Annotated in this window: 53 protein-coding genes and 4 pseudogenes (2 of these 57 only partly in view); 45 read left to right on the top strand and 12 right to left on the bottom strand. The window is 64.0% G+C overall.

The genetic code is table 11. The features are described from left to right. The 6 genes from argS to MB84_RS02070 all read left to right on the top strand — a co-directional run. Window positions 1–53, top strand: partial view of an arginine--tRNA ligase gene (gene argS, locus MB84_RS02095; protein ID WP_046290573.1) — the 3' end only. Its footprint begins 1,711 nt before the window's first position; the window shows 53 of its 1,764 coding nt (coding positions 1,712–1,764); its start codon lies beyond the left edge, outside the window; the stop codon is at window positions 51–53. A 60-nt stretch (window positions 54–113) separates the two neighbouring features. Next, window positions 114–794: an SPOR domain-containing protein gene (locus tag MB84_RS02090; protein WP_046290572.1), complete on the top strand. Its 681-nt coding sequence runs from the start codon at window positions 114–116 to the stop codon at window positions 792–794. Between the two features lie 279 nt (window positions 795–1,073). Further along, a complete protein-coding gene (locus tag MB84_RS02085; RefSeq protein ID WP_046290571.1) occupies window positions 1,074–1,772 on the top strand; it encodes a thiol:disulfide interchange protein DsbA/DsbL in 699 nt (232 codons plus the stop codon). Between the two features lie 55 nt (window positions 1,773–1,827). Beyond that, entirely contained in the window at window positions 1,828–2,649 is an 822-nt protein-coding gene (locus MB84_RS02080; RefSeq protein ID WP_046290570.1) for an SDR family oxidoreductase, read from the top strand. Between the two features lie 90 nt (window positions 2,650–2,739). Continuing rightward, on the top strand, window positions 2,740–3,183 hold the full coding sequence (locus tag MB84_RS02075) for a hypothetical protein (protein ID WP_052652865.1): 444 nt from the start codon (window positions 2,740–2,742) through the stop codon (window positions 3,181–3,183). 298 nt (window positions 3,184–3,481) lie between these two features. Next, window positions 3,482–4,801, top strand: a complete 1,320-nt coding sequence (locus MB84_RS02070; protein WP_046290569.1) for an MFS transporter — start codon at window positions 3,482–3,484, stop codon at window positions 4,799–4,801. Window positions 4,802–4,920: 119 nt separating this feature from the next. Here the strand turns inward: MB84_RS02070 and MB84_RS02065 are convergent, their stop codons facing one another. Then, entirely contained in the window at window positions 4,921–6,003 is a 1,083-nt protein-coding gene (locus MB84_RS02065) for an MBL fold metallo-hydrolase (RefSeq protein ID WP_046290568.1), read from the bottom strand. A 154-nt stretch (window positions 6,004–6,157) separates the two neighbouring features. Between MB84_RS02065 and MB84_RS02060 the strand changes: the two genes are divergently transcribed. The 16 genes and pseudogenes from MB84_RS02060 (at window position 6,158) to MB84_RS01985 (ending at window position 24,135) form a co-directional block, all read left to right on the top strand. After that, on the top strand, window positions 6,158–6,592 hold the full coding sequence (locus MB84_RS02060; RefSeq protein ID WP_046290567.1) for a MerR family transcriptional regulator: 435 nt from the start codon (window positions 6,158–6,160) through the stop codon (window positions 6,590–6,592). Window positions 6,593–6,968: 376 nt separating this feature from the next. Further along, the gene (locus tag MB84_RS02055) at window positions 6,969–7,346 is read left to right on the top strand and encodes a PaaI family thioesterase (RefSeq protein ID WP_245725465.1); all 378 of its coding nucleotides are present in this window, start codon (window positions 6,969–6,971) and stop codon (window positions 7,344–7,346) included. Between the two features lie 138 nt (window positions 7,347–7,484). Beyond that, window positions 7,485–8,666, top strand: a complete 1,182-nt coding sequence (locus tag MB84_RS02050; RefSeq protein WP_046290565.1) for an isovaleryl-CoA dehydrogenase — start codon at window positions 7,485–7,487, stop codon at window positions 8,664–8,666. A 94-nt stretch (window positions 8,667–8,760) separates the two neighbouring features. Continuing rightward, window positions 8,761–10,581: a bifunctional isocitrate dehydrogenase kinase/phosphatase gene (gene aceK, locus MB84_RS02045; protein WP_046290564.1), complete on the top strand. Its 1,821-nt coding sequence runs from the start codon at window positions 8,761–8,763 to the stop codon at window positions 10,579–10,581. A 63-nt stretch (window positions 10,582–10,644) separates the two neighbouring features. Continuing rightward, window positions 10,645–11,325 (top strand): carbonate dehydratase, encoded by a 681-nt coding sequence (gene can, locus MB84_RS02040; RefSeq protein WP_046290563.1) that lies wholly within the window; start codon window positions 10,645–10,647, stop codon window positions 11,323–11,325. A gap of 140 nt (window positions 11,326–11,465) precedes the next feature. Next, window positions 11,466–12,650, top strand: a complete 1,185-nt coding sequence (locus tag MB84_RS02035) for an acetyl-CoA C-acetyltransferase (protein ID WP_245725464.1) — start codon at window positions 11,466–11,468, stop codon at window positions 12,648–12,650. A 72-nt stretch (window positions 12,651–12,722) separates the two neighbouring features. After that, a complete protein-coding gene (locus MB84_RS02030; RefSeq protein WP_046290561.1) occupies window positions 12,723–13,400 on the top strand; it encodes an SDR family oxidoreductase in 678 nt (225 codons plus the stop codon). A 113-nt stretch (window positions 13,401–13,513) separates the two neighbouring features. Beyond that, the gene (locus MB84_RS02025) at window positions 13,514–14,119 is read left to right on the top strand and encodes a 2-hydroxychromene-2-carboxylate isomerase (protein WP_046290560.1); all 606 of its coding nucleotides are present in this window, start codon (window positions 13,514–13,516) and stop codon (window positions 14,117–14,119) included. Between the two features lie 29 nt (window positions 14,120–14,148). Beyond that, a complete protein-coding gene (locus MB84_RS02020) occupies window positions 14,149–14,556 on the top strand; it encodes a YchJ family protein (RefSeq protein WP_046290559.1) in 408 nt (135 codons plus the stop codon). A gap of 86 nt (window positions 14,557–14,642) precedes the next feature. Continuing rightward, on the top strand, window positions 14,643–16,250 hold the full coding sequence (locus tag MB84_RS02015; RefSeq protein WP_046290558.1) for a carboxyl transferase domain-containing protein: 1,608 nt from the start codon (window positions 14,643–14,645) through the stop codon (window positions 16,248–16,250). A gap of 31 nt (window positions 16,251–16,281) precedes the next feature. After that, the gene (locus MB84_RS02010; protein ID WP_046290557.1) at window positions 16,282–17,073 is read left to right on the top strand and encodes an enoyl-CoA hydratase/isomerase family protein; all 792 of its coding nucleotides are present in this window, start codon (window positions 16,282–16,284) and stop codon (window positions 17,071–17,073) included. Window positions 17,074–17,392: 319 nt separating this feature from the next. Continuing rightward, window positions 17,393–18,763 carry an adenosylmethionine--8-amino-7-oxononanoate transaminase gene (gene bioA / locus MB84_RS02005; protein ID WP_046290556.1) on the top strand — a complete coding sequence of 457 codons (1,371 nt, stop codon included), beginning with the start codon at window positions 17,393–17,395 and terminating at the stop codon, window positions 18,761–18,763. Next, on the top strand, window positions 18,760–19,968 hold the full coding sequence (bioF, locus tag MB84_RS02000; protein WP_046290555.1) for an 8-amino-7-oxononanoate synthase: 1,209 nt from the start codon (window positions 18,760–18,762) through the stop codon (window positions 19,966–19,968). Before bioA ends, bioF begins: the two co-directional genes overlap by 4 nt. Next, window positions 19,961–20,782, top strand: a complete 822-nt coding sequence (bioD, locus tag MB84_RS01995) for a dethiobiotin synthase (RefSeq protein ID WP_065225742.1) — start codon at window positions 19,961–19,963, stop codon at window positions 20,780–20,782. Before bioF ends, bioD begins: the two co-directional genes overlap by 8 nt. A gap of 136 nt (window positions 20,783–20,918) precedes the next feature. Continuing rightward, window positions 20,919–21,908 (top strand): annotated as a pseudogene (bioB, locus tag MB84_RS01990) (biotin synthase BioB); the annotation flags it as partial. Between the two features lie 205 nt (window positions 21,909–22,113). After that, entirely contained in the window at window positions 22,114–24,135 is a 2,022-nt protein-coding gene (locus MB84_RS01985; protein ID WP_046290554.1) for an acetyl/propionyl/methylcrotonyl-CoA carboxylase subunit alpha, read from the top strand. 67 nt (window positions 24,136–24,202) lie between these two features. Here MB84_RS01985 and MB84_RS30845 read toward each other — a convergent pair whose 3' ends face one another. Together MB84_RS30845 and MB84_RS30840 are read right to left on the bottom strand one after the other, a co-directional pair. After that, window positions 24,203–24,457 carry a helix-turn-helix domain-containing protein gene (locus MB84_RS30845; protein ID WP_245725463.1) on the bottom strand — a complete coding sequence of 85 codons (255 nt, stop codon included), beginning with the start codon at window positions 24,455–24,457 and terminating at the stop codon, window positions 24,203–24,205. A 45-nt stretch (window positions 24,458–24,502) separates the two neighbouring features. Next, on the bottom strand, window positions 24,503–25,006 hold the full coding sequence (locus MB84_RS30840) for an AraC family ligand binding domain-containing protein (protein ID WP_245725462.1): 504 nt from the start codon (window positions 25,004–25,006) through the stop codon (window positions 24,503–24,505). 44 nt (window positions 25,007–25,050) lie between these two features. Here MB84_RS30840 and MB84_RS01975 point away from each other — a divergent pair, with 44 nt between their 5' ends. The 3 genes from MB84_RS01975 (at window position 25,051) to MB84_RS01965 (ending at window position 28,051) form a co-directional block, all read left to right on the top strand. After that, the gene (locus MB84_RS01975) at window positions 25,051–26,124 is read left to right on the top strand and encodes an NAD(P)-dependent oxidoreductase (protein ID WP_157122613.1); all 1,074 of its coding nucleotides are present in this window, start codon (window positions 25,051–25,053) and stop codon (window positions 26,122–26,124) included. A 220-nt stretch (window positions 26,125–26,344) separates the two neighbouring features. Then, window positions 26,345–27,559 carry a porin gene (locus MB84_RS01970; protein WP_046293311.1) on the top strand — a complete coding sequence of 405 codons (1,215 nt, stop codon included), beginning with the start codon at window positions 26,345–26,347 and terminating at the stop codon, window positions 27,557–27,559. Window positions 27,560–27,757: 198 nt separating this feature from the next. After that, window positions 27,758–28,051 (top strand): hypothetical protein, encoded by a 294-nt coding sequence (locus MB84_RS01965; RefSeq protein ID WP_046290552.1) that lies wholly within the window; start codon window positions 27,758–27,760, stop codon window positions 28,049–28,051. Window position 28,052: 1 nt separating this feature from the next. Here the strand turns inward: MB84_RS01965 and MB84_RS01960 are convergent, their stop codons facing one another. Both MB84_RS01960 and MB84_RS01955 read right to left on the bottom strand, forming a co-directional pair. Next, window positions 28,053–28,286, bottom strand: coding sequence for a hypothetical protein (locus MB84_RS01960; RefSeq protein WP_052652863.1), 234 nt, complete (start codon window positions 28,284–28,286; stop codon window positions 28,053–28,055). 271 nt (window positions 28,287–28,557) lie between these two features. After that, window positions 28,558–28,989: pseudogene (locus tag MB84_RS01955) on the bottom strand (transposase); the annotation flags it as partial. A gap of 56 nt (window positions 28,990–29,045) precedes the next feature. Between MB84_RS01955 and MB84_RS01950 the strand changes: the two are divergent. After that, window positions 29,046–30,296, top strand: coding sequence for an IS256 family transposase (locus MB84_RS01950; protein WP_046290551.1), 1,251 nt, complete (start codon window positions 29,046–29,048; stop codon window positions 30,294–30,296). A 39-nt stretch (window positions 30,297–30,335) separates the two neighbouring features. On the opposite strand, the pseudogene MB84_RS01945 reads toward MB84_RS01950, so the two are convergent. Continuing rightward, window positions 30,336–31,175, bottom strand: a pseudogene (locus tag MB84_RS01945) (IS256 family transposase); the annotation flags it as partial. 383 nt (window positions 31,176–31,558) lie between these two features. Between MB84_RS01945 and MB84_RS01940 the strand changes: the two are divergent. Further along, window positions 31,559–31,804 carry a hypothetical protein gene (locus tag MB84_RS01940; protein WP_046290550.1) on the top strand — a complete coding sequence of 82 codons (246 nt, stop codon included), beginning with the start codon at window positions 31,559–31,561 and terminating at the stop codon, window positions 31,802–31,804. 39 nt (window positions 31,805–31,843) lie between these two features. On the opposite strand, the pseudogene MB84_RS01935 reads toward MB84_RS01940, so the two are convergent. Beyond that, window positions 31,844–32,335: pseudogene (locus tag MB84_RS01935) on the bottom strand (GGDEF domain-containing protein). 218 nt (window positions 32,336–32,553) lie between these two features. Here MB84_RS01935 and MB84_RS01930 point away from each other — a divergent pair. The 3 genes from MB84_RS01930 (at window position 32,554) to MB84_RS01920 (ending at window position 35,340) form a co-directional block, all read left to right on the top strand. Then, window positions 32,554–33,477, top strand: coding sequence for a DMT family transporter (locus tag MB84_RS01930; protein ID WP_046290549.1), 924 nt, complete (start codon window positions 32,554–32,556; stop codon window positions 33,475–33,477). Between the two features lie 128 nt (window positions 33,478–33,605). Further along, window positions 33,606–34,340, top strand: coding sequence for a helix-turn-helix domain-containing protein (locus MB84_RS31565; RefSeq protein ID WP_084009562.1), 735 nt, complete (start codon window positions 33,606–33,608; stop codon window positions 34,338–34,340). A 616-nt stretch (window positions 34,341–34,956) separates the two neighbouring features. Then, entirely contained in the window at window positions 34,957–35,340 is a 384-nt protein-coding gene (locus tag MB84_RS01920) for a helix-turn-helix domain-containing protein (protein ID WP_046290548.1), read from the top strand. Between the two features lie 85 nt (window positions 35,341–35,425). Here the strand turns inward: MB84_RS01920 and MB84_RS01915 are convergent, their stop codons facing one another. Next, a complete protein-coding gene (locus MB84_RS01915; RefSeq protein ID WP_046290547.1) occupies window positions 35,426–36,262 on the bottom strand; it encodes an alpha/beta fold hydrolase in 837 nt (278 codons plus the stop codon). A gap of 236 nt (window positions 36,263–36,498) precedes the next feature. Between MB84_RS01915 and MB84_RS01910 the strand changes: the two genes are divergently transcribed. The 12 genes from MB84_RS01910 (at window position 36,499) to MB84_RS01850 (ending at window position 51,745) form a co-directional block, all read left to right on the top strand. Next, the gene (locus MB84_RS01910) at window positions 36,499–37,050 is read left to right on the top strand and encodes a YaeQ family protein (RefSeq protein WP_046290546.1); all 552 of its coding nucleotides are present in this window, start codon (window positions 36,499–36,501) and stop codon (window positions 37,048–37,050) included. Between the two features lie 127 nt (window positions 37,051–37,177). Beyond that, the gene (locus tag MB84_RS01905) at window positions 37,178–38,122 is read left to right on the top strand and encodes a 2-hydroxyacid dehydrogenase (protein ID WP_046290545.1); all 945 of its coding nucleotides are present in this window, start codon (window positions 37,178–37,180) and stop codon (window positions 38,120–38,122) included. Between the two features lie 85 nt (window positions 38,123–38,207). Further along, window positions 38,208–39,143, top strand: a complete 936-nt coding sequence (locus tag MB84_RS01900) for a hydroxymethylglutaryl-CoA lyase (RefSeq protein WP_046290544.1) — start codon at window positions 38,208–38,210, stop codon at window positions 39,141–39,143. Window positions 39,144–39,168: 25 nt separating this feature from the next. After that, window positions 39,169–39,687 (top strand): YbaK/EbsC family protein, encoded by a 519-nt coding sequence (locus MB84_RS01895; protein ID WP_046290543.1) that lies wholly within the window; start codon window positions 39,169–39,171, stop codon window positions 39,685–39,687. 72 nt (window positions 39,688–39,759) lie between these two features. After that, window positions 39,760–39,951, top strand: coding sequence for a DUF1289 domain-containing protein (locus MB84_RS01890; RefSeq protein ID WP_425415882.1), 192 nt, complete (start codon window positions 39,760–39,762; stop codon window positions 39,949–39,951). Window positions 39,952–40,020: 69 nt separating this feature from the next. Continuing rightward, the gene (locus tag MB84_RS01885; protein WP_046290541.1) at window positions 40,021–40,452 is read left to right on the top strand and encodes a MaoC family dehydratase; all 432 of its coding nucleotides are present in this window, start codon (window positions 40,021–40,023) and stop codon (window positions 40,450–40,452) included. Between the two features lie 85 nt (window positions 40,453–40,537). Next, entirely contained in the window at window positions 40,538–41,461 is a 924-nt protein-coding gene (locus MB84_RS01880; RefSeq protein ID WP_046290540.1) for an MBL fold metallo-hydrolase, read from the top strand. 405 nt (window positions 41,462–41,866) lie between these two features. Further along, window positions 41,867–42,814 carry an NAD(P)H-dependent flavin oxidoreductase gene (locus MB84_RS01875; RefSeq protein ID WP_046290539.1) on the top strand — a complete coding sequence of 316 codons (948 nt, stop codon included), beginning with the start codon at window positions 41,867–41,869 and terminating at the stop codon, window positions 42,812–42,814. Window positions 42,815–43,214: 400 nt separating this feature from the next. Continuing rightward, entirely contained in the window at window positions 43,215–45,209 is a 1,995-nt protein-coding gene (locus MB84_RS01870) for a hypothetical protein (protein WP_046290538.1), read from the top strand. A 594-nt stretch (window positions 45,210–45,803) separates the two neighbouring features. Further along, window positions 45,804–47,576: a hypothetical protein gene (locus MB84_RS01860; RefSeq protein WP_046290536.1), complete on the top strand. Its 1,773-nt coding sequence runs from the start codon at window positions 45,804–45,806 to the stop codon at window positions 47,574–47,576. Window positions 47,577–47,844: 268 nt separating this feature from the next. Then, the gene (locus MB84_RS01855; protein ID WP_157122612.1) at window positions 47,845–49,686 is read left to right on the top strand and encodes a hypothetical protein; all 1,842 of its coding nucleotides are present in this window, start codon (window positions 47,845–47,847) and stop codon (window positions 49,684–49,686) included. Between the two features lie 40 nt (window positions 49,687–49,726). Then, window positions 49,727–51,745 carry a hypothetical protein gene (locus MB84_RS01850; protein WP_046290534.1) on the top strand — a complete coding sequence of 673 codons (2,019 nt, stop codon included), beginning with the start codon at window positions 49,727–49,729 and terminating at the stop codon, window positions 51,743–51,745. Between the two features lie 64 nt (window positions 51,746–51,809). Here the strand turns inward: MB84_RS01850 and MB84_RS01845 are convergent, their stop codons facing one another. From MB84_RS01845 to MB84_RS01830, 4 genes are all read right to left on the bottom strand, one after another. After that, a complete protein-coding gene (locus tag MB84_RS01845) occupies window positions 51,810–52,667 on the bottom strand; it encodes a 3-hydroxybutyryl-CoA dehydrogenase (protein WP_046290533.1) in 858 nt (285 codons plus the stop codon). A 238-nt stretch (window positions 52,668–52,905) separates the two neighbouring features. Then, window positions 52,906–53,955, bottom strand: coding sequence for a porin (locus tag MB84_RS01840; RefSeq protein WP_046290532.1), 1,050 nt, complete (start codon window positions 53,953–53,955; stop codon window positions 52,906–52,908). 501 nt (window positions 53,956–54,456) lie between these two features. Continuing rightward, entirely contained in the window at window positions 54,457–54,732 is a 276-nt protein-coding gene (locus MB84_RS01835; protein WP_046290531.1) for a hypothetical protein, read from the bottom strand. Between the two features lie 372 nt (window positions 54,733–55,104). Then, on the bottom strand, window positions 55,105–55,593 hold the full coding sequence (locus MB84_RS01830; protein WP_211279335.1) for a hypothetical protein: 489 nt from the start codon (window positions 55,591–55,593) through the stop codon (window positions 55,105–55,107). Window positions 55,594–56,263: 670 nt separating this feature from the next. Here MB84_RS01830 and MB84_RS01825 point away from each other — a divergent pair. The 3 genes from MB84_RS01825 to MB84_RS01810 form a co-directional block, all read left to right on the top strand. Next, window positions 56,264–56,665, top strand: a complete 402-nt coding sequence (locus MB84_RS01825) for a hypothetical protein (RefSeq protein ID WP_046290529.1) — start codon at window positions 56,264–56,266, stop codon at window positions 56,663–56,665. Window positions 56,666–56,873: 208 nt separating this feature from the next. Next, complete coding sequence (locus MB84_RS01820) at window positions 56,874–57,278, top strand: hypothetical protein (protein ID WP_046290528.1); 405 nt, start codon at window positions 56,874–56,876, stop codon at window positions 57,276–57,278. A 200-nt stretch (window positions 57,279–57,478) separates the two neighbouring features. Beyond that, window positions 57,479–57,543, top strand: the start of a protein-coding gene (locus MB84_RS01810; RefSeq protein ID WP_211279334.1) for a hypothetical protein. 466 nt of this gene lie beyond the right edge of the window; the window shows 65 of its 531 coding nt (coding positions 1–65); it begins with the start codon at window positions 57,479–57,481; its stop codon lies off the right edge, out of view.

Here is a 57,543-nt window from a genome sequence, read left to right as displayed (position 1 = left end):
TGCTGCGCAACGGGCTTGCCGTGCTGGGCGTGTCGGCCCCGGCCAAGATGTAAGTTATCCAACCACTCCGAACGGCAAACGCATCGGAACTCTGTAAGGACGGAATCGACTCGATGGCAAACACACGTCGACCACCCCGCCAGCGGGGCGGTACTTTTCTGGGCATCGTGCTCGGCCTGATCGTTGGGCTGGCCGTTGCCGTCGTCGTCGCGCTCTACATTACGAAGACGCCAACCCCGTTCGTCGAAAAGACGCCGCCGCGTCCGGCCGACAACTCGCCGGCCGCGCAGGCGCCGGATCCGAACAAGTCGCTCCAGCCGCGCACGCCGCTGCCGGGTGCCACGTCGGGTTCCACCGCGCCGGAAGCGCCCTCGGCAGCCGAAACGTCGCCGCTCGTGCCGGGCAACCCGGTCACGCCGCCGACCGCCTCCGCACCGACGGCCCCGACCGCGCCCGCGCCGACGAAGCCCTCACCGGCCGACATTCTCAACGGCAAGTCGACGGTGCCGGTCGCGCCCCCGACCACGCCGCCCGCGAGCGCCACGGATAACGCCAGCACGGGTTACTACCTGCAAGTCGGCGCGTTCAAGTCGCAGACGGACGCCGAACAACTGCGCGCCAAGCTGGCGCTCTCGGGTTTCGAGGCGAAGGTCACGCAGCGCGACGCCAACGGTCTCACGCTCTACCGCGTGCGCCTCGGCCCGTACGGCAAGCTCGACGAAATGAATCACGTGCGTCAACGCCTGCAGGATGGCGGGTACGACACGGCCGTGATCCGCTTCACGAAGCAATGAACGCGAAAGGCGTTGCCCGACAAAGGCAACGCCTTTGTTTCTGCCGCATCGCACGGGCGCTGCCTGAGCGCCCGTTCAGCGCCGCCCGGCAAGGATTCGCAAAAGCCCGCATCATTGGGGGCCCGGCGGCATCCACGCTGACGAGACGTTGAACCCGGCGAGACATCGCCGGTCATACGCACTAGCTAATTTGGCTGAATCCGGGATATGGTTTTGCTGGCGCGCTGCTCACCGACGATGGACAAACCGGCGTGTTGGACTCACTCCTATACAAAGATCATGAAAAAACTTCTTGGTGCCGTTCTGATTTCTTTCGGTTTCCTCTCGGGTGTCGCTTCGGCGTCGCCTGAAGCACCGGTCGCGGGGACCGACTACCTGACGATTCCGCAGCAACCGCTGACAGCGGGACCGGGCAAGATCGAAGTGACTGAATTCTTCTGGTATGGCTGCCCGCATTGCAGTGCGCTGGAGCCGACGCTGGAGAAGTGGGTCAAGGCGCAGGGCAAGGACGTCGTGTTCAAGCGCGTGCCGGTCGCCTTCCGGAGCACCTTCGAGCCGCATACGCGCATGTTCATCGCGCTCACGACGCTGGGCAAGGAAGCCGAACTCACGCCGAAGGTTTTCAACGAAATTCACGTCAAGCACAACTATCTGCTGACGAGGGATTCGCAGGCCGACTTCCTTGCAACGCTCGGCGTCGACAAGGCGGCTTACAGCAAGGCGTATGATGCAGCAGGCGCGCCGGCGATGGCACGCAAGGAATCGCCGGTCGATTTGGCCAACAAGGCGTGGAAGGACTACAAGATCGACGGCGTGCCGACGATCGCGATCCAGGGCAAGTACCTTGTCTCCCCGGCGACCTCGGGCGATGCGCTGCAAAAGCAGGGCAAGCCTGCGACGACCGAACAGCAGACGTTCGACGCGGCGCTCAAGACGGCCGACTCGATCATCAATCAGATCCGCGCGAAGAAGATGTAAGCTTCGCGGCTCATAAAGCCCGGCCCCGGCCGGGCTTTTGCGTTCTATGGCGACAATGGCAGCACATACGACATCACCGAAGGTTTTCATCACCGGCGCGTCCAGCGGGCTGGGACAGGCGCTCGCGCGTCACTACGCGGCGCAGGGCGCGATTCTCGGGCTCGTCGGACGCCGTGGCGACAAGCTGACCGATCTCGCCGCCACGTTGCCGCATCCGCACGCCGTGCACTGCTACGCGCTCGACGTGCGCGACGCGCTTGCGCTACGCGCGGCGGCCGGTGATTTCATGGCGCGTCACGGCGTGCCGGACATCGTGATCGCCAACGCGGGCATCAGCCACGGCGTGAATACGGAAGACCCCGCGGATCTGCCGCACTTCGCGTCCGTCATGGACACCAATTGGACGGCGATGGTCGCGACGTTCAGCCCCTTCGTGGGTCCGATGCGTCAGCGCAAGCGCGGCACGCTCGTGGGCATCGGCAGCGTGGCCGGTGTGCGCGGTCTGCCGGGGCACGGTGCATACAGCGCCTCCAAGGCGGCGGCGATGACGTATCTCGAAAGCCTGCGCGTCGAGCTGCGCGCCGACAAGGTGGCGGTCGTGACGATTGCGCCGGGCTACATCCGCACGCCGATGACCGACGGCAATCCGTTCCCGATGCCTTTCCTGATGGATTCGGACAAGTTCGCGCGCAAGGCGGCAGCGGCCATTGCACGGCGCAAGCGCTTCGCCGTGCTGCCGTGGCAAATGGGCGTTGTGGCCTGCGCGATGCGATGCCTGCCGCGCTGGCTGTACGACATGCTGTTCGCCCGCGCCCCGCGCAAGCCGACGATGGCGCAACGACAGGCACGCGAGGCGGCTAAAGACCGGGAAAGCTGACTCGGACATCCCCCAAAATGCAGGACGAAGCGGGGCAATGCACGACCTCGCGCGTTAGAGTGCCCCGCATTCTCAACGCGCGGTGTCCCAATGAATGTCGTCCTCTCTCGCGTCACATTGCATCTCGCCGGACTCACGGCCGCAGCGATCCTGACGGGCTGCACTGCGATGGATCCGGGCAACTGGCAGGTCTTCGGACCGCCATCCTCATACGTCCGGCCTGCCCCCGTCATCGTCGGCCCGGCACCGGCCATCGTTCAACCTGCGCCTGTCATCGTGACGCCTGCCCCGGCCATCGTTCGACCCGCGCCCGTCATCGTGCAGCCCGCGCCGGTCGTCGTCGTTCCGGCGCAACCCCGTTCGTCGCGCGACGCTGCGCACTTCCTGCGCGAGCGCTGCTATCTCGAGAAGGGCGGGTGCTATACGAGCGAGTATCGGGAAGGCTACGAATTCGATCCGTCCACCGGTACTTGGGGCTGGGTCGGTCAGCGAGACTATCGCTGGAGGGGCGACCACGGCAATCGCACACGTTGACTGACAGGTCGCGAGACCTCCGGCGATACGGCCCTATCGCGCTATCGCGCCGCTGATCTCTCGCTCCCCCGTTATCGCATTCCATGCGTGAACCATGCCGCCTCACGCAAGATTCGGTCGTAATTTTGACCCGTTGTGGTGCATTCCAAACCTGCGTTAGAGTGCTCGTGTAACTTGAATAGAGGTATACACGACGTTAAACCGGATTCGCCGCCATAGAGCGGACGCGTGTGAGAACGGCGATACGCCGGTCCATACCGATCCGCCTGCGGCACTCCCAACCAAGCAGGAGAGGCACATGCAGACAACCCCCGCCGGCACGCCGGTCATCGATCCGGCGCTGCGACGCAAAGCGGTGATCGGTTCTACCCTGGGTAACGCGTTCGAGTGGTTCGACTTCACGGTTTACGGTCTCTTCGCGGTCGTCATCGCGAAACTCTTCTTCCCGGCGGATAACGATACGACGTCGCTGCTCGCGAGCGTGGCGTCGCTTGGCGTGGCGTTCTTCTTCCGTCCCATCGGCGGGCTGGCCTTCGGTCTGTACGCCGACCGTGCGGGCCGCAAGTCGGCGCTGTCGGTCATGGTGTTGCTCATGGCGCTCGGTACGGGTCTGATCGGCATTGCGCCGACCTACGCGACCATTGGCTTCGCGGCTCCGTTGCTGATCTTGCTGGCCCGCGTGATTCAGGGCTTCTCGGCAGGCGGCGAATTCGGCGGCTCGACGGCCATGCTCATCGAGTTCTCGCCGCCGAATCTGCGCGGCTTCTACGGCAGTTTTCAGATGTGCTCGCAGGCGCTGGCCGTCGCGCTGGCGGGTCTGTGCGCTTACCTGCTCACGACGGGACTGTCGAAAGAAGCGCTCGAATCGTGGGGCTGGCGTCTGCCGTTCCTGTTCGGGATTCTGATCGGGCCGGTGGGCTTCTACATTCGACGCCGCATGACGGAGTCGCCGGAGTTTCTGGCCTACGCCGCGACACGCGAACCGACGCGTCGCACGCCGCTCGCCGACGTCTTCTCGAAGCACTATCGCTCGCTGATCGCCGGTTTCGGCCTGACGGTGGCGGCCACGACGTCGTTCTACGTCACGCTGATCTACACGCCGATTTACGCCGTCAAGCAACTCGGCCTGACACAAGGGGCCGCGAGCCTGTCGACGTTCGTCGCCGCAATGCTGATCGCTGCACTCTGCCCGCTCACGGGATGGATTTCGGATCGTGTCGGCCGCAAACCGCTGATTCTGTTGTTCGTGCTGCTCTACGGTCTGACGTCGTTCTGGATGTTTACGCGTTTGCACGGCTCGCCGTCGATGGGCAATCTGCTACTCGCGCAGATTCTGCCTGCGGTGTGCATGGGCTTCGTGTGGGGTGCGTTCCCGACGGCCGTCACGGAAGTGTTCCCGGTCGGCGTACGCTCGACGGGCGTCTCGATTCTGTACAACATTTCGGTGATGCTCTTCGGCGGCCTCGCGCCGTTCTGGATCACGTACCTCATCAAGGTGACGCAGAATCCGCTCGCCCCGGCGTACTACATTCTGATGACCGTCGCGATCAGTCTCGTGACGTACGGTCTGCTCGGTCGCGAACGGCGCAATATGCAAGCCTCGACGCAGCACGCCTGAGAGGTTTGGCGACACGCTCGCCTTACGCGAAACGCCAAACGCCCCGGAGGCTGCTCTCTCCGGGGCGTTTTATCTTCTTGGCGACGTGCTTAAGTCATCCACTTACGACAACGAGACCCTCACACAGGCGAGAAACGCCAGACCCCCTGTGCATCGCGCTCACGCTTGAGTTCGCCCGAACGCCACAGCATATGCAAATGCGCCAGTGCTTCGCCCATGGCGAAGGTCGTCTGGTGCGCATCGAGCTTGCGATGGAACATGATGGGCACGATATCGCCCGCGCTCTGCGGCGACTTCGCACACGCATCGCGCACTTCCTGCAAGCGCGCCGCATGGTGGTCGCGAAGCTGACGAATGCGCGTGTGCAGGCCCGTAAACGGACGGCCATGCGACGGCAGCACGAGGCAGTCGGCCGGGAGGTCCAGATAGACGCCCAGCGAGTCGAGGAACAATTGCAGCGAGTTGGCTTCCGGCTCGATATCGAAGACGCTGACGTTGGTGGAAATACGCGGCAGCACCATGTCGCCGGAGATGAGCACGTTGTGCTGCTCGGAGTACAGCGCCATATGTTCGGGCGAGTGTCCGTAGCCTGCGATCGGACGCCAGTCGCTGCCACCGATGCGCAGCGTGTCGCCATCCTTGAGACGGAAGTAGCGCGACGGCACTTCGGGCACGAGGTCGCTGAAGTACGACTTGCGATTGCGAATCTGGTCGATCATGCCTTCGTCGGCAAGACCATGGGCGATGAAGTGCGCGACGGCGAACTCACCGCCAGCGTTAGCGGCGTTGTTGTTGTCGCCCTCGGACATGAGACGTCCCCACGCATAGTCGCCGAGCGACATGGCGAGCCGCGCTTGCCAGCGCTGTTTATCGCCACCTTTGCAGATCCAATGCGCGAGGCCGAGGTGGTCCGGGTGGCAGTGCGTGACGACAACTCGCAGCACCGGCTCGCCGCCGAGCGCGCTGTCGAACACCTGTTCCCAGTACGCCTTGATCTGCGGATGCGTGATCCCGCAATCGACGACCGTCCAGCCCTTCACCCCGTCGACTTCATCGCGCAGCAGCCACAAGTTGATGTGATCGAGCACGAACGGCAGCGGCATGCGCACCCAGAAGACGCCCGGTACGACTTCGTGCACGGTGCCGCCGTCGGGCAGAAAATCGCCAAGGGGATAGTTCAGTTGCTGTTCAAGGGCATTCACGGGGGCCACGCTCCAGATGGGCTTGTTCTCTTGTTGTCAGGTTGACGCCATCACCGATTGCATACGATGCAAGTTGACGCTAACGTAAACGGCAATTCTATCTGCAATGGTAAGCACCCGCTTAAACTTGCTAATCCGATCCCCCGCCGATCCGATGCTCACATACACGATCACCGACCTCGCCCGCGAGTTCGACATCACGCCCCGCGCGATCCGCTTTTATGAGGATCAGGGTCTGCTCACGCCCGCCCGTGAAGGCCCCGGCGGACGTCATCGCGTCTACACCGGACAGGACCGCACGCGCCTGAAGCTCACCCTGCGCGGCAAACGTCTCGGGCTCACGCTCTCCGAGATCAAGACGATTCTCGATCTCTACGAGTCGCCCAAGGACACCGTGCCACAGCTCAAGGTGTTTCTCGACACGCTCGCCCAGCATCGTCAGGTGCTGGAGCAACAACTCGAAGACCTCCACGCTACGCTCGACGAAGTCTCCCAGCACGAAGCGCAATGCCTCGCTCTGCTCGAGGCGGCTGGCGAAGCTGCGCCGCCCTCCACTCGCCAGGTCAAGGCGGCGGCTGCGTCGCATTGATCCGCATCTTCTTTTTTTAAACCACACCCCGCTCCATCCGCCCCCAGCCCTGTCTCACCCCCAGGGCCGCGGGCATCGGCACTACCCTGACTCCGTTCCACCTGAAAGTCACTGCGTCAGGGCAGCACCGATACCCGCCCATCTATTTCCCCAACACCCACCGGTTGTCCTCGCTCACGGTCCTTCTTATCGATTCAGGAAAGCCCTTACTTTACGTTTACGTAAACGTTAAGTAGTATCTCCGCATCTGGCTTTTCAGCCGCTTGCGCCCCTGCCGATCATGCACAACGTCCCCTCGTCTCATGCTGTTCATGCCGCGCCCGTCGATCCCGCCGTCGACGCGAAAATCCGCGCCAGCTTCGACAAACAAGGCGTCATGACCCACTGGGGCGCACAACTCACGCATATCGCCGACGGATTTTGCGAGATTTCGCTGCCGTTCTCGGACAAAGTGAATCAGCAGCTCGGCTATTTCCACGGCGGCGTCATCGGCGCCATCGCCGATTCGGCTGGCGGTTACGCAGGCTACACACGCATCTCGCCCGATCAGGAACTGGTCACCGCCGAATACAAACTGAACATTCTCGCGCCCGGCAAGGGCGATACACTGGTCGGACGCGGTCAGGTCGTCAAATCCGGACGCACACTCATCGTCGCCACCGCCGAACTGTTCGCCATCGATAACGGGAAATGGACGCTCTGCGCCCTCATGCAACAAACGCTCTTCGTGCTGGCCGCGAGTCCGTCTCGCTGACGTCCACCCGACGAACGACAGCCACAGCACCACTGCACTACCGCTTACCAAGCACCTTCAAGCACCTTCAAGCACCTTCAAGCACCATCGAACATACGCGCGGGCCAACCGCCACGCGCCACCTCTGGAGACTGTGTCATGACGACGTTGCCCGGCCTCAATTTCATGCTCGGCGAAGACCTGGACATGCTGCGCGAATCGGTCGCGAACTTCGCCTCGAAGGAAATCGCCCCGCGCGCCGCCGAAGTGGATCGCACCGACCAGTTCCCGATGGACCTCTGGCGCAAGATGGGCGACCTCGGCGTGCTCGGCATGACGGTCTCCGAAGAGTACGGCGGCGCGAACATGGGCTATCTCGCCCACATGATCGCGATGGAAGAAATCTCGCGCGCCTCCGCCTCGATCGGTCTGTCGTACGGCGCACACTCGAATCTGTGCGTGAACCAGATTCACCGCAACGGCACGGCCGCGCAAAAGACGAAGTACCTGCCGAAGCTGGTGTCGGGCGAACACGTGGGCGCCCTCGCGATGAGCGAGCCGAACGCTGGCTCGGACGTCGTGAGCATGAAGCTGCGCGCCGAGAAGCGCGGCGACCGCTACGTGCTCAACGGCACGAAGATGTGGATCACGAACGGCCCGGACTGCGACACGTTGGTGGTCTACGGCAAGACGGACATCGAAGCCGGTGCTCGTGGCATGACGGCGTTTATCGTCGAGAAAGGCATGAAAGGCTTCTCGGTCGCACAAAAGCTCGACAAGCTCGGCATGCGCGGCTCGCACACGGGCGAACTGGTGTTCGAGAACGTGGAAGTGCCGGAAGAAAACGTGCTGGGTCAGGTCGGCGGCGGCGTGAAGGTGCTGATGAGCGGTCTGGACTATGAGCGGGCCGTGCTCGCAGGCGGACCCATCGGCATCATGCAGGCCGCCATGGACGTGGTCGTGCCGTACATCCACGACCGCAAGCAGTTCGGTCAGTCCATCGGCGAATTCCAACTGATTCAGGGCAAGGTCGCCGATATGTACACGATCCTTCAGGCAAGCCGCGCGTATCTGTACGCCGTGGGCCGTCAGTTGGAATCGCTGGGCAGCGATCACGTGCGTCAGGTGCGCAAGGATTGCGCCGGGGTGATTCTCTACACGGCCGAAAAGGCGACGTGGATGGCCGGTGAAGCGATCCAGATTCTCGGCGGCAACGGCTATATCAACGAGTATCCGGTCGGCCGTCTGTGGCGCGACGCCAAGCTGTACGAGATCGGCGCAGGCACGTCGGAGATCCGCCGCATGCTGATCGGCCGCGAACTGTTCTCCGAGACGATGTAACCCCAAGGAAAGCCCACGAAACTGACGGACATTCAGACGCAGGCAGCGGCGCTACAATCCTCACACGCACCGCCCTGCGCCTGTCCCGACCGGTATGAATCACTTCCCGAAACTCCTGTCGTCGCAGTTTGCTTTCGACGTCGCCCGCACGATGCTGGACGGCTTCGACAAGCATTACCGCATCTTCCGCGAGGTGTGTGTCGCGGCGCAGGCATGTTTCGAAGCCGGTGATTTCATGGGCATCCAGAAGCTCCAGCGCGACCGCATCGCCTATTACGACGAACGCGTGCGCGAGTGCATCGTCACGCTGGCAGACGAGTTCGACGCACAGTCGCTCGACGACGATGTCTGGCAGCAAGTGAAGCTGCATTACATCGGCTTGCTCACGGAGCATCGTCAGCCGGAACTGGCCGAGACGTTTTTCAACTCCGTGTGCTGCAAGATCCTGCACCGCTCGTACTTCAATAACCGCTTCATCTTCGTGCGCCCCGCCGTAGCGACGGAGTACATCGAGAACGATGCGCCCGCCGCGAAGCCGACGTACCGCGTCTACTATCCCGCGCAGGACGGCATGGCCGCCACGCTCGCGCGCATCGTCACGAATTTCCAGCTTAAACGCCCGTTCGCCGATCTGTCGCGCGACGTGGGCTATGTGATGCGCGCGATCGAAGAGGCGTTCGGCGCATTCGACGCTGCGCCGAATTTCCAGATTCACGTGCTGGCGTCGCTGTTCTTTCGCAACAAAGCGGCCTACATCGTGGGACGCATCGTGAATGGCGACACCACGACGCCGTTCGCCGTCCCGATCATGCACGACGGCCACGGCAAACTGACGCTCGACGCCGCCCTGCTGCGCGGCGAGCAACTGCGCGTGATGTTCAGCTTCTCCCACGCGTATTTCATGGTCGACATGGAGGTGCCGTCGGCCTACGTGCAGTTTTTGCGCACGATCATGCCGGGCAAGCCGAAGGCCGAGATCTATACGTCGGTCGGCTTGCAGAAGCACGGCAAGAATCTGTTCTATCGCGATTTTCTGCATCACCTGAAGCATTCGAGCGACAAGTTCGTGAGCGCACCGGGCATTCCCGGACTGGTGATGCTGGTGTTTACGCTGCCCTCGTATCCGTACGTTTTCAAGCTGATTCGCGAGCGCTTCGCGCCGCCCAAGGAGACGACGCGCGAGCAGGTAAAAGCGAAGTATCTGATGGTCAAGCAGCACGATCGCGTGGGCCGGATGGCCGACACGCTGGAATTCTCCAGCGTCGCCTTCCCGCTCTCGCGCTTCGACGACGCCCTGCTCGCCCAGCTCCGCGCCGAAGTGCCCTCGCTGCTCGAATTCGACGGCGACGCGCTGGTGATCCGCCACTGCTACATCGAGCGCCGCATGACGCCGCTCAATCTGTGGCTGCAATCCGCTTCTGACGCGCAGGTGGACCACGCCATGCGCGAATACGGCAATGCGATCAAGGAGCTCATGGCGGCGAACGTGTTTCCGGGCGACATGCTGTACAAGAATTTCGGTGTGACGCGTCACGGCCGGGTGGTCTTCTACGATTACGACGAACTGGAATATCTGACGGATTGCCACATCCGTCGAGTGCCGGAACCGCGTAACGAAGAAGAGGCGATGTCGGGGGAAGTCTGGTACCGTGTAGGCCCGCACGACGTGTTTCCGCAGACGTTCGAGACGTTTCTGACGGGAGATCCACGCGTGCGACGCTATCTGAGCCAGCATCATCCGGATTTCTTCGACCCCGACCTGTGGCAAGGCTTTCAGGATCGAGTGCGAGCCGGACAGATGCACGACTTCTATCCGTACGATGTCTCGCTGCGTTTCGTCAATCGCTACGGTGCCGCGCGCGGCACCACGGATTCGAGTGCTTCGGACGCTCCGCCTCGCGCGGCAGCCGCCTGAGCGCCGGACTTCCTGGCCATCGACGCTCCCCAGCTCACGACATGCCCGCCGGATGACACGATCATGACCGAAGACAAAGACCAACCTCTCATCCATCTGCTCGATAACAACCGCGCCTGGGTCGCCAGCGTGAACGCGGAAGATCCCGCGTTTTTCGAGCGGCTGTCCAAGATACAGAACCCGGAATACCTCTGGATCGGATGCTCGGATTCGCGCGTGCCCGCGAACCAGATCACCGGACTGGCGCCGGGCGAAGTGTTCGTCCACCGCAATATTGCGAACGTGGTGGTGCACAGCGACCTGAACTGCCTGTCGGTTTTGCAGTTCGCCGTCGAAGTGCTGAAAGTGCGTCACATCATGGTCGTCGGCCACTACGGCTGCGGCGGTGTGGGCGCAGCGCTCGACGGCGCGAAGATGGGCCTCGTCGATAACTGGCTGCGCCACGTGCGCGACGTCTACGAGCGCCACGTCGACCAGATCGACGCGCTGCCCTCGCGCGACGCCCGCCACGATCGCCTGTGCGAGTTGAACGCCATCGAACAGGTCGTGAATATTTGTCACACCACCGTCCTGCGCGACGCCTGGGCCCGCAACCAGCCGGTCACGGTGCACGGCTGGGTGTACGGCCTGCGCGACGGTCTGGTGCGCGACCTGCGCATGTCGGTGAATAGCCTCGAATCCCTGCCGCGTATCTATGATCGCTGCGTGGAAGCGATGGCCGAATTACGTCATCCACGCGCCTGATCGCTCAGGCCACTCAGGCGACTCTGGCGCGCAAGCGGGCGCGTGGACGACGGAAGATTGAAGCATTGGATATTCGGGGCTGACGCACCGGTCCGCAAGGACGCAGCGTCAGCCGCGCAACCCCTTTTATGGAGATTGCCATGCAACAAGACCCGATCGTCATCGTTTCCGCTGCCCGCACGCCGATGGGCGGCCTGCAAGGGGTATTCGGCGATGTCGCCGCGCCCCAACTCGGTGCCGCCGCCATTCGTGCGGCCGTCGAACGCGCTGGCCTGAAGCCGGAGCAGGTCGACGAAGTCGTCATGGGCTGCGTGCTGCCCGCCGGTCAAGGGCAAGCGCCTGCGCGTCAGGCCTCGCTCGGCGCCGGACTGCCGCTCGCGGCTGGGGCTACCACCGTCAACAAGATGTGCGGCTCCGGCATGCGTGCCGCGATGTTCGCCCACGACATGCTCACCGCCGGGAGTGCCGACGTCATCGTCGCCGGGGGCATGGAAAGCATGAGCAACGCCCCTTACCTCCTGCCCAAGGCGCGCGCCGGCATGCGCATGGGCCACGGTCAGGTCATCGACCACATGTTCTTCGACGGTCTGGAAGACGCTTACGACAAAGGTCGCCTGATGGGCACCTTCGCCGAAGAATGCGCCGACCGTTACGCCTTCACCCGCGAGGCGCAGGACGCCTTTGCTATCGCCTCCCTCGAACGCGCGCAGAACGCCACGAAAGACGGCTCTTTCGCGTGGGAAATCACCGCCGTGACGGTGCCCGGGCGCAAGGGCGACACCGTCGTCGAGCAGGACGAGCAGCCGTTCAAGGCCAATCCCGAAAAGATTCCGACGCTCAAGGCTGCCTTCCGCAAGGACGGCACGGTCACGGCCGCCAACTCGTCGTCGATCTCCGACGGCGCTGCCGCGCTCGTGCTCATGCGCGAATCGACGGCCAAACGCCTCGGCCTCACACCGCTCGCCCGCATCGCCGGTCACAGCACCTTCGCGCAACAACCGGGCCTGTTCACGACCGCCCCGGTCGGCGCGATGCGCAAGCTGTTCGAGAAGACCGGGTGGTCGACGGCCGACGTCGATCTGTTCGAGATCAACGAAGCGTTCGCCGTCGTCGCGATGGCCGCGATGCACGAATTCGATCTGCCGCACGACAAGGTCAACATTCACGGCGGCGCATGTGCGCTCGGCCACCCGATCGGCGCGTCCGGCGCACGCATTCTCGTCACGCTGATCGGCGCACTGCGCAAGACCGGCGGCAAGCGCGGCGTAGCGAGCCTGTGTATCGGCGGCGGCGAAGCGACGGCCATGGCCATCGAACTCATCTGATCAACGTACGCGTCTGAAATCGCACCGGCGTCCAGCGCCGGTTTACCGCTTCTACGGGGACACATCGACGTCATGAAAACAGCGCTCATCATCGGTGCCTCGCGCGGCATCGGCATGGAATTCGTACGGCAGTATCGCGAAGACGGCTGGCGCGTGTTCGCCACCGCATGCAATGAAGACGGTCTGGCCGCCCTGCGCGCACTGGACGCCGAAGCCCTGAAGCTCGACGTCACGCGCGTGGAGTCGCTGTCCGGCCTGTCGTGGCAACTCGACGGCGTGGAACTCGACGTGGCGGTCTACAACGCCGGCGTGAACTCCGAACGCACGACCGGTCTCGCGCCGATCACGAAGGACGAGTTCGATCGCGTGTTCCACACCAACGTACTCGGGGCGATGCAGGTCGCGCCGCTCGTGCTGCCTTTCGTGGAAGCGGCGGGCGGCAGCTTCGGTTTCCTGTCGAGCCGCATGGGCAGCGTCGAATTGATGGAGTCGAACGGCAGTTGGTTGTATCGCGCGAGTAAAGCCGCCGTGAATTCGGTCGTCAAGGCGGTGTCGCTCGAAGCGCAGCGCGCCACATGCGTCGCGATGCACCCGGGCTGGGTGCGCACCGACATGGGCGGAGAGAACGCCGACATCGACGTAGAGACGAGCGTGTCCGGCATGCGTGGCGTGCTGGGCCGCGCCCCGGGCGAGCGCGCCACGCACAACGGCGGCTTTTACAACTACGACGGCACGCCGTTCCCCTGGTAAATCACGCAGTACCGTAGCACCTGCCATACCGGTAGCACCCATAAGACGCTGTTGCCACACCGCCGTATCTTTTGATTCGCGGGCCAGAAACGTCACTCGGAAACGGAGCCAACATGACGTCCGCCATCGACTTTTATTTCGACTTCGCATCCCCGTATGGGTATTTTGCGAGCACCTGCATCGACGACATCGCTTCGCGTAATGGGCGTGGCGTCGCGTGGCATCCGATCCTGCTCGACATCGTCTACAAGGTGAACGGCACGGGCGCACCGGTGCAGCATCCGATCAAGACGGAGTATCTGAAGAACGACGTAGCGCGTACCGCGCGCTTTCACGGCATCGACTACAGGCGGCCGACGCATTTCCCGATCCCCACGCAAGCTGCCGAGCGCGCCGTGTTGTGGGTGCAGGACCATCGCGGCGGCGACTTGTCGGCAGAGTTCGCGAAGTCGATCTTCCGTGCGCTCTACGTCGACGATGTGAACATCGGCGACCCGGCGGAACTGGTGCGGCTCGGCGAAGCCCTCGGCATCGACGGCGCCGCCCTCGACGTCGGCATGCACTCGCCCGCCGCCAAGGACCATCTCAAAGCCGAGATCGATCTGGCGATGGCGCGCGGCGTGTTCGGCTCGCCGTTCGTGATCGTGGACGGCGAACCGTTCTGGGGCTTCGACCGCTTCGCGCAGGTCGAAGGCTACCTGAAGCACGGCAAGATCTGACACTGAACGACCCAAGGGCAAGACACACGATGGCACGACCCCAATCGCCGCAAGACAAGGACCGTGAAGGCTGCCCGTGCGGCGGCCTCGCGTTCGAGGATTGCTGCGCGCGTTACCTCGAACGCGGCGAAATTCCGCCCACGGCGGAAGCGCTGATGCGCTCGCGCTACACGGCGTTCGTGCGCCAGAACGCGCCGTATCTGCTCGACACGTGGGCGGCACGCACGCGTCCCGCGACACTCGATTTCGGCGACGCTCCGCAGTGGCTGGGCCTTCAGGTCAAAGCGCATCTGCAACGTGACGAGCGCCACGCCGAAGTCGAATTCGTCGCCCGTTACAAGGTCGGCGGACGCGCCCACCGGCTGCACGAACGCAGTCGCTTCGAGCGCACCGACGACGGCCGCTGGCGCTACATCGACGGCGACCTGTTCGACTGATCTCGAGACGACGTTCATCACATCGCTCGGCACGTCGCTCAGCAAAAGCACTCAACCAAAACTCACACTCCACCGGATTTCGTCACATGCCGATTCTCGAAAGCAAACTCAATCCCCGCGGCGAAGACTTTGCACGCAACGCGTCCGCCATGCAGACCGTGGTCGACGAACTGCGCGCCCGTATCGCGCAACTGGCCGGTGGCGGCGGTGAGGCGGCACGCAAGAAGCACACCGGTCGTGGCAAGCTGCTGCCGCGCGATCGCGTGCAGCAACTGCTCGATCCGGGTTCGCCGTTTCTCGAACTCTCGCAACTCGCCGCAACCGGCATGTATCACGACGACGCACCGGGCGCGGGCATCATCACGGGCATCGGCCGCGTGTCGGGTCAGGAATGCGTGATCGTCTGTAACGACGCGACAGTCAAGGGCGGCACGTACTACCCGATGACGGTCAAGAAGCACCTGCGCGCGCAGGAGATCGCAGAGCAGAACCATCTGCCGTGTATCTATCTGGTCGACTCGGGCGGCGCGAACCTGCCGAATCAGGACGACGTCTTCCCCGATCGCGACCACTTCGGCCGCATCTTCTACAACCAGGCGCAGATGTCGGCGCAGGGCATTCCGCAGATCGCCGTGGTGATGGGCTCGTGCACCGCCGGCGGCGCGTATGTCCCCGCCATGAGCGACGAATCGATCATCGTCAAGGAACAGGGCACGATTTTCCTCGGTGGCCCGCCGCTGGTGAAGGCCGCCACGGGCGAAGAAGTGAGCGCCGAAGATCTCGGCGGTGCGGATGTCCACACGCGCCTGTCGGGTGTGGCCGACCACTTCGCGCAGAACGACGCGCACGCGTTGTCCATCGCGCGCAGCATCGCCGCGAACCTCAATCGTCGCAAGCCGGTGACCGTCGCCACGAAGACCCCGGTCGAACCGAAGTACGACGCGCGCGAACTGTACGGCGTGATCCCCGCCGACACGAAGAAGCCGTTCGACGTGCGCGAAGTGATCGCGCGTCTGGTCGACGGCTCCGAGTTCGACGAATTCAAGGCGCGCTATGGCACCACGCTGGTGTGCGGCTTCGCGCATCTGTGGGGCTACCCGGTCGGCATCGTGGCGAACAACGGCATCCTGTTCTCGGAGTCCGCGCAAAAGGGCGCGCACTTCATCGAGTTGTGCTGCCAGCGCAAAATCCCGCTGATCTTCTTGCAGAACATCACGGGCTTCATGGTCGGGCGCAAGTACGAGAACGAAGGCATCGCCAAGCACGGCGCGAAGATGGTGACGGCCGTCGCCACCGCGAACGTGCCGAAGTTCACCGTCATCATCGGCGGCTCGTTCGGCGCGGGTAACTATGGCATGTGCGGTCGCGCCTACTCGCCGCGTTTCCTGTGGATGTGGCCGAACGCGCGCATCTCCGTGATGGGCGGCGAGCAGGCCGCGTCGGTGCTGGCCACGGTCAAGCGCGATGGCATCGAAGGCAAGGGTGGCCAGTGGAGCGCGGAGGAAGAAGACGCCTTCAAGCAGCCGATCCGCGAACAGTACGAACGTCAGGGACATCCGTTCTACGCGAGCGCACGCCTGTGGGACGACGGCGTGATCGACCCGGCCGACACGCGCACCGTACTCGGTCTCGGTCTGTCGGCCGCGCTCAATGCGCCGATTCCGGAAACACGCTTCGGCCTTTTCCGCATGTAATCGCCACATCGGCCCACCGAGGAATTCCGTCATGCAACTCGCTACGCTCAAGCTCAGTGTCGACGCCCACGTCGCCACCGTCACGCTCAACCGTCCGGACGTGCGCAACGCGTTCAACGAAACCGTCATCGAAGAACTGACCGGCACGTTTCGCGCGCTGGCGACGAACGACGACGTGCGCGCCATCGTGCTCGCCGCCGAAGGCGTCGCGTTCTGCGCAGGCGCCGATCTGAACTGGATGAAGAAGATGGCCGGTTACTCGGACACCGAGAACCGCGCCGACGCCATGACGCTCGCCGTCATGCTCAACACGATCTACCGCTGCCCGAAGCCGGTGATCGCGCGCGTGCAGGGCGACACGTACGCCGGCGGCGTCGGCCTCGCCGCCGTGGCGGACATCGTGGTTGCCGTCGACACGGCGCACTTCTGCCTGTCCGAAGCGAAGCTCGGTCTCATTCCCGCCACCATCGGCCCGTATGTGATGCGCGCGCTGGGCGAGCAGGCGTCGCGTCGCTACTTCGTGACGGCGGAACGCTTCACAGCCACCACGGCGCAGCGTCTCGGACTGGTGCATGAACTCGTGAGCGCCGATGCGCTCGACAGCACCGTCGGCGCGCTGGCGAAGGCGCTCGTCGACAACAGCCCGAACGCGGTGAAGGAGTGCAAGCGCCTTGTGCAGGACTTCGCCGGGCGCGCCATCGACGAGGCGGCCATCGCCGACACGGCCGAGCGCATCGCGAAGATCCGGGCCTGCGACGAAGGTCGCGAAGGCGTGCGTTCGTTCCTGGAGAAGCGTTCGCCGTCGTGGCGCGACGCGTCCTGAGCGAACGCGCGAAATTCGTCCATGTCGACGGTTACAAAATTTTTTTGGGAGGGGTGACGGCGGAGATGCCGGAGCGTTATCGGCGGGTTTTACGATATTGTCGATAACGTCTCTTTACGGCTCACAAAACAGCGATTTTTCGCACCAAATCCGCCTATTGCCCTGCCAAATCGCTTTGCCTACCATGCGCCCATCCCCCACCTCCGGCCACGTGCAGCAGCGCAGCGCGCCATGCCCCGCACCGGCCAGCCAGACGGACGACGAGCGTCGGGCATCTCGCCCGGCTTATCGCCCGTCACGGCCCTCCAAGGAGTCAAAGATGGACGCCTCTGCGCGCCCCCCCAACGGTCCCGGCGATCTCGCCGCGCGCAGTCTGCGACAGGTCTGGCACCCCTGCACGCAGATGAAGCAACAGGCAAAGCTGCCCCTCGTCGCGCTGTCTCACGGCGAAGGGCCCTGGCTCGTCGACACTGGCGGCGAACGCTACCTCGATGCGATCAGTTCGTGGTGGGTCAATCTGTTCGGCCACGCGAACCCGCGCATCAACGCGGCGCTGATCGATCAGTTGGGCCGCCTCGAACACGCGATGCTCGCCGGTTTCACGCATGAGCCCGTCGTGTCCTTGTCCGAGCGTTTGTCGGCATTGACCGGCGGCGTACTCGGTCATGCGTTCTTCGCGTCCGACGGTGCGTCGGCCGTCGAGATCGCCCTGAAGATGAGCTTTCACGCGTGGCGCAATCGGGGCCACAGCGACAAGCGCGAATTCGTCTGCGTGCGCAACGGCTATCACGGCGAAACGCTCGGTGCGCTGGCCGTCACCGACGTCGCCCTGTTCCGTGACGCCTACGATCCGCTGCTGCGGCACGCGCACGTCGTAGCGTCGCCGGATGCGCGTCAGGCGCGCGATGGCGAGACGGGCGTGGATGTCGCCCGCCGCGCCGCCGACGAACTCGACACGCTGCTCACCGAGCGCGAAGGACGCATCGCCGCCGTCATCGTCGAGCCGCTGGTGCAGTGCGCGGCAGGCATGGCGATGCACGATCCCGAATACCTGCGCCTCGTGCGTGCGCTGTGCGACAAGCACGGCGCACACATGATTGCAGACGAAATCGCCGTCGGGTGCGGCCGCACCGGCACGTTCTTCGCGAGCGAGCAGGCCGGTATCTGGCCCGATCTGCTGACGCTCTCCAAGGGCATCAGCGGTGGCTATCTGCCACTCTCGCTCGTGCTCTCGCGCGACGCGATCTACGACGCTTTCTACGACGACGACACCGCGCGCGGCTTCCTGCACTCGCACTCGTACACCGGCAATCCGCTGGCGTGTCGTGCTGCGCTGGCCGCGCTCGACATCTTTGCGGACGACGACGTCCTTGCCGGAAATGCCGTGTGCGCAGCGCGTCTCACGCAAGCCCTCGCGCCGCTGGCCGACGATCCGCGTGCGGAGCATTTTCGTCATCGCGGCATGATCTGGGCCTTCGATGCCGTGTTGCCGGACGCCCCCGGCGCGGCGCGTGCCTTCGCGAAGCGCTTCTACACCGAAGCCCGCACGCGTGGCGTGCTGCTGCGTCCGATCGGCTCGACGGTGTACCTGATGCCGCCTTACGTACTCGACGACGGCACCCTCGACTGGATGGCCACGCAAACGCTCGCCGCCTTCGATGCATCGATGCAACGGGAGGTGACGGCATGACGACCCATCCCCTGCTCGAGCGCCTCGACGCCGGGCTCGCCGAGATCGACCGTCAGCATCTGCGTCGCCGTCATCGCGTGGTGAGCACCCCGTGCCAGCCACATCTGAGCGCCGACGGCCGCGACGTCCTCGCCTTCGCGAGCAACGACTATCTCGGGCTGGCCGCACACCCGAAGGTCGTCGAAGCGCTCATCGAAGGCGCGCAACGTTACGGCGCGGGCAGTGGCGCCTCGCACCTCATCAGCGGCCATTCGCAGGCACACGCGGAACTCGAAGACGCGCTCGCCGCGTTCATGTCGCCGCATCTGGTCGATGGTCGCGCGCTGTATTTCTGCACCGGCTACATGGCCAACCTGGCGACGATCTCCACGCTCGCCAACAAAGACTCGGAGATCTTCTCCGAAGCGCTCAATCACGCTTCGCTGATCGACGGCGCGCGGCTCTCGCGTGCGAAGACCCACGTCTACCCGCACGGCGACGTCGACGCCCTCGCCGCTCTGCTCCACGCCAGCACCGCCCAGACTAAGCTGATCGTCACCGACGGCGTCTTCTCGATGGACGGCGATATCGCGCCGCTGCCGCAGTTGCTCGCCCTCGCCGAGCGTCATAACGCGTGGCTCATCGTGGACGATGCGCACGGCTTCGGTGTGGTCGGCGAGAACGGACGCGGCGTGTTCGAACACTTCGACATGCGCTCGCCGAACCTCGTGATCATCGGCACGCTGGGCAAGGCGGCCGGTGTCGGTGGCGCGTTCGTCGCGGCTCATCGAAGCGTGATCGAGTGGCTGATCAATCGCGCCCGTCCGTACATCTTCACGACGGCCGCTGCGCCCTCGCAGGCGCATGCATTGCTCGCGAGTCTCGCGATTATCGCGGGCGACGAGGGCCGCGAGCGTCGCGCGACGTTGCAGGCGCGCATTGCGCAACTGCGCGATTCGCTCACGTTGAAGCACTGGCATCACATGGTCTCGCCGACGGGCGTGCAGCCGATCATCCTCGGCGAGAACGCGGCCGCGCTGCATGCGCAAGCCGGGCTGGCCGAGGCCGGATTATGGGTGCCCGCGATTCGTCCGCCGACGGTCGCACCGGGCACGTCGCGCCTGCGCCTCACACTCAGCGCCGCGCATACCGCCGAGGACGTCGCACGCCTGACCCGCGCCATCAATCAACTCGATAACGACTGGACGGAGCACGCGCATGGCTGAACGCAACCTCATCACCGCCGCCAATGCGCCGACCGAGCGTGCGACGACCGCGCGTCACGCGTTCTTCGTCACGGGCACCGATACCGAGATCGGCAAGACGCTCGTCTCGTCGGCGTTGCTGCATGCCGCAGCGCGTCGCGGGCTGGTGTGCGCCGGGCTGAAGTCGGTGGCCGCTGGCGCGTCGGAACACAACGGGCGCTTCGTCAATGAAGACGTGGAGCAATTGCACGACGCGAGCAATCTCAAGCTGCCCGACGACTGGTACTGCCCGTACGTGCTCAAGGACGCGACGGCGCCGCACATCGCCGCCGCTGCCGAGGGCATCGACCTCGATTGCAGCGTGATCCGGGCAGGCTATGCGCGAGTCGCCGCGCGCGCGGACCTCGTGATCGTGGAAGGCATCGGCGGCTTTCGCGTGCCGCTCGGTCCCGACGCCAGCGCGCCCGACACCGCCGATCTGGCGCGTCAGCTCGGCCTGCCGGTGATCCTCGTCGTGGGGCTGCGTCTGGGCTGCATCAGCCATGCGCTGCTGACGGCCGAGGCGATCGCGGCGCGCGGTCTCACGATTGCCGGATGGGTCGCCAATCACATCGATCCGGACATGCGTCACGTGGAGGCGAACATCGACGCGATTGCCGCGCGACTGGGCGCACCGTTACTGGGGCGCGTGCCGCATCTGGCGCACCCCGACGCGGCGACCGCGTCCGGCTACCTCGACATCGCGCCACTGGTCGACACCGCACTCCATCGCACTGCACGCACTGCACGCACTGCGCAGGCGCCGTCCGGCCCGCGTCAGCATACCGCCGCCTGAGCGCGATCCATGCACCGACATCGCGCCAACACCGAATCTACCGAATCCAAGGAATCTCACTATGCAAGTTCACGCCCACACCGCCGCACACGGCCACGACGAAGCCCTGCGCCGTAACGACACGCCCTGGACCGTTGCCGACATCGAAGCGCTGTTCGCCCTGCCGTTCAACGACCTGATCTTTCGCGCGCAGCAAGTGCATCGCGAGCATTTCGACGCCAACGCCGTCCAGCTCTCGACGCTGCTCTCGATCAAGACCGGCGGCTGCCCGGAAGACTGCTCGTACTGCCCGCAGTCGGCCCGCTACGACACCGGCGTGGAAGCCGAGAAGCTGATGCCCGTCGAGGAAGTCGTCGCCGCGGCGCAACGCGCCAAGGAAGCCGGTGCCACGCGCTTCTGTATGGGTGCCGCATGGCGCAGCCCGAAGCCGCATCAGGTCGACGCCGTGGGCGAGATGGTGCGCAGTGTGAAGGCGCTGGGTCTGGAGACGTGCGTGACGCTCGGTATGCTGCGCGACGGTCAGGCACAGCAACTGCGCGACGCCGGTCTCGACTACTACAACCACAACCTCGATACGTCGCCGGAGTTCTACGGTCAGATCATCACGACGCGCACGTATCAGGACCGTCTCGACACGCTCGCCCGTGTGCGCGACGCCGGTCTCAAGGTGTGCTGCGGCGGCATCGTCGGTCTGGGCGAGACGCGCCGTGAGCGCGCCGGTCTGATCGCGCAGCTCGCGAACATGTCGCCGTATCCGGAGTCGGTGCCCATCAACAACCTGATGAAGGTCGAGGGCACGCCGCTGGGAAACAACGAGAGTGTGGATCCGTTCGACTTCGTGCGCATGATCGCCGTGGCGCGCATCACGATGCCGCGCGCGATGGTGCGTCTGTCGGCCGGTCGCGAAATGATGGACGACGCGCTGCAATCGCTGTGTTTCCTCGCCGGGGCCAACTCGATGTTCTACGGCGAGAAGCTGCTCGTCACGCAGAACCCGCAGGCCGAAGCCGACCGCGCGCTGCTCGCACGCCTGGGCATGCGCACGTCGACCGAAGAGAAGCTCGGCGCGCAAAACGCTGGCGACGCGCTCGAGTGCGACGCATCGAAGCCCTGCGCGGCCCACTAAGCGAAGCCACGCGGTCGCCGCGCAGGCGAGGATGATGTTTAAGGATGAATGCGGCCACACGATCAGATCGCACGAGACGATCCGGTGTGGCCGCAGAGCGCAATAGTAAAGAGAATGGCGTCAGTGCGCCGACGCTCCGTCACAAGCGGGGATGTCAGGGCCTAACCATCGACGCCGCCCAAATCGATCATTTTCCGGAGGCAACATGTTCGACAAAATCCTCATCGCCAACCGCGGCGAAATCGCCTGCCGAGTGGCGGCCACGGCCGCACGGCTGGGCATCCGCACGGTCGCCGTCTACTCCGACGCCGATGCACAGGCCAAGCATGTGGCCGTGTGCGACGAAGCGGTACACGTCGGCGGTGCGGCCGCTCGCGAGAGCTACCTGCGCATCGACGCCATCATCGCCGCCGCCAAGGCCACGGGCGCGCAGGCGATCCATCCGGGCTACGGCTTCCTGTCCGAGAACGAAGCGTTCGCCGCCGCTTGCCATGAGGCCGGGATCGTCTTCATCGGCCCGCCGGTCGGCGCCATCCACGCGATGGGCAGCAAGAGCGCCGCCAAGACCCTGATGGAAGGCGCCGCCGTGCCGCTCGTGCCGGGCTATCACGGCGACAATCAGGACGCCGCCTTCCTCCACGCGCGCGCCGACGAGATCGGCTATCCGGTGCTGCTCAAGGCCAGCGCCGGTGGTGGCGGTAAAGGCATGCGCGTGGTCGAGCGCAGCGAAGACTTCCGCGCCGCGCTCGCCTCGTGCCAGCGCGAAGCCGCAAGCAGCTTCGGCGACGAACGCGTGCTCGTAGAGAAGTATCTGACGCGTCCGCGTCACATCGAAATCCAGGTGTTTGCCGACACGCACGGCAACTGCGTCTATCTGTTCGAGCGCGACTGCTCGGTGCAGCGTCGCCACCAGAAGGTGCTGGAAGAAGCGCCCGCGCCGGGCATGACCGAAGCGCGTCGCCGTGCGATGGGCGAAGCGGCGTGCAATGCCGCGCGCGCCGTAGGTTACGTCGGGGCGGGCACCGTCGAGTTCATCGCCAATCAGGACGGCTCGTTCTACTTCATGGAGATGAATACGCGTCTTCAGGTGGAGCACCCCGTCACCGAAATGATCACCGGCCTCGACCTGGTCGAATGGCAACTGCGCGTGGCCGCTGGCGAAGTATTGCCGCGCAAGCAGGACGAACTGCACATTCACGGACATGCGCTCGAAGCACGCATCTACGCCGAGAATCCGGACAACAACTTTCTGCCGTCGACGGGCACGCTCTCGACGCTGCGTCCGCCCGCAGCGGTGCAGTTCGAGATCGGCGGCACGACGTCACCGGCGGGCGTGCGGATCGACTCGGGCGTGCGCGAGGGCGACACCATCTCCCCGTTCTACGACCCGATGATCGCCAAGCTGATCGTGTGGGGGCAGGACCGCGACGAGGCGCTCGCGCGCATGCGTCGTGCGCTGGGCCAGTACCGTGTGGTCGGCGTGCAGACGAACATCGCGTTCCTCGGACGCCTCGTGGCGAGCGAACCGTTCGCCGGGGCCGATCTCGATACGGGTCTCATCGAACGCCACCGCGACACGCTGTTCCCGGCCGCAGCGCCGGTGCCTGCCACCACGCTCGCACTGGCCGTCGCCGCACAACTCGCGCGCGAGACGGTCGTCGGCTTGCGTAAGTATCAGGACAGCATCGACCGCCATTCGCCGTGGCAACTGGCCACGGGCTGGCGGCTGAACGGCGACTATCAGCGCACGCTCTCGTTCGATCATGGCGAGACGCGACTTGACGTCGTACTGACGAGCGGCGCGCAGGCCAGCACGCTGAGCATCGACGGACAAACGTTCCCGTACCGCTATGCCCACGACGCGGGCGTGTACCGCGTGACGCTCGGCGAGCGCCGCGTGCAGGGCCACGTCGACTTCGAGCACGAGACGGCTCACGTCTTCGCCGACGGTCAGTCGTGGACGCTGCGCTGGCACGATCCGCTCGCACAGGCAGGCGCGCAGGAAGGCGGCGAAGGCCGTCTGACCGCACCGATGCCGGGCAAGGTCATCGCGGTACTCGCGGTGCCTGGCACGAAGGTCGAGAAAGGCGCGCCGCTGCTCGTGATGGAAGCGATGAAGATGGAACACACCATCAGCGCACCGGCCGACGGCGAGATCGAAGAAGTGCTGTACGCCGTGGGCGATCAGGTGCCGGAAGGCGCGCAGTTGCTGGCGTTCAAGCGGTGAATCTTGTTGCGACGTAAGTCCTGTGTCGCGCACGAAGGCCCGGCCTGATGCCCACGTCATGCCAACATCATGCCGAATCGTGCGCGCACGCGCTGAGGATCGTCTGACGCCGGAACTGCTCCGGCGTCAGTCCCGACTGGCGCGTGAACATCTCGATAAACGCCGACGGTGTGGCGTAGCCCAGATCGAACGCGATCGACTTCACCGTCCGCCCCGCCTCCAACGCCTCGATGGCCCGCAGAAAGCGCATGCGCTGCCGCCATTGCCCCAGCGTCATCCCCAACTCCGTCAGACAGTGACGCGCCAACGTGCGCTCCGTCATCGACATCGTTTTCGCCCATGCAGCGAGTGTGCGATTGTCGGCAGGCTAGCTCTGTAGCGCATCCAGCACACGCACCAGCGACGGCGATCTCGCCTGCGGCAAGAAGCGAGGCTCTGCCGGGGCCAGCGCGATCTGATCGATGAGCACCTGCGCAAGCCGTCGGTCGGCGTCGGTTTGCGGGCATGCGACGCCACGTTCCGCGAAGTCCAGCAGGATCGCGCGTAGCAAGCCGCTGATGCGCAACGTCGCCGCCTTCGCCGGGAGGGCGCTGGCGAGCGATGCGTCGATGTACACGGATCGGTAGATCACGGCGTGTGCGTTGAAGCTCGCGTGCGTCGCCTTCGGCGGCACCCACACGGCGTATTGCGGCGGCGAGAGAAAGCGCGTGCCGTCGATCTCGATCTGCATGACGCCGTTCGCCACGTAACTGAATGTGCCCCAGTCGTGACGATGCGGCACCCAGGCGGTCTGCGCGTCGAACTCGTCGTAGCGGAAGTAGACCGGATACGGCAGCGTCTTGAAGGTCGGCCAGTTGTAGCGAACGGTCATGGTAAGGGCACAAACGTAGAGGGGCAGCCTGCCGGTGCGGGTCGATGGCGTTCATCTTACCGTTAGCCGGTCTCCTCTGCGAAAACTCGCTTCCGGTGTCATGCTGCTGGCTGACGCGCGTCTCACCGGCGGGTGCCCGATGGACTCGACCGACCCGGTGGCCGTTGGCACCCCGCGCTGCAACGCATTCCTTTGCATCAGGAGAACATATGAATATCGGATTTCTCGGACTCGGCACGATGGGCGCCCCGATGGCGCGCAATCTGCTCAAGGCAGGCTATTCGCTGCGCGTGTGGAACCGTTCGCGCGGCCCCGTGGACGCCCTCGCGGCCGAGGGTGCCGCGCCGACGGCAAGCCCCGCGCAGGCTGCACTGGGTGTCGACGTGCTGATCGCCATGCTGGCCGACGACGACACCTCGCGCACGGTGCTGTGCGACGGCGGCGCGCTTCACGCCCTCACGCGCGGCGCCATCGTGGTGAACATGGCCACCGTCTCGCTCGACTTTGCCCGCGAGATGCAGGCACAGTGCGAGACGCTGGGCCTGCGCTATGTGGCTGCACCGGTGTTGGGACGCGTGAACGTGGCCGAAGCCGGAAAACTCAACGTGCTGGTGGCGGGCGAGGCGTCCGTCATCGATACGGTCCAGCCGCTGTTCGACGTGCTCGGCCAGCGCACGTGGCGGTTCGGCGACACGCCCGAACAGGCGAACGTCGTGAAGCTCGCGTCGAACTTCATGATCGCCAGCGCCATCGAGTCGATGAGCGAGGCGGCCGCGCTCGCACAAGGCCACGGGGTTGCAGGCAGCGACTTCCTCGAGATGGTCACGTCGACGATTTTCAACACCCCCGCCTATACCGGATACGGCGGGGCGATTTCGAAGCAAGTGTTCGAACCGGCGGGCTTCAAGCTCGCGCTCGGCGCGAAGGACGTGCGCCTGGCGTTGCTCGCCGGTGAAGCAGCGAACGTTCCCATGCCGTTCGCGAGCGTGCTGCGCGACAGCCACCTCGACAGCCTCGCTCACGATGAGGGACAACTCGACTGGGCCGCGCTGTCGCGTGTCGCCTTGCGCCGCGCGGGCTTGCCACGGGGTCAGGGCGAGGGCAACGACGAATCCTGACGCTAGCTACGCTTCCAGCGGGGAGCTTCGCCAGCACGCTTATCGCGGTGTTTGCACAAGGTTCCTAAGGAGGGTTCCTAGAAATTCTGGCAGCGGCCTCGGACGGCGGTCGCTGCCATGCGGATCTCCGGGTTTCGGAATTTTCATAAGGATTCCGAATAGGTGTTCGCCAATATTCTCGATGTCGATTTCAACCATGCGCGCCAACGCGCTCGACATCATGAACCAACGTCCACACCTGAACACCGGCCTGCGCACCCTCGCGCTCGCCGCGACGCTCGCGTTGCTCGCACTGCCGTCCGGCGTCAGCGCACAAAGCAACGTCACGCTCTACGGCACGATCGACTCCGGTATCGTGCACGCCAATCACACCGCAGTCGCCAGCGGCCCCGAGTCGTTTACCGGCATCACGAGCAACATCATCGGTGGCAGCCGCTGGGGCCTGCGTGGCACGGAACCGCTGGGGAACGGCCTCTCGGCGCTGTTCCAGATCGAAAGCGGTTTCAATGCCGTCAACGGATCGATGGGCAACGGCGGTCTCGCGTTCGGGCGCAAGGCCATCGTCGGTCTGCGCAGCAGCGAATGGGGCGAAGTGACGATCGGCCGTCAATACGATCCGGTCGTCAATCTCGTGCAGGGTCTGACGGCAGACGGCTACTTCGGCGGCTTCTTCGCCACGCCGGGAGACGTCGACAACTACGACAACGGCGCACGCATCAACAACTCGATCCGTTACGCCACGCCGAATTTCGGCGGTCTGCAATTCGAAGGGATGTATGCGACCGGCAACGTCGCAGGGAAGACAGGCGCGGGCCGCTCATACGGCCTCGCGGGGGCCTACAGCAATGGTCCGGTGGCCTTCGCGGCCGGTTACTTCTTTGCGGATGGCGGCAGCAATCGCGGGAACCCGCTCGCCAACGGTGACTGGCCATATCGCGAATGGACGAGCAGCGCGGGTTCGCTGTTCAATTCGCCGATCAATGCCGGTTTCCGCACGGCAAGCAAGGTGAGCATTGCACGGGTGGGCGGTAAGTACGCGATCGGTCCGGCGATTCTCGGCGTGACGTTCTCGAACGCGCAGTATGCGAGCGACGCCATGTCGCTGTTCACCGGCACGGCGAAGTTCGACAGCGTGAATGCTTTCGCCACCTATGCGCTTACGCCAGCCATCAACACCGGTATCGGCTACAGCTACACGCGCATGCGCGCCGACGGCAGTCTCGGGGCGCATTACAACCAGTTCAATGCGGGCGTCACCTATGCATTGTCCAAGCGCACGTCGACTTATGTGATTGGCGGCTATCAGCAAGCGGTCGGCAAGACGCTGAGTCAGGGACAGGACGTGGAAGCGACGGCCTCGGTCGGCTCCTATGGCATCGACGCCGGTGCTCGCACCCAGTTGCTGCTGGGTATGGGACTGAAGCACAGCTTCTGATCGTCCGGCTAAAGCCCATCGGCCCAAACCCTTGAAGGCATGCGGGTTTGGGCCAATTTCCCTCTGAATTCGATGGCTCTCACATTCAAACGATCGTTTGGAATTTCGAATAAATGCGTCTAAAAAAATACATTATTTGCGATTTTAAGGGTTTACCCTATTCGGGAATCTATTTAGAATTCACTCCATTGAAGTCACATGCAGTTGCGACCGGCGCTCACCACGCTTTTTGATTTCCGTTCGAATTCGATGCGTACCGGTTCATCCCGGATCGTCTCGGCGCTGCACTCAACGGGGAGAAGTGTTGTGGTTTTCGTCAGTTGGTTGGTTGTCGCAGCATTGGCCATTTCGGTGTCGGCCGCGCGAGTGAAGCAGTTGCACCGCCGTGCCATGCGCAATGCCTCGGCAGCGTACATGGACCGCGTGTTGCGCTATCGCCGTAGCCACCGCGTCACGCCGTGCCCTCGCATTCAGTTTAAGGACGCCGCGTAATTCAGCGTCGTCTTGTAGCAAGCAGTAGCAGTAGCAGTAGCAGTAGCAGTAGCAGTAGCAGTAGCAGTAGCAGTAGCAGTAGCAGTAGCAGTAGCAGTAGCAGTAGCAGTAGCAGTAGCAGTAGCAGTAGCAGTAGCAGTTCGGAAGTCTTGTAGTTCTCGTAGTTCCGCTTTATCCGCAGTAGCAGTTCAGCAAGTCGCAGTATCGGTAGTTTGACGTCTGCATCGCTGTACACGCATCAACCGCAGTCCTGTAGTTCAGAAGGTCTCGCATCACCGCAGTACCCTGCAGTATCCAAGCAATACCCGCAGTTGCAATTCGTAGTCCCGCAGTACTCATGCTGTATTCCGGCGCTTGTGCAATGGCCGGATGGAGAGTCATCCCTCCCTGTAGTAACGAGGCATCGCTCTCACGCGTTAGTGCCGTACCGCCGCCGCGCAACACTCAGGCGGCGGATTACGCGCCCAGAGTTAAAGTCAAATCTGGTGTACGGGGCGTGAGCAAGATTAGGCGGCCAGGGGCTGCTGAGCCGGTGTGCTGTCGGTCACCGGCTCTCCATCCTTGAACGTCATCCCGTCAAGCATCGTCGCGATCTTTTCGGGGGCGCGGATGCGCCGCCACGAGTCTTCGGCCGACTCGATCAGCTTGAATGCCAGGCCGAGGAACGTCGCGCGCGAGACGCAGTTACGCGTGCGCTTGGTGCGGTGACGCACCGTCGCGAAGGTCGATTCAATCGGATTCGTCGTGCGCAGATGCTGCCAGTGTTCGGCCGGGAAATCGTAAAATGCCAGCAGCTCGTCGCGATCTTGCGTCAGCTTTTCGACCACCTTCGGATACTTTGCCGAGTGGGTATCAACGAAGTGATTGAAGGCAACCAGCGCTTCGGCACGCGTGGCGGCCATCCAAATGTCCTGCATCGCCTTTTTGGCGCGGGCCTGCTGGGGCCTGTCATTAATTTCGTGTTTGAGGCATAACATGTCGCCAAGGAGTGACTATGCCTCGCAAACCGAAGACCCCGCCGGTAGAGCTACCGGCAATTCCCGCTGAATTGCTTGAACAATTCGGTAACGGCCCGATGACGGCCGAAGCCATCCACGCCGCGACGCTTGCGCTCAAGAAGGCGCTCATAGAACGCGCGCTGGGGGGCGAGCTCAATCACCATCTCGGCTACGCGCCTGGCGCGGCCAAACCGGCCAGCGTGACCAATCAGCGCAATGGCAAAGGCGCCAAGACGGTTCTGACTGAAGGCGGCCCGATTCGCATCGGGGTGCCCCGCGACCGTGATGGCAGCTTCGAACCACTGTTGATCCCCAAACACGAACGACGCTTTACAGGCTTCGACGACAAGATAGTCGCCATGTACGCCCGGGGTATGACCGTGCGCGAGATTCAGGGCTTTGTTCTGGAGCAGTACGGCACCGAGGTCTCGCCCGAGTTCATCAGCTCAGTCACTGACGAAGTGATGGCTGAAGTCACGGCGTGGCAGGCTCGGCCACTTGAGCCGATGTATCCGGTCGTGTTCTTCGACGCGCTGCGCGTGAAGATCCGCGAGGATGCCGTCGTGCGTAACAAGGCCATTTATCTCGCGCTGGGCATTCTGCCCGACGGCACGCGCGACATCCTGGGCCTGTGGATCGAGAACACCGAGGGGGCCAAGTTCTGGATGAAAGTGTTCAACGATCTGAAAACGCGCGGCGTGGGCGACATCCTGATTGCTGTGACTGACGGCCTCAAAGGCATGCCCGAGGCGTTAGCCGCGGTGTTTCCAGCGACGACGTTGCAAACGTGCATCGTCCACCTGATCCGCAACAGTTTGGATTACGCGAGCTGGAAGGATCGTAAGGGGCTGGCCGCCGCAATCAAGCCGATCTATACGGCACCAAGCGCCGAGGCGGCTCTGGCCGAATTGGACGCATTTTCCCAAGGGCCGTGGGGCCAGAAATTCCCGCCGGTCAGTGCCGCGTGGCGCAATGCCTGGGATCGTGTCATTCCGTTCTTCGCGTTCCCGCCCGCTGTGCGCCGGGTGATCTACACAACGAACGCTATTGAGAACATCAACTCGCAGCTTCGCAAGATCATCAAGACCCGAGGCCATTTCCCAACCGATGATGCGGCAACAAAGCTGATCTGGCTGGCGCTGCGTAACATCACCGCAGATTGGGGCCGCGCCGCTCAAGATTGGAAGACAGCTATGAACCAATTCGCTATCCTTTACGAGGATCGTTTCGTCCGGCCATCCGTGTAAACCTCAACCCCGCCTTGAACACGGAATTTCTGACACCCCCGCCTGCTGCGATTTCGGCAGCGCGTTGAGCACGTTGCCCATCTTGTGGAACCAGCAGCGCTGATGCTTGGTCTGCGGGAACACTTCTTCCATCGCTGCCCAGAATCCCATCGCACCATCTCCGCAAGCCAGCAGCGGCCCTGACTGCAGACCGCGCTTTTTCAGATCGAGCAGCAGTTCGGCCCACGACGCCTTCGATTCCCGATACCCGTCACTGATCGCCACACGCTCTTTCGTTCCGTCCGGTTTGACACCAATGATCACCAACAGGCACTGGCCGTCGGAATCGTCGCTGCGCACGCCGGTGTGAATGCCGTCAGCCCACCAGTACACCCAGCGCGCCAACGACAACTCACGCTGATTCCACTGAGCATGCTCATCGGCCCATTGCGCCTTCAGACGACTCACCACATTTGGCGACAGGCCGCTGACCTGGCCGCCCAGCATGATGCCCATGGCTTCGCTCATGTCGCCCGTCGAGATGCCTCGCAGGTACAGCCACGGTAGTGCGGCCGACACGCGTGCGGATTTGCGAACGTACGGCGGCACGACCGCCGAATTGAAGCGGATGCCCGAACCCGAGCGATCACGCACCTTCGGTACCCGAACCGGCACCGGACCGATGGCCGTGACGACTTCGCGCTCTGGTAGGTAGCCGTTGCGCACCACGGCACGCCGACCGTCGATCGACCTCACGTTGCTGTACTGTTCAAGCATGCTCGCCAGTTCCGCTTCGACTGCCTGCTCGATGATCTGCCGCGCGCCTTGCTGGATCAGTTCATCGAGCGCGCTCTTCGTTTGTGCTTTTCTGCCGTTCGTTTCTTTCATAATCTTCTTCATGGTGGTCGGGGCCGGCTCGCGCCGGCTTTGCTCGGTGTGCCTTCGACAAGCAACATTCTCAGCTAAACCGCCACCGCCTTCTCATATTTCCCAAAGCACCCCGTACACCAGATTCGACAATAGCTCCACGCGCCCACAGCCTCGTATTGCCCACGCGTTACCTAGCACAATCCGACGCCACGATCAGACATCGCGTGCATCGGCGGACCGAAATCGTCTTTTCCCTGACGCCGTTTCGTTCGCTCGACGTGTCCGCCATGTGCCCCTTACAGGCCCGATCCCACGCAGTCGGATCCGGCTCGCCCGCGTTATCGCGCAGGCGTTTGGCATGCGCCTTCCCGCGCGTCATGCCCGATGCATTGAAAAAGAGAACATTGAAAGTCATGAACACCGACCCAGAGCGCATCACCGTCACCATCAGCCTGCATCCGAGTGACCTTAAGCAACTCGACCACGCTTGCCAGCGTGTGGGCATGCGCCGTGAAGATTTCTGCGTACTAGCCACGCATCTGGAAGGCGCGCGCGTGCTCAATGGCGAGGGTCTGGCCGCACTGGCCCGTCCGTTCAATTTCGCCGCAGGCCTGCCCGCCGCGTTGCGCGGCGCTTTCGCGCGCCTGCGCACGCGCTGAGTTACTGAGTCCGGGTCACCGAGTCTGAGCGGCTGAAGGTCAGGCGCCTATGGCGCTTGTTGCACCTGTAGCGCCGGTCGCCGTTTCGCGATCTGCTGCCGTCCCTGCCCCGGACACGCCTGCTTCAAGCACCACCATGCCGTCGCGCCCCTGACGTTTAGCCCGATACACCGCATGATCGGCTTGCTGAAGCCACGCCTGCGGCGTATCGAAAGCGCTCGAAGACGGCACCAGTCCGATGCTCACCGCGCACTCCGTGAACGACACGCGAAGCGCTTCCTCTTGCTGCATTTGCGCTTCTGCCTGCGCTACGCGGGCGCGCAAATCGGCAAGCAACCGATGCATCACATCGCGTCCAGCGACTTCGCCGGTGTTGACCAGCAAGGCACCAAACGCTTCCCCGCCCTATCGCCCCACCGCATCGATCTCTCGCAGACGCCGACGCAGTAATCCGGCAAAGCGTCGTAGCGCCGAGTCGCCTGCTGCGTGGCCGAGCGTGTCGTCGATGCGCTTGAAGTGATCCAGATCCATCAGTACCAGACACTCGAGAACGACGGACTGCGAAATGCACGCACGAGACCTGGGCGTATGGCGGTGATCAGGCGGCGACGATGCGTCGGACACCGCGTCCGAAATCCCTTATCGTTTGTCTGAAATTCGCTATGCGACGGGTACCGTTAGGGCGGACAATTTGCCTCAGTTCGCAAGTCACCCGCCGGTCGCTTTCCGACCGGCACATCGCATACATCATGGCTAATTTCATTCTTCCGCTGACCGCAGTGCTTATCTGGTCGGCCAACGTGATCGTCAACAAGCTCGCCGTCGGTCACATCTTCCCTGCGGAAATCGCCTTCCTTCGCTGGTTCGCCGCCGCGTTGCTGCTCACGCCGTTCGCGTTGCCCGCGTTGTGGCGCGCGCGCAGTCAATTTGTGCCGCATATGACGCAGTACGCCACCCTCGGCGTGCTGGGCATGGCGATCTATCAGGGCCTCGCCTATTCGGCAGCGCATTACACGAGTGCCACCAATATGGGGATCATTCTGGCGCTGCTGCCCCTCACGACGCTCGCGCTCGCGGTCATGCTGCTGGGCGACGCCCTCACGGCCGGCGCGCTGGCCGGTGGCTTGCTGTCGATCGGTGGCGTGCTGCTGGTCGTCGGACACGGCTCGCTGCTGCATCTCGCCGATCAGGGCATCGGTGTGGGCGACGCCATGATGGTCGCTGCCATGCTCGCCTACGCCGTCTACTGCGTGCTGCTGCGCAAATGGCATCTGCCGCTCGCCCCACTGCCGTCGCTGTACGCGCAGATCGTGTTCGCCGTCGTCGCGCTACTGCCGTTCTACCTCATCTCGGAGAAGGCTGGCGTTTCGATGGACAACCTGCCGGAGCTGGCCTTCGCGACGATCCCGGTGTCCATTGCCGCCCCGTTCATCTGGATGATCGGCGTTGCGCGCATCGGCCCGCGTCGAGCGACCGTCGTCATCAATCTGGTACCGATCTTCACGGCGCTGATCGCAGCCTTCGGTCTCGGGGAGCATCTCGCCGGTTATCACCTGCTGGGCGGCGCGTTGATTCTCGCGGGGGTGGCCCTCGGGGAGAACTGGCATCTGCCGATTCGCAAAGCGCGTGAACCGATGCCCGTTGTGGCGGATGAATTGGGAAGCGTCCGATAAATTTTGCGCTATTAGCGTTACCGACTCTTTATAGAGGCCCGCCCGTCACGCATGGGGAGGAGAGCGATATAACGTCGCAGGGCGCGGGGGGATTGATTACGCTGTGTGACTCGTCAACGGAGTTCGCCATGCAAACCAATCCACTCGCCCTGTTCGGAGACCATCTGGCCCGCTTGCGTAAGGCGCGCGGCTGGTCGCAGGAGAAGCTTGCCCTCGAGAGCGGTCTGGCACGCTCGTATGTCAGCGGTATCGAACGGGGCAGACGCAATGTCGCCCTCGTCAACATTTGTGTGTTGGCAGACACGCTGGGCGTGCCGACGTCCGAAATGCTGCGTTTCGCTCCGGCCGCAGGCAGTGCGGAAGACACGGCGCTGGCCTCCGAACGCACCCCCCTGCCGCAGATCAGCCGGTCGCTGTGCAAGCTGGAGAACCGCGATCAGGTCTGGCTTGCGGAGATCATCCGCAGTCTCAGTTCGCGCCTGAGTCATGCGGCGCCGCCAGCCACCACGAGCGCTTATGCGTCATCGTCCCACGGCACAGCGTCCGTCGGCGCGCACTCGGATGCATTCGATGATGACACGCGCGACGACAGTGGGGACCTGGACGCCGAATTTCCCGTCCGTCATCAGCCCTCCTCCGCCTCGCCCACTCGCTACCCGGCACTCTCGGAAGCGTCTTCGGAAGCCAACATGACGCGTGCCGACGCGCAGACGAGCGAGGTCCCTCACCGCATCGACGATCCGGACCGTCGGCAAGACGACGAAATGAACCGATCACCCCGCGCGGCCGCAGCGCCGGGCTCGAATGCCGTGGCGCAAGAGGACCCACTGCGCTGGCCTGCCCGCAGGGAAGAACGCGGGTAATGCGCAAACGAAGGCGCAAACGAGGGATGGTCGAAAGCGTGCGCCATCGTCACGCCATTCGCGCTTAGGACATCGCGCAAAGTCCCCCGCCTACACGGGGGGCGTTGCGCGATGATTCGTCTCGTAAAAGTGACTGGTTAACCTATTAAAAATAGCCGCTCTCGCGCGGACTGCGTCGTCACCGAACCCAGAGAAGGTGGCGACGTGCGCGTCAACGACGACAGGAGCGACAGCGCGTCGACGCCTACCGCAATTCCACGGGGCTGGACACCATATCCGGCTCGGCTCGTCATCATCGAGTGACATCCCAACGCGGAACCTTTCAGAATCCCCGCTCTACTTCTACCGGTCAGACCAGTGTCACACTGCGCGGCGCTGGTTGACGGGAGGGCGGCAACGCGTTTCCCAGCGCGTCGGTGCGGTACGGAGGTACGCGAAATAGCGCCACCGTCACCGTCGGAACGACTGCACTCGTTGTGCCTTCTCCGAAAGTCCGCAAAAAATCTGCGCGTCGCTCCCGGTAGTTCGTGCCTCACAAACGAGGGACACCCGAGGCCCCGTCCCCGATGCCGGATTTTTGTTCCAATCTTCTCGTCCCGAACAAGGAAACTTTTTTATGGACACCAATTTATTTCGATTCGGCAGACATCTCGCCGGTTTGCGCAAGAAGTACAACTGGGCGCAGGACAAGCTTGCGCTGGAGAGCGGTCTCGCACGTTCCTATCTGAGTGGTGTCGAGCGCGGCAAACGCAATATCTCGCTGCGCAACATCTGCATTCTTGCCGACACCCTGGGGCTGCCCCCGCATGAGTTGCTGGCGTTCGACTCGTCGAACGGCATGGCAGCAGACATCGGCGCGGGCGTGTCGGTGCCCTGCGATCCGTATCCGTCGCTCAATCGTGCCATGCAGAAGTTGTCCGATCGCGATCAGGCATGGATGGCCGACCTGGTCCGCACCCTGAGCCTACGGCTGGGCCACGGTTTGTTGCGTGACGAATGAGCGGAAAAGACGCGCCCGGCAGCGAGCGCACATGACAGGCGAGGCACGGGCGGCAGCGCCGGGGTTCGACGCTGCGCTCGCCGGATCAGTCGGTGCCGAGGAAGGCGTCGACCGCGCGATGAAAGGCGATCGGATTGGCGAGGTTCATACCGTGCGATGCGTCCTGAATCACCATGCGACGGGCTTCGGGCATCGCGTACGCCAGCGCGTTGAGCACGTCCGGATACGGCGCGGGACTTTCGGCACCCCCCATTAGCAGCACCGGCGCGTGGAGCGCGCCGAGGGCGTCGATCGGCAGCGGCGTGCGCGGCTCGGCGACCTGCCCGATCAGGGTGCGCGCATTGTCGCGCACCATCTGTTTGAACCACGGCACCATGCGACGCCACGTGTCCGGACCGCTTACCGTGTCGATAAAGAGTGCGAGACCGCCGTCGATATCACCCGCTTCGATGGCTTTCAAGGCCGCTTCACGGAAATTGCCGCGCTCGCTGTCGAGCGGAATCTGCACCGGCCCGCCGCTGATCTCTACACCCGGGTCGGCGAGAATCAGCGAGCGGACGGTGTCGGGCGCGAGCAACGCGGTGCGCAACGCGACATAGCCGCCGCGCGAATGGCCAAGCACATGCACGGGGCCGACACCGAGCGCCTTGATGAAGGCGGCGAGATCCTCGGCGTGTTGCTCACCGGAGAACTCACCGTCGTGGCCATTCCAGGCTTCGGGAAAATAGTGACGCAGGCTGACCGAGATGACGCGCCGACGCTGCCCCAGCGGGGCCATATTGGGCTTGAAGTATCGATAGTCGCAGAGCGATCCGTGAACCAGCACTAGCGGCGCGCCGACAGCGTCGGCAGGGGCGGGGGTTTCGACGTAGGCCATCGGATAGCCGTTGACGTCGATCGTTTGCGGTGCAGGAACCGGCATGGGGATACATCAGGTAAGACGAAGGCGCCAGTATACCGAGCTTGCGGACCCTTTGCTGCGGCGCGCCACGGGCGTGGCGGGCTGCTCCGGGCGGGCCGCCGGGCCGGGAATGCCACGTGCGCGCACGCGTCCCGGCTACGTTCGATGGTCCTGCGTCGGCCCCGGCGCGCTTGGCACAGGACACCGCACCGCCTGGTGTATGCTTGCGACTTTCTTCAATCCTGCGGTTTCCCGGCATGGCGCTCAAAGCCACTATCTATAAGGCCGAGGTACAAATCACCGACCTCGACCGCCACTACTACGCATCCCACAATCTCACGATTGCCCGTCACCCGTCGGAAACCGACGAGCGCATGATGGTGCGCGTGCTCGCGTTCATGTTGTATGCGGGCGAGCGTCTCTCGTTCGGCAAGGGCATTTCGACGGCCGACGAGCCGGACCTGTGGGAGCACGATTTCGGCGGCGATATCGTGCGCTGGATCGATGTCGGCCAGCCGGACGCCCGGCGGCTGGTCAAAGCGGCCGGCCGTGCCGAGCATGTCGACGTGATCGCCTATGGCGGCAAGCCCGCCGCCGTGTGGTGGCAGGCGACCGAGAAGGAAGTGAACCGTCTTTCGAACCTCACCGTACGGATGCTCGACGACGAATCCGCCGAAGCCCTGACGGCGCTGGCCTCGCGCACGATGCGCCTGCAATGCACGATTCAGGATGGCGAAGTCTGGGTCGCAGACGACAATCACAATTTCGCGGTCAAGCTGGAAACCCTGCGCGCGACCGCCCGCGACTGATCCCTTGGCTCAGGCCTCGCCCCAATACATGGGCGAGCCGAAGCTGCGTTACACTTGACGTTAACGTAAATCGAGTGAACGCAGCTGTTGCGACGGCACGCGTCCACCCACGCCTGCCGCGCACCTCATGGACATCCTGATCTTCTCTCCGGACGGCAAAACTGCCGCCTATGAAACCGGCCTCGCCGAGCATCTGCCGCAGGCCAATATCCGTGGCTGGCAGCCGGGCGACACCGCCCCCGCCGACTACATCGTGCTGTGGAAGCCAAACGCCGAAGTCCTGCAACCCCGCGAGCGTCTGAAGGCGATCTTCAACATGGGCGCGGGCGTCGACGGCGTGCTCGGCGCGCACGGCGAGGGCGCTCACCGCTTGCCGCCGGGCGTTCCGCTTGTGCGCCTCGAAGATGCGGGCATGGCCGACCAGATGGCGCAATACGTCAGCGCCGCCGCACTGCGCTACTTCCGCCGCCTCGACGACTTCCAGACTCAGCAAACCGAAGGCCAGTGGAAATTCCAGAAGCCGAACCGGCTCGCCGACTTCCCCGTCGCGGTACTCGGATACGGCTCGCTCGGCGCGCACGTCGCCAAAGCGCTGAAGACGTTCGGGTTTCCGGTGCGCGCCTGGAGCCGCAGCGAGCGTCACGACGACACGGGCATCACCCTCTATCACGGCGAGGCAGGCTTCGACGCCTGCGTGTCGGGCGCACGCATTCTCGTCAACCTGCTGCCGCTCACGCCGCAAACGGTGGATGTGCTGAACGCCGACCTGTTCGCGAAACTCGCGCAGGGCGCGTACCTGATCAACGTGGCACGCGGCGCGCATCTGGTCGACGACGACCTGCTGGCCGCCCTCGACAGCGGCCACATCGCCGGTGCCACGCTCGACGTATTCCGCACCGAACCGTTGCCGGCCGAGCATCCGTTCTGGCGCGCGCCCAAGGTCACCGTCACGCCGCACATCTCGGCGCTGACGCTGCGTGACGAGACCGTCGCGCAGATCGCAGGAAAGATTGCCGCGATGTCACGCGGCGAAGCCATTACCGGCATCGTCGACCTGACGCGCGGCTACTGAGCGAACGAGCGAACAAACCACCGAGCCGCCGCCGGAGCGCGTCGCGGCCGATCCCCACCAGACGAATTAGAGGAGACCGATCCCCATGTCCGCATCTCATCTGCCGCAACGTGTGAAAGTGGTCGAAGTCGGCCCGCGCGACGGCCTGCAAAACGAAAAGCAGCCCGTCGCCACGGACATCAAGATCGCGCTGGTCGACCGTCTCTCGGCTGCGGGCTTCGCCAACATCGAAGCGACGTCGTTCGTCTCGCCGAAGTGGGTGCCGCAGATGGCCGACGGGGCCGAAGTCATGGCTGGCGTCACGCGTCGTCCGGGCACGATCTATTCGGTGCTCACCCCGAACATGCGAGGCTTCGAGGGCGCTGTCGCCGCGAAGGCAGACGAAGTGGTGATCTTCGCCGCCGCGAGCGAAGCCTTCTCGCAACGCAACATCAACTGCTCCATCGAAGAGAGCATTACGCGATTCGAGCCTGTCGCCCGCGCGGCCAAAGACGCCGGTCTGCGTCTGCGCGGCAGCATCTCGTGCGCACTCGGCTGCCCATATCAGGGTGAAGTGCCGGTCGCGAGCGTGGTCGACGTCGTCAAGCGACTCGCGGCGCTCGGTTGCGACGAGATCGACATTGCCGACACCATTGGCGTTGGCACGCCCACGCGCACGCGCGAAGTCATGGACGCCTGTGCGAAGGTGTTCCCCATCGAGCGTCTGTCGGGGCACTTCCACGACACCTACGGTCAGGCGACGGCCAACATCTACGCCGCGTTGCTCTCGGGCATCTCGATCTTCCATTCGTCCGTCGCCGGTCTCGGCGGCTGTCCGTACGCCAAGGGCGCGACCGGCAACGTGGCGACGGAAGACGTGCTGTATCTGCTGCAAGGGTTGGGCATCGAGACGGGCATCGATCTCGAAGCGGTCGTGCACACGGGCGACTTCATTTCGCAAGCCATCGGCCGCCCGAACGCCTCGCGCGTGGGTCGCGCCATGCTCGCGAAGCTGAAAGACGCCGCTGCCTCGACCCATTGACGCCTGACGCCCCCCGGACCCGACCATGAACGACACGCCACAGATCCCCGAATCCGCCGACGAACATCAACTGCCGGAAGGGGCGCGCCACGTCGCGCGGCTGCTCGCTGGCATGGGCCACGACCAGCCGATCGTGCTGCTACCCGCCACCGGCAAGACCTCGGCAGAAGCGGCCGCAGGCCTGGGCTGCGAAGTCGCGCAGATCGCCAAGTCGATCATCTTCCGTCGCGCGGCCGACGACACGCCGGTGCTCGTCATCGCCAGCGGCATCAACCGCGTGGATGAGAAGAAGGTCGCCGCGCAGGTGGGCGAACTCGCCCGCGCCGACGCCCGCTTCGTCAAGGAAAAGACCGGTTATTCGATTGGCGGCGTGAGTCCGATCGGGCATGTCGTCTCGCCCGTCACGCTGATCGATGAAGACCTGCTGAAGCTCGCGAGCCTGTGGGCCGCCGCCGGGCACCCGCACGCCGTGTTCAACCTCACGCCGCAGCAGTTGGTAGCGATGACGGGCGCGCCGGTCGTGGACATCGCGCTGCGAAACTGACGTCGCACTCGCCCCACGCTCATGACCTCGTTCGACACTCCTGTCCCGTCGCCCTGCACCAACATCTGCCGCATGAATCCTGCGACGGGCTGGTGCTCGGGCTGCTGGCGCACCCTCGACGAGATCGCCGCATGGTCGACGATGGCGGACGACGCCAAACGCCTCGTCTGGTCGCTGCTGCCCACGCGCCGTGCGGAGCATGAAGCGCCGCCCGAGGTGCATCGTCGCGTGGTCGCAATCAAACCGAGCGACAGCGACGCGTAGCCCTATTCGCGATGCGCGCCGCCACTCACGCCACTCACGCAATTTCTGCCCAACTATCGTCATTTACTCATGGGAAAAATCGTTGCCGTCGGCGAGACGTTCTCCGCCAGCCATCACTTCTCGCCGGATTCGATCCGCGAATTCTCGACGCTCGCGCACGACTTCAATCCGCTGCATCTGGACGCCGAGTACGCTGCTGCCGATCCGCGTTTCGGGGGGCTGATCTCGTCGGGCACGCAGCAGATGTCTTATCTCGCCGCGCTGCTGGCCACGCACTACTCGAAGACAGCGCAACCGCTCGGCCTGGAGTTCGACATGAAGCTGCGCCGCGCCGTGCATGCGGGCGACGACATCACCGTGCGCTGGACGGTCACCGACAGTTTGTGGAAAGAGAAGCTGGCAGGCGACATCGTGTCGCTCGACGGGGAGGCCGTAAATCAGCACGGCGAGACGGTGATCGCGGCGACAGCCAAGATTCTCGTGTGCGCCAGGCCCGCCTGAGCGCCGTCGCATCCCTCGCAACCGTCACGCACGATCCGCTCACGCAAGACCGACATCGTCCCCGTCGCCTAACGAGATACGCTCAATGACCTCGCTTGCCCTGCCCGCCGGGTTGCGCGTGTTCGAGCGCGGCTGGCTCTCATCGAACAATGTGCTGTTCCTCGGCCATGAGCCCGCGCTCGTCGATAGCGGCTACGTCAGCCATTCGGAACAAACGCTGGCGCTCGTGGCGCACGCGCTGCCCGACGGCCAGCCGCTCGCCCGCCTCATCAACACGCACCTGCATTCCGACCACTGCGGCGGCAACGCGGCCTTGCAGGCCCGCTACGGCTGCCGCACGTGGGTGCCCGCCGCCGAGGCCGACCCGGTGCGTCATTGGGACGAGCGCCGCCTGTCGTTCGACGCGACCGGCCAGCAATGCGCTCGCTTTACGTTCGACGACACGCTCTCGCCCGGCGACACCATCCCGCTCGGCGAGCACGAATGGCTAGTGCTCGGCGCGCCGGGCCACGATCCACACGCGCTGATGCTCTACAACGCCGCCGACGGCATTCTCATCTCCGGCGACGCACTCTGGGAACGGGGCTTCGGCGTGATCTTCCCGGAACTCGACGGCGAGCCGGGGTTCACAGAGCAGGCCGCCGTACTCGACCTCATCGAGCAGTTCGATGTCTCGCTGGTGATTCCCGGACACGGCAAGCCGTTCGACGATATCGACGGTGCGCTGGCCGCCGCGCGCGGACGACTCGACTATCTGCAAAGCGATCCCGCCCGCAACGCGCGCAACGCGCTGAAGGTGCTCATCGTGTTCAAGCTGATGGCGCAAGGACAGATGACGGGCGCAACGCTCAAGGCGACGCTCGACACGGCGCGCGCCTGGCGCAACGCGGCGGCGATGCTCGCGCCGCCTTCCGGGTGGCCCGCGTTGCTCGACACGCTCGTCGCGGAACTGGCCAAGGCCGGTGCGCTGCGCCACGACGCCGAGACGGACACGTTGCACGCGGCGTGAGCCGACGCGAGTCTGCGCGTCATGGCGTCGTACGTCTCGTTCCTACGGCAAAAAAATAACGCCGCTCGCCAGTGACGGCAAGCGGCGTTTGAGGACGTGACGTGCCGGACGAACGCTGCGGTCGCTAACGCGGCGCTCGTCCTGCGACACCGGCTACCGGTGTCCCCTGGCACGCGTCTTTATCGTAGTCAGCACAGGGCGTCGACCCAAGAGGACTTTCCCTGATACGGCGTCGATGCGCGTATCGGAACCGAAGCTTTCTTCGAGTGGCCGCTCACCGGGCGACGTCCGAACCCCCTATAATCGAACGATCGTTCGCGAAATTGCCGTGACGGCATTTCCACATCCCGACTGACTATTACGTCCCGGCGCGCGCGCACCGAACGTCCTGCCTCAGGAGACTTCATGGCCCTTCCCAAGATTCTGCAAAACCTGGCGTTGCCTGTCGTGGCGTCGCCGATGTTCATCGTGAGCTACCCGGAACTGGTGCTCGCACAATGCAAGGCCGGTATCGTCGGCTCGTTCCCGGCGCTCAACGCGCGCGAGCCGCAGATTCTCGAAGACTGGTTGTCGCGCATTACCGAAGAGCTGGCGTCGTACAAGGCCGCGAACCCGGATGCCGTCGTCGGCCCGCTCGCGGTCAACCAGATCGTGCATCAGTCGAATCAACGGCTTGAGCACGACGTGCGGGTGTGCGTCGAGCATCGTGTGCCGATCTTCATCACGAGCCTGCGTGCGCCGCCCAGGGAAGTGCTCGACGCCGTTCACAGCTACGGCGGCATCGTGCTGCACGACGTCATCAACCTGCGTCACGCCAACAAGGCGCTCGAAGCTGGTGTTGACGGCCTGATTCTCGTGGCCGCCGGTGCAGGCGGTCATGCGGGCATGCTCTCGCCGTTCGCACTTGTGGGTGAAGTGCGCAAAATCTTCGACGGCCCCATCGTGCTCTCCGGCTCGATTGCCAACGGCGGTTCGATTCTCGCCGCACAGGCGATGGGCGCTGATCTCGCCTACATCGGCACGCGCTTCATCGCGTCCACCGAGGCGAACGCGAGCGACACCTACAAGCAGGCCATCGTCGACGCCAGCGCCAACGACATCGTCTACACGAACCTCTTCACGGGCGTATCGGGCAACTACATCCGCCAGAGCATTCTGAATGCGGGTCTCGATCCCGAGAACCTGCCCACCGCCGACAAGACCGCGATGAACTTCTCCAAGGCGAAAGCGTGGAAGGACATCTGGGGCGCCGGTCAGGGCGTGGGGTTGATGGACGACGTGCGTCCGGCGGCGGAGATCATTGCGCGTCTGAAGCAGGAGTACGACGACGCGCGCAAGCGTCTGGCGGGTTGAAGTGTTACGGCGCGAGGACGCTTCCGTCTCGCGCCGGATGACAACATCGGCATCCCCTCGCAAATTCGCAGAACCGACAACGCGACCCAACGAAACGCAAGCATCCGCGCGCCTGCCAGTGGCAATCTCCTCCACCCGGGCTGGCGCATGAGACTGTCGTCTTCGACACATGCACGGCCCGCCTTATCTGGTTTACGGAGGCCTTCCCATGCCGCATGTGCCACACCATCGCGCGATCGGTTCCGCGCCCTGCTACAGACTCGCCCCTACCGCAAACCGTCGCCAGAGCAGCCGCTTCGGCGCACATGAGTTTCCGCGTCACTTTCGCGGGACGCGCGCTTCGCCGCGCGCTCACGCCACCCCTGCGAAGGGTCCATGCCGAAACGCGCCGGGCAGCGCATTGCCGCCTGCCCACTGGCAGACGGTGCTCGCGCTGACAGTCGTCGCCAATCTCGTGCCGCACGCACTCGCCGGACCGAGGCTTCCCCTTTCCAAAGACAAGCATCGCCCAGTCGACGCCCGCACCCGGGACACCGAACGCCACGCCGCCGGCACGTTGGACGACGTGCAACGCTTTCCCGCACCACACGCCGCCATCAGGTCCGACTACTCATTGCCCCAGGTGATGCGCGCCTTCGGCGCTTCGAGCGCGCCGTTCCAGAATCTTGGACGGGTGATCAACGAGATGCACCTCCTCGTCGCGGGTGAAGAACTCGACCGGCAAACGCTGGAAACCGTGAAGGACGTCGGCAGCTTCATCGACATGGTGACGGCGTTGATTCCATCGGTACAAAGCGCGCGTCTCGGCGGTCATGTGGCGGAGGTTGCCGCCGATGCGTCGCAGGGCAAGCCGACAAATGCCGAGCGAATCGGCTCATTGATCCGGATGGGCGATCCACGCACACTGAGCGCGCCATTGCCGGTGCGCCCGGATGAGCCGTCGGCGGATCTCGTGGCTTCGGAGGTGTTGGCCGCTAAGCAAACGGCGTCGGTGCACGAGGTCCGCGAAGTCGATCACGACAACGACAACGGCAACAACGACAGTGACGTCGAAGCCAAGCCCGAAGGTGACGTCATTGCGCAGGCACCCCCTGACGCAAGCGCCACGGCGGTCATCGACGATCGGGACGGGAAGTCGATGCCCGTCGTGGATGCAGATGCCACTCACGCAGGCGACGCGGCTGAGATCGCGCGAGACGACCACCCGGCGCGCCCCACCGAACAGCGCATCGACGGCGAGCAAGCGCATCTGCGGGGTTACGCACAAGCGCTCCCGCCCGAGGCACGCCCCGATGCGTCACATCCACAAATGTTCGTCGTCGACGCTCGCCGCTATCTCGGCGGAGAGGCCGGGTTCTATCGCCTGAGCGCGTCATCGCAAGCCAATCACTGGTTGATCGATGCCCCGCGCGGCGCCCGCGCTCAGGTGCCTGTGACGTACGACCCGCAGACCGGGAGATGGCAGGCGCAAACACCGTTGCGGCTATGCGGGGGCGGGTGCGGTCCGAGCCGGGATTCGACGCCCGACAGCGTTGCGATGAGCCAGAACCAGATCGCGGACGCGATTCGTCACATCCCGGATCGCGACGTTCGGGACGCCATCCAGCTCGCCTACCGCGATCTCAGCCGCCTGCACCTGATGCGGACCAATCGCGAAGATCTGCGTGCGTTTCGCGATAACTCCATCGTCGGCCACCGGCAGATTCTGGTCCCGCAGCTCATGCGCCTCGATCCCTACGCGACGCTTTTCGAGCAACAGCGCGAAGCGGCCGAAATCACCGCGATTCACTACGACGCTTATGTCGACACCGGCGTGTACGACCTCAGCCCAGAGGCGTTCTGTCAGGAGAACGCCGAGATTCTGTTTCACTACCTGCTCGCGCGCGGGGTGCCGAGCCACCACATCCGCATCATGACGGTGCAACCCAAAAGTCAGCCCCCGCACGTCATGGTGCTCTACACCGAGTCGGATCATTTCATCGATCTGCTCGATCTGTCGACGCCGCAACCACCCGTCGAAGGCTATGTCGACGGCATCAGCGCAGAACGCTTCACCGCCGCATTGTTTCTCACGCGAGACGTCACTGTCCTGCTCGACCCGTGGAGTCGGATCAAAGCGTCGTCGTTCGTCGATGCGCAGAGCATCGAGGAACTGATGAGTGAGCTGGATACCGCACTGTTCGATACGGGGCACCGTCCCGGCAACCCCTTCAGAGTCTCGCTCACCCGCCCTTACCCCGCCCCCCGCGACCGCGCACTCGCAGGGCGACCGAGTCCAAGTGGCTCCCGTGGCTCACGGGGTTCGCAGGGGTCTGGCGGATCTCATGGCTCTCAAGGATCGAAAGGCTCCGGCAGTTCCGCAAGTGCTGCAAGCCTGACCCCGAGGACCGCGTAACGCGAAGGAATCGGCAGGATGAAACGCTTCGCGGGTCTCCGCCATTTATATCGCCATCCGAAATAACGAGTATCCAAAAACGACAGACACTCTGACCGATGCGCAAGCCCGGCGCATCGGTGCGATGGCAGTCTTGGTCTCCCGGGCCACTGGAACGTCATGGCGCTGCACGTGCGCCGTGGCCGGTGGCCCGTCACTTCGTGAGAGGACGCCATGTCCCACGCATCACATTGCCGTGCCATCGGCGCCGTCCCCTTCTACGGACTGCGCGCTTCGGAGCCATCGTCGCGAACGCGGGGTGCGCCCCGCAATCCGCTCGCAAAGGCGTTTCGCCACGCCCATGCGGCTTGCGCGCTCCATTGCGCACGCGCCGAGCGTGCACCGACGTCGCGCAGAACCGCACATCGCGCGGCCACGCCCCCCTGCAGTGCGTGGCCCGCGGCGTTCGCCATCCTCTTCGTCGCCAATCTGACGCCACCCGCAAGAAGCGCCGTCCCGTGGGGCGCGTCAATGCACAAATCCCCCCCAGCGGACCCTCGCATCGACGGCGGCTCGCCCCAGATTTCCACCGGAGGGAATTCGGGTGATTTACCCATGCCAGGCCAAGCGCCCGACGTCGTGGCCGTACGTCCCGTAAAGATGCCCGCTATCAAGTCGAACTACACGCTGCCGGAATTCCTGCACGCCGTCGCGGCGTCGAGCGAGCCCTTCCGACATACGGGTGATTCGTTGCTTCAGATGTATACGCTCGTCACCGGCGAGGAAGTCCGCATCGACACGCGCAAGACGGTCGGCCAATGGACCGAGGCGCTCGACTTCGCCACTGGATTGGTGCCTGACGTCGGGATATCGAGAATCCCGGGCGATGCCGCAGGCATTGCCGCGGATCGCATGGAAGGCCGATCGGTGGCACCAGAGCGGTTGATCCACATGATTCAGGCGTCTGACTCGCACAATTTTGCAAGCCGGGGCGCTATCCGAAAGCCGCCGGACGTCAACGCAATGCTCCACGAAAAGTGGCAACAGGTATCCCGACGCAAAGGGCATGCCAGGGCATCGCGCCCTTCGGCGGCCGCACAACCCGACGCCATCGCGTGGCGCCGACACGAAGCACGGATCGACGCAGAGAGCGAACGCCATGCGGTCGCGCTGGAGGAGGACATGGCGTTCGCTAAAGCATCCATTGTCCGTGGCCCCTCTCACGACACGCCGTACTTGGCGCACGATTGGCATATCGAAGGCGAGGCGCAACATCTGGATGGCTATGTGCAGTCGCTTGCCCCCGACAAGACACCGGCCGATCCACAGCGTCGGATCGTCATGATCGACGGTCGCCTCTATCTGCGTGGCGCGGCGGGCTACTACCGTGCGACCCGTGGCCAGAGCCTCGACCATTGGCTCGTCTCGGCACCGCCGGGCAGCGGTCGTGCTGCGCTGGTGCCATTACACTTCGATGCCGCCACCGGACGCTGGCGAGCGGAAGCGCCGCTGCGGCTTTGCGGCGGCGGTTGCGGGCCAAGCCGCGAAGCGACCCCCGACAGCATTACGCTCGATCGGGACAGGGTCAGAGACGCCGTCGCCCATCTGCATAACGAAAACGTGCGTGATGCAATCATCTACGCGTTCGACGATCTCGCCGGTCTGCATCTGACGCGCAGCAATCGTCCGGACCTTCGGGCGATGCGCGACAACTCGATCGTTGATCACCGACTGGCTCTGCGCTCATCGATGAAGCGGATTAAGCCAAGCCTCCCATTGCTCAAGCAGCAAGAACAGGCGGCGCAGATCACCGCGCTGCACTACATATGGAACCCCTACGCCGAGGCGTTCTGTCAGGAAAACGCGGAGATCCTTTTCCACTTCCTGCTGGCGAACCAGGTACCCCTCGAGAACCTTCGCATGATCACGATCAAGCCCAAGAACCGGCCGCCGCATGTGATGGTGTTGTACACGGAATCGGAGCGCCTGATCCGTCTGCTTGAGGAGGCAACACCGCATCCGCCACTCAACGTGGGGCCCGAAGGCCTCATCGATATGCTCTTCGCGCGCGAAGCTTACGAAGCCCGCGACTCCACGGTGCTTCTCGATCCGTGGAGCCGGTCTCGCGCCACATCGTTCGCCCACGCCACGCACTCGCTCGCGATGGTCGATGCGCTCGACGACGCACTCATCGAGATCGGCCATCGGCCGGGCAACATTTACTGGGTCTCCATCAATCGGCCGCTGGGGCAGCGCCGGGGCAGCGCGAGCAGTCTTGGGAGTGCAGGCAGCAGCGGCTCGTTCGGCGGGTCCGGGAGTTCGGCCAGCGGCTCAAACGTCTCGGTTCGTATGCCCGGAACCGGGGGGGCCGGGGGGAGCGCAGTGTAGCGCCGGTCGTCGATATCGAGAACGTCATTAACGCAGCATTGCCTTCGGAGATCTCGCCGTGTCCTTGACAACCCACCGGCGCGCGGTCCGCACGACGCCGTGCTACGGCCCATCGCAAACCATGATGCGCAAACGCGATGACGGCACCTTTCCCTGTGCCTTTCGCCGCGCTCGAATCGCGCGGGCATCCGACGACGCCGTCGAAACGCATGCTTCATCGCGCCAATCCGGCAGCACATCATGGCCCGCCGCGTTTGCGATCCTTCTGGTGACGAACTTCGTCACGTCCGCGTCGGCATACGCTTCGGCGTCGGCATCGGCATCGCTGCCGCGGGAATTTCGTAACCCCTCCGAGCGTGCTCTGGCACCGGACGGTCGTGACGATTTCCACGGCGCGCCTCGGCCCGACGAGGTCGTCGCCCAGCCTGTGCCGCAGGTTCAGGTCAAGTCGCAGTACTCGCCGGTCGATGTCCTCCGAGCCGTTGCGGCCGCACGAACGCCGTTCGCAAGTACCGGTGAATCGATGACCGACGCTTATTCGCTCGTCACCGGCCGCGAGGTCCCGCGCGAGACGCGCGAAATCGTCAAGACGTGGGGGACGGCCATCGACATCACCTCCGGCCTTATTCCCGAAGTGCAGATGCTGCGGCTACCGGCGGAGGTCTCCGATATCGCCGTGGACAGCATCGACGGCAAACCGCCGTCCATTGACCGGATCATCGGACTGGCGCAGTTCGCGTCCCCACGAGGTAGCGGCTCGCCTGCCGCCCCTGAACTCGCCCCCCCGAGGCGGGCCGCTAAGTTGCGCGGGCGTCGTCCGCCGAAAACCCACCTGTGGCAAATCCCGAAGGACGAGCGCATCGGGGCCATAACATTGCCGGACAACCTGGCCGCAGAACGGCCTGTGAGCCGCTTCGCTATCCGGGGTGAATTCGACCATCTCGACGGCTACGAGCAAACATTCACGCAGGCCGAGTTGCCCACGGAGAAAGCGACACGTCTCGTCTTCGTCGGTGGTCATCGTTATCTGCGCGGCGAAGCCGGTTACTACCGCATCTCGCAGGGCCTCAGTGGCGATCACTGGCTCATCGATGCGCCTCGTCAAACGCGGGCGCAGGTGCCTGTGACTTATGATCCGGTCACAGATCGGTGGCGTGCGCATGAGCCGTTGCGCGTATGCGGCGGCGGGTGCGGACCTAGCCGACCGATCAGTCCCGACAGCATCGCCACAAGCTTCGATAGCATCTTCACTGCGACCATGCATGTCACCGACGAAGGCGCACAGGAAGCGATTCATAACGCCTTCGCGGATCTGAGCCGCCTGCATCTGCTGCGCTCGAATCGCCCCGATTTGCGCGCGATACGCGACAACTCGATCATCGATCACCGCGCTGCCCTGCGCGTCGCGATGCGCGACATCGACCAGCGCTTACCGCTCGTCAAGCAGCAGTGTCTGACTGCCGAAGCCACGGCGCGGTACTACTACTCACACCCCTTCGCCGAAGCGTTCTGTCAGGAGAACGCGGAGATTCTCTTTCATTTCCTGCTTCAGGACGGGGTCAGCAGCGACCAGCTACGCATGATCACTGTCCAGCCGAAGAATCGCTCGCCGCACGTGATGGTGCTCTTCACGGAGTCGCACCGCTTCATCGACATGCTCGACGCGTCGACGCCACGCCTTCGCGAGAGCCTGCTTCCGGACGGTCTCTCTTCGGGACAGTTTGCGTGGGCCGCCTACATGACGCGCGACACGACCCTGCTGCTCGACCCGTGGAGCCGCAACAAGGCCGTCTCGTTCGTGTGGGCCGACGAACCGCAGGATGTCGTCGACATACTGGATGTGGCCTTCGCCGATATCGGCCATCGCACCGGTAGTCCCTACACGGTGTCGGTCACGCGTCCGCTCGCGTCACGCCGAAGCCCGCCCGGCAGTCAGTCCAGTCTGGGCAGTGCCGGCAGCGCCGGAACTTCGCGAAGTTCGCTGTCGTCCTCGAGCCCTCGCCTGAGCGCCTCGGTTCGGCCTGCGGCGGGACGGCGTCGTGCGTCCGTGCCGGGAGATCTCGAGCCGTCCGGGCGTGAATCGCCCGAACCTGCACCACAAGCCGACTGACACATCGCTCGCATGATCGTCTTCATCCGGAGAAGTTGCTATGCCTTATGCCTCGTATCGTCGCGCCACCTCCGTCGCGCCCGCGTTTGCGCCCACTTATCCGCTCTCGCACGCCGTGCAGCATCGCAAGGCATCAGCGCATATCCACGGCGGTGTGAACGTGCAAACCAAACGGCACTTCAGTACTGCGTTCGCTCAGGCACGGCTCGCAACGCCATCCCATGCTTCGCACACGTCGCAAACCCATTCGCCGCTGATGCAAGGCCGCTCGCGACGCAAAGCCGCAGGCCCATCCACGCCGACCGTCTGGCCTGCCGCTTTCGCACTCATGCTCGTTGCCAACCTGATCGCGCCCGTCGCATCCGTAGACCCGGTCGCCGCCTTCGTGCCGAAAGGCGTGCGTCGTTGCCACCGCAATGATGAAACGCACGGCGATGCGTCCGGCTGCGCGCCGCCGGTGCTGCCCGATCAGGCGCGGCCGATGCCGGGCGACATGGGCGACGTGGGCGACGTGGGCGACGCCGTTCGCGCTGAACCGGTCGATCCAACAATGACACTCAAAGATCGGTATTCGCCGCAGGATGTGCTGAGATCGATGGGTACCGGACGTGCCCCTTTCCGGCACCTCGGAGACTCCATCGCCGACATGTACGTCCTGCTGACAGGCAACACCGTCGGTCAGCACATGCGCGAAGAGATTCAGCAGCGCGTCGATCTCGTGGACATGGTCACTGGCCTAATTCCCAAAGTGGCGATGTCGCGTGTTCCCTCGGAGGTGGCAGAAGCCGTGGCCGACGGTATCGACGGCAAGTCCATCACGGCGGATCGCATCATTTCCATTGTGCAGAGCACCGATCCTCGGGTACTGGCGCACCCGCGCGTCAACACCGCGCGTGAGAAGGCAGCGCAGGCGACATTGGACAAGCCCGGGGCGGTGGCCCCCGCCGTCCACATCGAATCGTCCGAGAAGTCTTTGAAGGACATCGAGAAGAAAGTGGCGGCGACCGATATGGAGCGCATCGTCGACGAGGCGGGTAGAAGCGCCCCCGCGCCGGACGCCTCGCCTGGCAGGGTGTCTGACGAGATGCCCGCCGTGTCCAACCCGGAACTCGATCTCCGGGGCGCGCATGAGGCGTTGCGAATATGCGGTGGCGATTGCGCAAACCGCCGTGTTACGACGCCCGACAGCATCGCCACGAGCCGCCACGAAGTCGACTCGGTGCTCGGTCATCTGCGAAACAACGGCGCCCGGAGCGCTATTCTCCTGGCCTACAACGACGTGTCACGCATGGAGCTACTGCGTTCCAACCCGCCGAATCTCCGGCACTATCGCGACTACTCGATTATTCCGAATCGGGAGGCGGTCCGCATCGCCCTCGAACACGTTCCGCCCGACACGCCCCTCTACGAACAGCAACGACTCGCCGCGGTCATCACAGCGAGTCATTCCCGTATGAATCCGGGCACGAACGCATTGGGTCAGGAGAATGCCGAGATTCTTTTTCACTTCCTGATCGAAAACGGCGTTCATGGCGATTGCATCCGCATGATTACCGTCCATCCGAAAGGGCGCTCGCCTCATTCGCTCGTTCTTTATACGGAATCCGAAGCACTGATCGATGCCCTTAAACTCGCAACACCCGTCCAATTCGAAGGCCCTGGCGTCGATGGCATCTCCGGCAACACTTTTGCGGGACTCATCATGAATGCGCACGACACGACGCTTCTGCTCGATCCCTGGAGTCGGGTGAAAGCGGTCGGCTTTGCGTTATCGAAAGATCCGCAGGAAACGCGGCGCGTGCTCGACGCGGCGTTTGCCGACTTCGGACATCGGCCGGGCGAGGCCTACCGCGTCTCGCTCACGCGTCCGCTCGGGTCGCGCCGCACCGGGACAAGCCGACAGGGAAGTCTGGCGAGCCGGGGGATCGCCGCGACGGTGTGGAGAAAGTCAACTACGGGCGGATCGCCGGTGACATCGAATGCGTCCAGCAGACTGGCGTCTCCCGACGCGCCGAAGTTGCCGCTTGCGAACGGGGACGAAAGCGCGGACGGCGCTTGAGCGCCGCCCGTCGGTCACAACATCAAGCACGCATGGCACGCGCCGGATTCAAGTCACTGGTGACTCAGTAAGTGTAGACGCCGCGCCCCGTCTTGCGTCCCAGATAGCCGGCCGCGACCATCTCCTTGAGCAGCGGGCACGGACGGTACTTCGAGTCCGCGAACTCCTCGAAGTAGACGTTCATCACCGACAGGCAGACGTCCAGACCGATCATGTCGGCCAATGCGAGCGGGCCGATCGGATGATTGCAACCCAGCTTCATGCCTTCGTCGATTTCTTCCGGCGACGCGAGATTCTCCGCGAGCACGAAGAACGCTTCGTTGATCATCGGCACCAGAATCCGGTTGACGACGAAGCCCGGCGCGTTCTTCACCGTAATCGGGGACTTGCCCAGTTGTCGCGCCAGCGCGTCGACGCGCGAATGCGTCTCGTCGCTCGTTTGCAGTCCGCGAATGAGCTCCACGAGGGCCATGAGGGCCATGAGCGGTACCGGGTTGAAGAAGTGCATGCCGATGAACCGGTCGGGATGTGCGACGACGGCCGCCAGCTTCGTGATCGAGATCGACGACGTATTCGACGCGAGGATCGCCCCCTCCTTCACCGCCCCTTCGAGCTGCTTGAGAATCTTCACCTTCAGATCGAAGTTCTCGGTCGCCGCTTCGATCACGATGTCGGCGGTGCCCAGCGCAGCGTAGTCGGTGGACGTCGTGATGCGCGCAAGCGCTGCGTCCTTGTCGGCCGTGGTGAGCTTGTCTTTCTTGATGAGGCGGTCGAGGCTACCGGCAATCGTGGCCACGCCCTTTTGCACCGCCGCGTCGCTGATGTCGACCATCGTCACCGGCAGTCCGGCCACCGCACAGGCCTGTGCGATGCCGTTACCCATCGTGCCAGCGCCAATGATGCCTACGTATTGAATCGTCATGTCGTCTCTGCTCCGTTTGTGCTTGAAAGGTGGCGGGGATACCGTCTTGCGCGGTGCACAAATCATAGCGCGGACCCGTCGAATCGGTGACACATGGAACCGCTGTGCGGAATGGCAGATGCGATGGGGCAAGGCGTCCCGCACAGCGCCGTCGCCCAAAGAAAAAGGGGCAGACCCCGCGGTCTGCCCCTTCGCCGATCCCACCGTCACGCGCATGGAATGCGCGCGCGCCGTGGCATCAGAACTTCATGCGAACGCCACCACCGAAGGTGTCGCCACCCGACATCGTGCTGACCTTGTCGTTCATGTACGCGGCGTAGATATCGGTGCGCTTCGACAGGTTGTAGTCGTAGCCCAGCGCCCACGTCTTGCGGTTGACGTTGCTCGCGCCCGAGCTCTTCGTGTACGCGTACGACGCGAGTACCTTGCCGTTGCCCAGCGGCACCGACACGCCGAGCTGGCCGCCGTTCTCCGACACGCCGCCGCCAGTGATGTTGTTGCGGATGTACTGGTACTGGCCGAAGAACTTCACGACTTGCAGATCGTACGTCGCGCCCAGTTGCAGCGCTTGCTGGCTGCGAAAGCCCGTGATACCGGCCATGTCGTCCGGCACCGAGTCGAACTTGACCTGCTGGTAAGCGACGGTCGCCGCGAACGGGCCGTTGAAGTACAGCGCAGAGGCGCTCCACTTGTTCTGACCGGTCTCGCCCGCCTTGTTGCCGAAGGCGTACGAGACAGCGCCCGTCAGCCCCTTGAAGTTCGGCGTGGTGTACATCACGGCGTTGCTCCAGCCGGAGTCGCCCACGACGCCCTGACCGGCCTGGCCGATGAAGGTGTGGAACACCATCGGGCTGAAGGTGTACGAATCGACGAACGGGTTGAACAGAATCGTCGAGACGAAGTACGACGTGGTCAGGCGACCGATCGTGACGGTACCGGCCGTGTCCGACTGCAAGCCGACGTAGGCGTTACGCGAGAACATCGAGTCGCCCTGGAAGCGGCCGTACTGACCGTTCTGCGGACGGAAGAAGTCTTCCAGCACGAAGACCGCCTTCAGGCCGCCGCCGAGGTCTTCATTACCCTTCATCCCCCAGTACGACGTCGACATGCCGCCGCCGCCCTGCGTCCATGCCCGGTCGCCGCCCGGGTTCTTGGCCGCGCCCACCCAGGCGTCGACCTGACCGTAAAGCGTGACGTTCGATTGTGCGAGTGCCGGTGCGCTCACCGCCCCCATGCACGCGCCCAGAACGAGTGCCCCACCCATGCCCTTGGCCATACTGCGCTTCATTGACTTCTCCTTGGTTTATGTATTTTGTGTGCCTGCTCGCGCCTTGCACGGGACCCTGCGGGCGCCCTTTCGAGAAGCGCCTCCCTGATAAACGGCCGTGATTCTCGCACAGCCCCGCCGCGCGCAGAAAGACCGGAACGGCAAGGAAAAATGCACCACACGAAGTGGCTGGGAAATGGTGGGGAGACAAAATTCGGACGGCCATCCGCGCCACAATTAACCCCGGTATAACGAAATCGATATAAGGCGTATATTTCGGGGTTAGCAACCGCTCACATTCGCGGCGAGATGCGCGAATCATGGACATCGCTCAAGGGCGACTCACGGATGTCTTTGAGGACCGAGGACCGCATCCAATGTTGCACATGTGCAACATTCGGTGCAGAACGGGCACAGCGATGGAGGGGGTTGCTGGATTGAGCGGTGAAACTGGCAAGACGTTCGGGGGGTGCCTCGTCGGCTGCGCGGGTGCGCGAGTGCGCCTCCTGGGGTGGGGGCGCCTTAGAAGCCGCGCCCCCGGCGTCCGCCGCCTTCATTGCCGCGCTGGCCGCGCGGTTCGCCTTGCGGCGTGTACTGACGCTCGCGGGGTTCGGCGGGCGACGCCCAGTTCGGGTAAGCCGCCTGTCCACGCCCCCGGTCCGCGTTGAAACGGCTGATGTCTTCGCGCAACGACGCCTTGTTCACGTCCAGCATTTCGCGCCCACGCCCGCCATCGGCCCAGGCAGGGTAGGCACACACCAGCAGTAACAGGAAACAACAGCGAAGTCGCGCAATCATTTGGGTTCAGCCACATCTCCCGACCGCTACGGTGGGGCCGGTTTCACGAGGTGCGTCCCGCATCGGCGGGTTGCCAATGCGCCATACATCTCATGAATGACTTTACCGGGACAGTCGAATGAGCGTCGACCGAAAAGATGTTAATACGCGATGCGGTCTGCAACCGTTTGTAACCAGAGGCAGATGCGATTCGGGCTTGCCGGATGGAGCAGCGAAAACCCATGCCCAGCGAGGCTGAGCGGGCGACGGCAGGTGCGCCGCACGACGCCACGGCGAGCGCCGTATCGCTACGTTTTGCGCCGGCTTTCCGCTATTTTGTCGCCACGCTGCCGTCGTGTCGCTGTCTGATGCACCGCACGACGGCGCGTCGGCTCACTGGTCGCCGATCTGCTTTTCTACCGACAGCGAGATCTCACGCATGCGGTCGCCGCGCGGCGTCACGAGATCCTGAGCGGTGATGGTGAAATTGACCGGGCGCGCGTACTTCCGGCTCGCGCTCTGCCATTCTGCGGGTAGCCCGGCCGGGTTCGTCGTGGTCGTGCGCATCGTCGTCACACCGCGCGTGCAGCGCGCCATGTCGGTCGCGAACTTCTGCGCCTGATTGCGCAAGTCCATCGGCGTGATCTTCTGGTAATCCCAGATGCACTCGTAGGTCGGGGCGAGTCCGGTCGCGCGGAACACCTTGCAATCGCCGCCAGGCACCGAATACGTCGCCTGATAGCTCTCGCCGCGCTCGTTTTTTGCCACCAGCGGGCCGGAGATGTCTTCAAAGCCGGTTTGTGCGCTCTTGGCCAGCATCAGAATGCCTTCGCACTGGTCGGCGGCAAAGGCCGACTGTGCAGCACACATGCATGCCAGCAAAGCCCATCGTTGAAAAGATTTCGTTGCCATTATTGGAATGTTTGACTGGGGTACGGCGCGTTAGCGGTGACCGGGGTCGTGCGGGCGCGGACCATTTTCGACATCGCATGGAATGGTGACATTAGAACGCAAAGTGCGCGCGGACGAAACCACGGTCACAAGGGAAAACTTGCGCCATTTCGAGTCCGGAAGTGCCTGATAGTTCGCATCGTGGGTTAACGGCGCGCTGATCCAAAAAGCCGATTGGCGGGCGGCGCACGCGACCTATACTCAAAGCGCAGTCAAACTGCATAGGCACGGCCGGGGACCGATGGTGGTCCGAAGCATGACGGTAGTGCCTCTCGGTGCCAAGTCTGCTTGGCCCATACCATGCCGCGCCGGTACACGCGGCTGGCGATGCCCCGACGGGGCCTCAACCGGCGGCTTAGCCCGCCGGTTTCCATTTGTGCGGCGCTTCCACGCCCTTGCGGCCGAGCCCCTGACGCGTCATTTCGGGCAACGTGGCAGAGGACACGACGTCGCCACGCCGATGCGTTGTCGACGCCCCGGGCCCTCATGCCGACGGACTAAGAGAAAGTGCGGATTTCGCCGCGCGTGCCGGTCTGCAACTATCGAATCACAAGACCAATATTTACCGGGCACTCACCTTCGGGAAGTCAACGGAGCGTTTGTGTACACCAATGGTTACGGCACGCCGCACCTGATCGACTTCGTTCGCGGTCATGGCGGCACGCTTGCGCACGTGCTGGGCGCGCTCGGTAAATTTCGCCACCGTCACGGCCACTGGCCGTCGCGTCTGTTTCTCTATCCCGAAACCCTTGCTGCGCTGGTGCAGGACCTCACGCCGCTCGGCTTCTACCGTGTTCAGCAGCGGCTCGACGTCATCGCCGATCTGGAGCGCGATCTGTTCTGCGGGGACGATTGCGGCAACGTCGCGATCTACCGGGTGCAGGTGCCTTCGGATCCGGCCGATGTCGACGCTGCGGCCATCTGGCTGGGTCTGATGCTCCCCGAGTCACCGCAAACGGACGATCGACCTCGTCCCTGCGCCACGCCCGCACCGCCGCGCTGACGACACCACTCGCGTTGTCGGCCGCTGTCACAGGAATATCGCGATTCGCGGCTAGTCTGGCCTGCCGCCGGTGACCGGATCACGACACCGGCGGGACGTCGGCCCGCTTTTTCAGCGTTTTTTCAGATGACTCAGACGATTTGACCGCGCAGAGCGCTAACCCTGCGCACCTCTGTGCCTCCGCACTCTTTTACGCCGGAGAGATGTCATGAACCGACTCGCGATCGTTCTGGATGGACTGATGCTGCTCTACCTGGCGGCGGCAACCGTTGTGGGCGTGCAATCGAGCGCCGCCGACGGGCACGAACTGCTCGCGAGCGTGCTGGGCGTGCTGCTCGCCCTCTGCGTGCTAGCCGTCATTGCGGCCCCGTTTTATGTCTCGCTGGTCGTGCTCGTCGCACAATCCGAGCGGCACCTGAAGCTCGCGGCATGGCTGCATCGTGTGCTGCTGACACTCATGGTCGCGCTCACGCTCGTCTCGCTGCTCGCGCGCGACACCATCGAGATCTCGGCGCCGCTGTTCGTACTCGTCGCAGTGGTCTGCGTTGTCAACCTCGTCGCGCTATCGAGACGACGTACGCACTTCGAGACGTTCCATCTGTTCGAGCATTAAGACGGACCGCGTGCGGCGAGTCTCGCTGGGGCCACCTGTGGCCGCAGTGTGGACGTTCTCGGTCTCGACGCCTGTCTCATTGTTCGCGTCGCTGAGGTCGCTGAGGTCGCTGAGGTCGCTGAGGTCGCTGAGGTCGTGGAGGTCGTGGAGGTCGTGGAGGTGGCTGAGGTCGCTAAGGTCGCGGAGGACGGATGCACACGATGGTGCGCCGCACGTCGATTTGCGGGCGGCGTGTGGGCGGTGCTAGACTGCGCGGCATGAATCG

Origin of the sequence: Pandoraea oxalativorans (assembly GCF_000972785.3) — a bacterium.
GTDB classification, from domain to species: domain Bacteria; phylum Pseudomonadota; class Gammaproteobacteria; order Burkholderiales; family Burkholderiaceae; genus Pandoraea; species Pandoraea oxalativorans.
The sequence above is the reverse complement of the archived record's forward strand: the minus strand, read 5'-3'. Positions and strand labels throughout refer to the sequence as shown.

Excerpts from the sequence above, each read along its gene's own strand:
- MB84_RS02090 (WP_046290572.1), top strand. The coding sequence starts at position 114 with ATGGCAAACACACGTCGACCACCCCGCCAGCGGGGCGGTACTTTTCTG.
- MB84_RS02085 (WP_046290571.1), top strand. The coding sequence starts at position 1,074 with ATGAAAAAACTTCTTGGTGCCGTTCTGATTTCTTTCGGTTTCCTCTCG.
- MB84_RS02080 (WP_046290570.1), top strand. The coding sequence starts at position 1,828 with ATGGCAGCACATACGACATCACCGAAGGTTTTCATCACCGGCGCGTCC.
- MB84_RS02075 (WP_052652865.1), top strand. The coding sequence starts at position 2,740 with ATGAATGTCGTCCTCTCTCGCGTCACATTGCATCTCGCCGGACTCACG.
- MB84_RS02070 (WP_046290569.1), top strand. The coding sequence starts at position 3,482 with ATGCAGACAACCCCCGCCGGCACGCCGGTCATCGATCCGGCGCTGCGA.
- MB84_RS02060 (WP_046290567.1), top strand. The coding sequence starts at position 6,158 with ATGCTCACATACACGATCACCGACCTCGCCCGCGAGTTCGACATCACG.
- MB84_RS02055 (WP_245725465.1), top strand. The coding sequence starts at position 6,969 with ATGACCCACTGGGGCGCACAACTCACGCATATCGCCGACGGATTTTGC.
- MB84_RS02050 (WP_046290565.1), top strand. The coding sequence starts at position 7,485 with ATGACGACGTTGCCCGGCCTCAATTTCATGCTCGGCGAAGACCTGGAC.
- aceK (WP_046290564.1), top strand. The coding sequence starts at position 8,761 with ATGAATCACTTCCCGAAACTCCTGTCGTCGCAGTTTGCTTTCGACGTC.
- can (WP_046290563.1), top strand. The coding sequence starts at position 10,645 with ATGACCGAAGACAAAGACCAACCTCTCATCCATCTGCTCGATAACAAC.
- MB84_RS02035 (WP_245725464.1), top strand. The coding sequence starts at position 11,466 with ATGCAACAAGACCCGATCGTCATCGTTTCCGCTGCCCGCACGCCGATG.
- MB84_RS02030 (WP_046290561.1), top strand. The coding sequence starts at position 12,723 with ATGAAAACAGCGCTCATCATCGGTGCCTCGCGCGGCATCGGCATGGAA.
- MB84_RS02025 (WP_046290560.1), top strand. The coding sequence starts at position 13,514 with ATGACGTCCGCCATCGACTTTTATTTCGACTTCGCATCCCCGTATGGG.
- MB84_RS02020 (WP_046290559.1), top strand. The coding sequence starts at position 14,149 with ATGGCACGACCCCAATCGCCGCAAGACAAGGACCGTGAAGGCTGCCCG.
- MB84_RS02015 (WP_046290558.1), top strand. The coding sequence starts at position 14,643 with ATGCCGATTCTCGAAAGCAAACTCAATCCCCGCGGCGAAGACTTTGCA.
- MB84_RS02010 (WP_046290557.1), top strand. The coding sequence starts at position 16,282 with ATGCAACTCGCTACGCTCAAGCTCAGTGTCGACGCCCACGTCGCCACC.
- bioA (WP_046290556.1), top strand. The coding sequence starts at position 17,393 with ATGGACGCCTCTGCGCGCCCCCCCAACGGTCCCGGCGATCTCGCCGCG.
- bioF (WP_046290555.1), top strand. The coding sequence starts at position 18,760 with ATGACGACCCATCCCCTGCTCGAGCGCCTCGACGCCGGGCTCGCCGAG.
- bioD (WP_065225742.1), top strand. The coding sequence starts at position 19,961 with ATGGCTGAACGCAACCTCATCACCGCCGCCAATGCGCCGACCGAGCGT.
- MB84_RS01985 (WP_046290554.1), top strand. The coding sequence starts at position 22,114 with ATGTTCGACAAAATCCTCATCGCCAACCGCGGCGAAATCGCCTGCCGA.
- MB84_RS30845 (WP_245725463.1), bottom strand. The coding sequence starts at position 24,457 with ATGACGGAGCGCACGTTGGCGCGTCACTGTCTGACGGAGTTGGGGATG.
- MB84_RS30840 (WP_245725462.1), bottom strand. The coding sequence starts at position 25,006 with ATGACCGTTCGCTACAACTGGCCGACCTTCAAGACGCTGCCGTATCCG.
- MB84_RS01975 (WP_157122613.1), top strand. The coding sequence starts at position 25,051 with ATGGCGTTCATCTTACCGTTAGCCGGTCTCCTCTGCGAAAACTCGCTT.
- MB84_RS01970 (WP_046293311.1), top strand. The coding sequence starts at position 26,345 with ATGAACCAACGTCCACACCTGAACACCGGCCTGCGCACCCTCGCGCTC.
- MB84_RS01965 (WP_046290552.1), top strand. The coding sequence starts at position 27,758 with ATGCAGTTGCGACCGGCGCTCACCACGCTTTTTGATTTCCGTTCGAAT.
- MB84_RS01950 (WP_046290551.1), top strand. The coding sequence starts at position 29,046 with ATGCCTCGCAAACCGAAGACCCCGCCGGTAGAGCTACCGGCAATTCCC.
- MB84_RS01940 (WP_046290550.1), top strand. The coding sequence starts at position 31,559 with ATGAACACCGACCCAGAGCGCATCACCGTCACCATCAGCCTGCATCCG.
- MB84_RS01930 (WP_046290549.1), top strand. The coding sequence starts at position 32,554 with ATGGCTAATTTCATTCTTCCGCTGACCGCAGTGCTTATCTGGTCGGCC.
- MB84_RS31565 (WP_084009562.1), top strand. The coding sequence starts at position 33,606 with ATGCAAACCAATCCACTCGCCCTGTTCGGAGACCATCTGGCCCGCTTG.
- MB84_RS01920 (WP_046290548.1), top strand. The coding sequence starts at position 34,957 with ATGGACACCAATTTATTTCGATTCGGCAGACATCTCGCCGGTTTGCGC.
- MB84_RS01915 (WP_046290547.1), bottom strand. The coding sequence starts at position 36,262 with ATGCCGGTTCCTGCACCGCAAACGATCGACGTCAACGGCTATCCGATG.
- MB84_RS01910 (WP_046290546.1), top strand. The coding sequence starts at position 36,499 with ATGGCGCTCAAAGCCACTATCTATAAGGCCGAGGTACAAATCACCGAC.
- MB84_RS01905 (WP_046290545.1), top strand. The coding sequence starts at position 37,178 with ATGGACATCCTGATCTTCTCTCCGGACGGCAAAACTGCCGCCTATGAA.
- MB84_RS01900 (WP_046290544.1), top strand. The coding sequence starts at position 38,208 with ATGTCCGCATCTCATCTGCCGCAACGTGTGAAAGTGGTCGAAGTCGGC.
- MB84_RS01895 (WP_046290543.1), top strand. The coding sequence starts at position 39,169 with ATGAACGACACGCCACAGATCCCCGAATCCGCCGACGAACATCAACTG.
- MB84_RS01890 (WP_425415882.1), top strand. The coding sequence starts at position 39,760 with ATGAATCCTGCGACGGGCTGGTGCTCGGGCTGCTGGCGCACCCTCGAC.
- MB84_RS01885 (WP_046290541.1), top strand. The coding sequence starts at position 40,021 with ATGGGAAAAATCGTTGCCGTCGGCGAGACGTTCTCCGCCAGCCATCAC.
- MB84_RS01880 (WP_046290540.1), top strand. The coding sequence starts at position 40,538 with ATGACCTCGCTTGCCCTGCCCGCCGGGTTGCGCGTGTTCGAGCGCGGC.
- MB84_RS01875 (WP_046290539.1), top strand. The coding sequence starts at position 41,867 with ATGGCCCTTCCCAAGATTCTGCAAAACCTGGCGTTGCCTGTCGTGGCG.
- MB84_RS01860 (WP_046290536.1), top strand. The coding sequence starts at position 45,804 with ATGCCAGGCCAAGCGCCCGACGTCGTGGCCGTACGTCCCGTAAAGATG.
- MB84_RS01850 (WP_046290534.1), top strand. The coding sequence starts at position 49,727 with ATGCCTTATGCCTCGTATCGTCGCGCCACCTCCGTCGCGCCCGCGTTT.
- MB84_RS01845 (WP_046290533.1), bottom strand. The coding sequence starts at position 52,667 with ATGACGATTCAATACGTAGGCATCATTGGCGCTGGCACGATGGGTAAC.
- MB84_RS01840 (WP_046290532.1), bottom strand. The coding sequence starts at position 53,955 with ATGAAGCGCAGTATGGCCAAGGGCATGGGTGGGGCACTCGTTCTGGGC.
- MB84_RS01835 (WP_046290531.1), bottom strand. The coding sequence starts at position 54,732 with ATGATTGCGCGACTTCGCTGTTGTTTCCTGTTACTGCTGGTGTGTGCC.
- MB84_RS01820 (WP_046290528.1), top strand. The coding sequence starts at position 56,874 with ATGAACCGACTCGCGATCGTTCTGGATGGACTGATGCTGCTCTACCTG.